This window comes from Actinomadura sp. NPDC048394 (assembly GCF_040651755.1).
Classification (GTDB): Bacteria; Actinomycetota; Actinomycetes; order Streptosporangiales; family Streptosporangiaceae; genus Spirillospora; species Spirillospora montaniterrae.
On the sequence record NZ_JBEZJL010000067.1, the window covers coordinates 1 to 54,685 of the forward strand.

Genomic DNA, 54,685 nt, shown 5'->3' on the forward strand with positions numbered 1-54,685 from the left:
CGCCCCCCGCCCCCCGCCCCCCCGCCCGCCCCCCCGCGCCCCGCCCCGGCCCCCCCCCGGCGGCGTCCTGGCGCGGCACGGCCCCGGGACGGCGGCCCGCCGCGTAGGCTCGTAGCCCCGTATCCGCATGTGAGCTGCGCCTTCGCGGCGAGAGTGAGACCGAGACATGGACCGAGCCGACCAGTACGTGCTGACCCTGTCGTGCCCCGACCGGCCGGGCATCGTCGCCGCCGTCTCCGGAGTGCTCGCCGACCGCGGATGCAACATCGTGGAGAGCCAGCAGTTCGGCGACCCCGACTCCGGCACCTTCTTCATGCGGGTCCAGTTCACCGCCCGCCCCGGCACCGACGCCGACGAGCTGCGCGGCGCGTTCGCGTCCCTCGCCCCCGACCTCGCCCTCGAATGGCGGCTGCACGACCTGTCCCGGCGCCCCCGCGTGCTGATCATGGTGTCGAAGGGCGGGCACTGCCTCAACGACCTGCTCTACCGGCAGCGCTCCGGGCTCCTCGACATCGACGTCGTCGCCGTCGCGTCCAACCACCCCGACCTGCGGCCCCTCACCCAGTCGTACGGCATCGACTACCACCACCTCCCGGCCGGCCCCGGCGGCAAGGCCGCGCAGGAGGCCGAGATCCTCGCGCTCGTCGAGCACTACCGCGCCGACCTCGTCGTCCTCGCCCGCTACATGCAGATCCTCTCCGACGACTTCTGCGCCAAGCTCCCCGGCGCGATCATCAACATCCACCACTCGTTCCTGCCGAGCTTCAAGGGCGCCCGCCCCTACCACCGCGCGCACGAACGCGGCGTCAAGCTGATCGGCGCCACCGCGCACTACGTCACCGCCGACCTCGACGAGGGCCCGATCATCGAGCAGGAGGTCGCGCGCGTCGACCACACCCACAGCCCCGAGGAGCTGGTGGCGGTCGGCCGCGACGTCGAATGCCTCGCGCTCGCCCGCGCCGTCCGCTGGCACGCCGAGCACCGCGTCCTGCTCAACGGGGACCGCACCGTCGTCTTCCGCTGACCGTTCGCGCAGGTGAAAGCGTGAGATGTCGGCATGGCGTGTTTCACTCCACGTGACAATGCCTCACCATGAGTAGTGAGAGATTGTCCGGACGTGCCGGTGGCTCACGGGGGTGGCTATGGCCGAGGCTCTGGTCAAGGACCTGATCGAGGAAGAACGCAGCAGGCGGCAGGCGCGGCGCCTCGCCGTCCGCGAGTTCCGCCCGCGGCGCCCGCTCGCCGGGCTGGCGGCCGCGCTGGTGGTCACCGCCGCGGGCGGGATCGCCGCCATCGAACTGCTCGCCGCCGCGCTGCACTCCGGCGTCCACCCGGTCCCCGGCGTGGGCGCGCTCGTGCACGCGCTGCGGCACCGCGCGTGGCGCGACGCCGCCGTCCGCGAGGCCGCCGCCGCGATCACCGGCTGCGGGCTGCTGTTCCTGCTCGCCGCGCTGCCCGGGCGGCTGCGCGGCGTCCCGCTGGACGGCGCCGACCCGCGGCTCGCCGGCGTCGTCCGCCGCTCCGCGCTGCGCCGCGCCGCCGCCGACGCCGCGCTGGCCGTCCCCGGCATCGAGCGCGCCCGCGCCCGCGGCCTCGGCGTGCTCCGCCGCCGGCTGATCGTCCGGGCCGTCACGCACTACCGCAACCCGGCGAACCTCGAGGAACTGGTGCACACCGCGGTCGCGGCGCGCCTCGACCGGATCGAGCCGATGCACCGTCCCTTGGTCGACGTCCGGCTCGGCTGGCGGAAGGACTGACAATGAGGATCCCGATCGCGGCGACCGGCGCCCTGCTGCTGCTGTGCGGCGCGTCCGCCCTCGCCCTCGGCGCGTCCGGCCTCGCCGGGCACCCGCCGCTCGACCCCGCGCTGGTGCGCTTCGCCGCCGGCAGCCCGTGGTTCCTGCCCGCCGCCGCCGGCGTCGCCGAGATACTGGCGCTCGCCGGCCAGCTGTGGCTGGTCGTGCAGGGCCGGACCGTCGTCCACCTGCGGTGGCCCGACCTCGACCCGCAGACCCGCGCGCACGCCCGCGCCGCCGCCGACGTCCTCGTCAAGACGGCCAAGGAGCTCCCGGACGTCCAGGACGTCCGAATCCGCCTCACCGGCACCGCCAACCGGCCCCGCCTGGTCATGCACGTGACCTGCGCCGGCGACGCGCTGCTCAGCGAGGTCTACGGCGAGCTCGGCGCGGGCCCCATCGAGCGGTACCGCCGCGCCCTGGGCATGCCGGACCTGAAGGCGATCGTCCGCTTCCGCCTGGCGTTCCCGCAACAGCAGAAACGCCCCCGCGTCCCCCACCCCGAAACCGCCTGACCCGCGTCCCCACAACCCAAGCCCGACCAAGGGGCCGGACCGCCCCTGCCCAAAACCAGCACCCCGAACGCCGAACCACGGCGACGACACCCAGCGACCGCAGCGCCGACCGCAACGGGCCGAAGGGTTTTGGCTTGGCCACGCGACGAGCGGGGCCAGCTTGCGCGGGGTGAGCCGTCACGACGGGCCGGGGGGTTTTGGCTCAGCCATGTGACGAGGTGGGCCGTCGCGATCGCGTGCGAAGCCAAGTTCGAGCCTGCGAGAACTTGATCGCGCAGCGAGCCCCTGGGCGAGCCGGAGCGATGCTGCGATCGCACGCATTGCCCGTTGAAGGGAGGGCCCCCAAGGCCCGACCGCCGAGGGCAATGCAAACAAACACGCGACACACCCGTCCGGGGCCGCGCCGGGCGGGGGCGGCGTCCGGCCCCGGACGGGTGCCCGCGCTCGGGCAGGCGCCCCTGCGCCGCGGAGCGGACGCATGCACACGATGGGCGCCCGCGCACACGGAAGCCGTGCAGGTCGCGGGGCATGCACCCGTCACTATGCGCGATCTTCTGGTAACGGTCACGGTTGTGTACATTTCGTTCACGGCATTGCCGAGACGAGAGGTGCGGGTGGGATGCGGCGTCCCGGTTGGGCGGCGCCCGGACGCTGGAGCCTGGCCCGGCAGCTGCTGGCGCTGCAGGCGGCGATCGTGGCGCTGCTGGTGGGGGTCGGCGCGACGCTCGCGTATCTGGACGCGCGGCGGGCGACGGACGAGCGGGCAGCGCACACGGTGACGGCGCTGGCGGAGAGCATCGCGGACGCGCCGGACGTGCGGGCGGCGGTGGCGGGGCCGGTGCCGAGCCGGGTACTGCAGCCATACGCCGAGCGGATCCGGCATGACACGGGCGTCGACTTCATCACGATCATGAGTCCGGCGGGGATCCGGTACACGCATCCGAATCCGGCGCGGATCGGGGGGCGGTTCGTCGGGAACACGGCGCGGGCGCTGGCGGGGCACGAGTTCACCGAGACCTATACCGGGACGCTGGGGCCGTCGGTGCGGACGGTGGTGCCGGTGTTCGGGGACGGGCACCGGGTGGTGGCGCTGGTGGCGGTCGGGATCACGATCCGGGCGATCTCGGCGGAACTGCGGCGGCGGCTGCTCGTGGTGGTGGGGGTCGCGGTGATGGTACTGGCGATCGGGATCGGCGGGAGTTACCTGGTGGCGGCGCGGTTGCGGCGGCAGACGCGGGGGGTGGCGCCGGGCGAGCTGCGGGGGATGTTCGAGTACTACGAGGCGATCCTGCACGCGGTCCGGGAGGGGTTGGTGCTGCTGGACCGCGGGGGCGGCGTGGTGTTGTGCAATGACGCGGCGCGCGAGCTGCTGGATCTGCCGGCGGACGGTCCGGGCGGGCGGCATGTCGGTGAGCTGGGGCTGCCGGAGGAGCTGGTGGCGTCGATGACGTCGCCGGAGCCGCGCGCGGACGAGATCCATGTCGGGGACACGCGGGTGCTGGTCGTCAACACGTCGCCGGTGCGGTCGGGGGACCGGGCGATGGGCAACGTGGTGACGTTGCGGGACCATACGGAGCTGCAGGGGCTGACGGGCGAGCTGGACACGGTGCGGGGGTTCGCGGAGTCGCTGCGGTCGCAGGCGCACGAGGCGGCGAACCGGCTGCACACGGTGGTGTCGCTGGTGGAGCTGGGACGTCCGGAGCAGGCGGTGGAGTTCGCGACGGCGGATCTGGCGGCGGCGCAGCGGCTGACGGACCGGGTCGTCGGGTCGGTGACGGAGCCGGTGCTGGCGGCGCTGCTGCTCGGCAAGTCCGCGGAGGCGGCGGAGCGGGGCGTCGAGCTGGAGATCGCCGAGGACACCGCGATCGACGGGGTGGTGGAGCCGCGGGACCTGGTCACGATCCTCGGGAACCTGATCGACAACGCGGTGGACGCGGCGGTGGAGAACGCGGGGGTGCGGCCGCCGCGGGTCCGGGTGAGCGTGCGCCGCGAGGACGGGCGGCTCGTGCTGCGGGTCGCGGACAGCGGCCGGGGGGTGGATCCGGCGGACGTCCCGGAGATGTTCCGGCGGGGCTGGACGACCAAGTCGTCGGGCGGCCCGGTGGGGCACGGGCTCGGGCTGGCGCTGGTCGGGCGGGCGGTCCGGCGGCACGCGGGGACGGTGGAGGTCGCCGGCGACGGCGGCGGGGACGACGGTGCGGTGTTCACCGTCCGGTTGCCGCTGGACGCCCGATGATCTCGGTGCTGGTGGTGGAGGACGACCCGGTCGCGGCGGAGGCGCACCGCTCGTACGTCGAGCAGGTCGCGGGGTTCGCGGTCGCGGGGGTGGTGCATTCGGGGGCGGACGCGCTGCGGTTCTGCGAGCGGACGCCCGTCGACGTCGTGCTGCTGGACTTCTACCTTCCCGACACCCACGGCCTGACGGTCTGCCGGGCGCTGCGCGCCGGGGGCAGCGAGGTCGACGTGATCGCGGTGACGTCGGCGCGGGACCTCGCGGTGATCCGTTCGGCGGTGTCGGTCGGCGTCGTCCAGTACCTGCTGAAGCCGTTCACGTTCGCGTCGCTGCGCGACAAGCTCGTCCGGTACGCGCGGTACCGGGAGCAGCTGGTGGGGTCGGGGGAGGTGTCGGGGCAGGCCGACGTGGACGGGATGCTCGCGACGCTGCGGACGCCCGATCACCGGTCGCTGCCGAAGGGGATGAGCGGGGAGACGCTCCAGGCGATCACGGAGGTGCTGACGGGGGCGCCGGAGGGGGTGTCGGCGGCGGCGGCCGCTGACCTCGCCGGGGTGTCGCGGGTGACCGCGCGCCGCTATCTGGAGTACCTCGCGGAGAACGGCCTGGCGACGCGCCGTCCCCACTACGGGCAGGTGGGCCGGCCGGAGGTCCGTTTCTACCCGGGGTAGACGGGCGCGCCGCGGGGTACCTAGGGGACGAACGATCCGTCAGCGACATCGGGGGAGTTGTCGTGGGTGACCTGAACGACAAGGTGGACCGCAGGACCGCCGAACCGGAGCGGAGGAACGAGCGGGGCGAGGCCCGTACGGCCCGCACCGGGGAGGCCGCCGACGACGCCGGACGCGCGGGGGACAAGCCGCGCAAGGTCAAGCCGGGGGACGCCGCCCGGAAGATGCGCGCGATGTTCAAGGGGTAGCGGCCCTTCGCGGCGGGGGCCGGCGGCACTGCGCCGCCGGCCCCCGTTTCGCATGTAAAACCCTGTTGACCTGGCCGTTCGTCCGTCCCGACGGGTTTGGGGTGAGGTGCGGTGAGCATCAATCGCACATTGCCGACGCATCGGGGGGACACCGTGAGCCAGGACGAGGGACGCAGGGACGGCTCGGTCGCCACGCAGGACCGGCCGGAGGAGGGGCTGCGCCGCGCCCGTGCCGGCGGCGTGAGCGAGCTCGTGACGTCGGGCGGCCGCACCGAGATCGCCGACGTGGTGGTCGCCAAGATCGCCAGCATGGCGGCCCGCGAGGTGGGCGGAGTGCACGAGATGGGCGCGGGGATGAGCCGGACGATCGGCTCGGTGAAGGAGCGGCTGCCGGGCGTGGCCGCCGACCCGACGCAGGGCGTCGGGGTGCAGGTGGGCGAGCGGCAGGCGGCGATCGACATCGACCTGGTCGTCGACTACGGCGCCTCGATCCCCGATCTCGCCAACGCGGTGCGCTCCAACGTGATCGGGCAGGTGGAGCACATGTGCGGGCTGGAGGTCGTGGAGGTCGACATCACGGTCGACGACATCCATCTGCCGGACGACGACCGCGAGGAGTCCGAGCAGCCGACGGGTCCGCGGGTGCTATGACGGCCCGGACCCGCAGAACACGGCCCGCTGCGCAAGCGGACCCACCGCCACCCGCCGCTGGCGGCGCACGAGCCCGCCCACCGGCAAGAGAAGCAGATCCCGCCCGCGCCCCTGCCGACACAAGCCCGCCCCGCAGCCCCAGGCCGCAAAGCCCCGCCGAGGCACCCGACACGAGGGCGTCCGGTGGCGCCGGGGCGCAAGGGAACGCCGGGGCGCACGGCGCGGGCTCGTCTGGCGGCGGGACGCGGGGGAACGCTGGTGCGCATGGCGCGGGCGCGTCCGGTGGCGCCGGGATGCAGGGGAACGCCGGGGCGCAGAGTAACGCCGGGGCGCAGGGACTGGGCTCGTCTGGCGGCGCTGGGGGGCAGCGGGGCGCCGAGGCGCACGGCCCGGGCGCGTCCGGCGGCGCTGGGACGCAGGGGAACGCCGGGGCGCACGGCGCGGGCGCGTCGGGCGGCGGCGGGACGCGGGGGAACACTGGTGCCCATGGCGCGGGCGCGTCCGGTGGTGCCGGGACGCAAGGGAACGCCGAGGCACACGGCCCCGGCGCGTCCGGTGGCGCCGGGACGCAGGGAAATGCCGAGGCACAGGGACCGGGCGCGTCCGGCGGCGCTGGGGCGCAGCGGGGCGCTGGTGCGCATGGCGCGGGCGCGTCGGGTGGCGCTGGGGCGCAGGGGGGCGCCGAGGCGCATGGCGGTGGCGCGCGGCGGGATGCTGAGGGGCATGGCGCCGGGACGCGCGGTGGTGGTGCGCAGGGGGGTTCCGCGGCGGCGGGCGCTGGTGCGGCGCGGGAGGACACCGAGGACGGCAAGGGACGGCTGGTGGAGCGGGTCGCGGAGGCGGCGTCCGGCTGCCGGTCGGTGGCCGGGCTGACCGCCGGGCCGCGGGCGCGGATCATGACGTACCGGGCGGGACGGCCGCTCGCCGGCGTCGCCGTCCGGGACGCGGAGATCGAGGTCGGGGTGGTGGCCCGGGTGGAGCGGCCGCTGCCGGAGACCGCGGAGGACGTGCGGCGGGCGGTGCGCCCGCTCGCCGGGGACCGTCCGGTGCACGTCCTGATCGGGGACATCGCCGAAGGGAGCGCGACATGATTCCGGTATGGCCGTTGGTGGGCCTGGCCTTCGGGGTGGCGCTCGGGTTCGCGGGCGCGTTCGGCGGGTTCGGCCCGTTCTTCATCGTGCTGTTCCTCGGCTGCCTCGGGTTCCTGACGGGACGCGCGATCGAGGGGAACCTCGACATCCGGCAGCTGTTCTCGTTCAACACCGACCGGCGGTCGCGATGACCTTGGACGAGCAGCCCACCCCGCCTGGAGAGGCGCGTCGCCGAGACGAGGGTGACGCGCGCGGGACGGGGGAGCCGGTCCGGGCGCCGGGGGAGCGGGGGCGGACGACGATCAGCGACCGGGTCGTCGCGCGCATCGTGGCGAAGGCGGCCGAGGAGACGGCGGGGACGGGCGGGCTCGACCGGTCCGTGCTCGGCGTCGGGCTGCCGGGGCGCCGCGCGGCCCGCACTGACGTGCGCGTGCACGGGAAGGTCGTCACGGCGAGGGTGGCGCTGTCGGTGGCGTACCCGATGCCGGTGCGGGACGTGGCGCGGCAGGTGCGCGCCGGCGTCCGCGCGCGGGTCGAGGCGCTGACCGGGCTCACCGTGCGGCAGGTGGACATCGACGTGGCCGAGCTGGAGCGGCCCGACGGCGGGAGGACCGTCTCATGACCACGCATGCCGGGCACCGGCGGGTGCCGGCGCACGGGGCGCGGACGTCGGGGGAGCGGCGGGCGGACCGGGCGGCGCGGCACGCGTTCCGGTCGCGGCGGGTCCGGATCGGCACGCTCGCGGCGCTGCTGCTGACCGCGGCGTCGGTGATCGCCGCGATCGACGTGCTGTCCGCGATGTTCGGGTCGTCCCTGCACGTCGTCGCGTACCGGGAGCTGTTGGACGTCCGGTGGGACGGCTGGGAGGTCCGCGCGATCAGCGGGGGGCTGGTGTTGGTCGGGCTGGTGTTCCTGCTGGCGGGACTGCTGCCGGGACGGTCGCGGGTCGTGCCGCTGCACGGCCGCGTGCCGGACGTGGTGATGGGTGTCAGCAGGCGCGGGCTGTGCCGGGCGATCGCGGCGGCGGCGGAGGACGCGACCGGGGTGTCGCGGGTCCGGCGGGTGCGGCTGCGGCCGAGGCGGGTCACGGTGGTCGCGGAGACGCCGGTGCGGAACCCGGGCGGGCTGGAGGACGGGGTCGCGGAAGCGGTGCGCGCCTGCCTGGAGCGGATCCGGCCGTTGCGGGTCCGGACCGTGAAGGTGCGGATGAGGCACAAGGAGGCCTAGATGGGGGACGGGACCGCGAGGGCCCGGATGAACCGGCGGCCCGCGCATCTCAATCGGACGGGGCTGGTGCTGGTCGGGGCGGTCATGATCGCCGTGGGCGGGGCCGGGCTGGCGCGGGGGGCCGGCGCGTTCGGCCATGACCGCGCGACGGGCCGGGTGTTCAGCGGCACCGTCCGGCGGTACGCCGCCGATCACGGCTGGTTCTGGCCGGCGGTGGCGGCGGCGGTGATCATCCTGGCGCTGCTCGGGCTGGCCTGGCTGCTGGCGCAGGGCCGGACGGGGCGGCTGCCGGGGCTGGCGATGGAGCCGGATCCCTCGGGCGGCCGGACGCGCCTGTCGGGGAAGGCGGTGACGGACGCGCTGGAGTCGGAGGTCGGGGAGTACCCGGGGGTGCGGACGGCGCGGGCCCGGCTGATCGGCTCGTCGCGGCGGCCGGAGCTGCGGCTGAACGTCGCGTATATGCGCCGCGCCGATCCGGCGGAGCTGCGGCGCCGCATCGAGGAGGAGGGGATGCCGCGGCTGGCGGCGGCGCTCGGCCGCGAGTCGGTGCCGGCGGTGGTGCGGCTGAGGCTGGTCAAGGGCGACCGCGCGGAGACGCTGCTCTGACACGCGAAGCCGCTGCTCTGACACGCGGAGACGCTGCTCTGACACGCGAAGCCGCCGCTCTGACGCGCGGAGCCGCCGCACCGGCGCGGAGACCCCGCTCCGGCGCGCGCGTGGAGACCTCGCGCCGTCGACGCTGCTTCGACCTTTGGTGACACCTTTGGGGCTTGTTGGGCGTGCATGGCGTTTTGTCCGACTAGCGTCCTTGGTAGTGAACATGACGTCGAGGGACTGAGGAGGCTCACTTGATCGACCTGCTGGTTCCGGGCGGCTCCAAGGGGCCTTTCGACGCATGGAGGGAACAGACGGACCACGGCATGGGCCCCTCCCGCTAGAGCGGCCCGAAGACCCGGGGGCGCGGCGGCGACGCCGCGCCCCCGGGTTCTTCTCTCCCTGGTGGGTTGTGTTTTCCAACCTACTAGGGAAATACTGGGCAGTAAGTTGGAGAACACAACGGAGGTGGTCATGCGGGACGCGGTGATCGTGGAAGCGGTGCGCACGCCGGTCGGCAAGGGCAAGCCGGGCGGGGCGCTGCACGCCGACCACCCGGCCGACCTGCTGGCGCGGACGCTGAGGACGCTGGTCGAACGGGCCGGCGTCGACCCGAGCCAGGTGGACGACGTCGTCGGCGGCGTCGTCACCCAGGTCGGCGACCAGGCCGTCAACATCACCCGGACCGCCGTCCTGGCCGCCGGGTTCCCCGAGACCGTGCCGGCCATGACCGTCGACCGGCAGTGCGGCTCGTCCCAGCAGGCGCTGCACATCGCCGCGCAGGGCGTGCAGAGCGGCGCGTACGACATCGCGATCGCGTGCGGCGTCGAGTCGATGTCGCGGGTGCCGATGGGCTCGAGCGTGCTGCCCGGCAGCGACCCGTTCGGCCCGATGCTCAAGGAGCGCTACCCGGACGGCCTCGTCGGGCAGGGCATCAGCGCGGAGCTGATCGCCGCGAAGTGGGACCTGTCCCGCGAGGAGCTCGACGCCTACGCCTACGAGTCGCACCGCCGCGCCGCCGAGGCGTGGAAGAACGGCGAGTTCGACCGCGAGGTCGCCTGGACCGGGCAGCGCGACGAGACCGTCCGGCCCGGCACGTCACCGGAGATCCTCGCCGGCCTCAAGCCCGCCTACTACGACGAGCGGATGGCGGCGCGGTTCCCCGAGATCGCCTGGAAGGTCACCGCCGGGAACGCGTCCCCGATCAACGACGGCGCCGCCGCCGTCCTGGTGATGGGCGCGGACGTCGCCGAACGGCTCGGCCTGCGGCCCCGCGCCCGCTTCCACGCGTTCGCGGTGACCGGCGACGACCCGCTGCTCATGCTGACGGCGATCATCCCGGCGACGGAGAAGGTGCTGGCCAGGGGCGGTCTGACCCTGGACGACATCGACCTGTTCGAGGTGAACGAGGCGTTCTCCCCGGTCGTGCTCGCCTGGCAGCGCGCGACCGGCGCCGACCTCGCGCGCGTCAACGTCCGCGGCGGCGCGATCGCCATCGGCCACCCGCTCGGCGCCAGCGGCGCCCGCATCATGACGACGCTGCTGCACGCCCTGGAGGACCGCGGCGGACGCTTCGGCCTGCAGACGATGTGCGAGGCCGGCGGCCTCGCCAACGCCACGATCGTCGAGCGGCTGTGACCGGCGGTTAGGCTTCCGGGTATGCCGAAGGACGCCCATCCCCGCGAGTGCTCCATCGCCGACACCCTCGACATCGTCGGCGAGCGCTGGAGCCTGCTCGCGATCCGGGAGTTGAGCCACGGCGTCCGCCGGTTCGACCGGATCGCCCGCAACACCGGGGCGGCCCGCGACATCCTCACGGCCCGGCTCCGCAAGCTCGAGGCGAACGGCATCGTCCGCCGCGAGCGCTACAGCGACCGCCCCGTCCGCTACGAGTACCACCTCACGGCGGCGGGGCGGGAGCTGTGCGACGTGCTGATCGTCCTGATGGCGTGGGGCGACCGGCACCTGCACCCGGACGACCCGCCGGTCCGCTGGCAGCACTCCTGCGGCGAGACCCTCAGCCCCATGGTGATCTGCCGGCACTGCGGCAACGAGGCCCGCACCGGCGCCCACTCCCCCACCGGCCGAGGCACCCTCACCGCCTGACCCGCCCCCAGCACGCCCCCGCCCCCGATCCGCCCCGCCGCCCGAGCCTGGCCCTCGCCGCCCGGTTGCGGCGCCGCCGGAGCGTGGTCCCCGCCGCCCGGGCGCGAGCCAGACAGCGCCCGATCGGAATGCCGCCTGGCAGGGGCTGCCATCGGCGCTGCCCGTTGCGGCGCCGCGTGCCGGGGGGTGGCATTGGTGCCGGGGAGGCTCCGGAATGCGATAGAAGAGGGGGCATCTGCAGGAAGGTGCGAGATGTCTGCGATGCCGCTGAAGGCCGGTGACCCCACGCACGTCGGCTCCTGGGAGCTGGAGGGGCGGCTCGGCGAGGGCGGTCAGGGCGTCGTCTACCTCGGGCGGGGGCCCGGCGGCGAGCGGGTCGCGGTCAAGGTGCTGCGCGGGCTGGACGACGAGGCGCTGCGGCGGCTGGGCCGGGAGGTCGAGACGGCGGGGCGGGTCGCGCGCTTCTGCACGGTGCGGATCCTCGACGTCCGGCTGGATCCCGCCCCCGCGTACGTGGTCAGCGAGTATGTGGACGGCCCGTCCCTGCAGGACGCGGTGAAGGCGGAGGGGCCGCGGCGGGGCGCCGCGCTGGAGCGGCTGGCGATCGACACGGCGACCGCGCTCGCCGCCGTCCACGCGGCGGGGGTCGTGCACCGCGACTTCAAGCCGCACAACGTGCTGCTCGGCCCGGACGGCCCGCGGGTCATCGACTTCGGGATCGCGCGGGACCTGGACGTCACGTCCTCGCTGACCGGGGGCCCGATCGGGACGCCGGCGTACATGGCGCCCGAGCAGATCGAGGGGCGTCCCGCCACCGCGGCGGCGGACGTGTTCGCCTGGGGCGCGACGATGGTGTTCGCCGCGACCGGGCATCCGGCGTTCGCGCGGGACAGCGTGCCGGCGCTGTTCCACCAGATCCTCAGCGAGGACGCGGACCTGTCCGGCCTGGACGGGTGGCTGCGCGACCTGGTCGCGTCCTGCCTCGCCAAGGATCCCGACGAGCGGCCGACGGCGGCGGAGGTGATCTCGCGGCTGACGGCGCGGACCGCCTGGCAGCCCGTCGACACGCTGCCCGCCGCCGCGTCGCCCGCACCACCACCACCGCCACCGCCCGCCGCGTCCACGCTCCCGCCCGTCGCCGCATCCGCGGACCCGGCCTTCGCGTCCGTGCCCCCTCCGCCCGCCGCCCCGCCTCCCGCGGCCCTGCCTCAGGCGCCCGGGATCGCCGGCACCGTGCCGCAGCAGGCGCCGTGGACGGCACCGCCGGGATGGCCGCAGCAGGCCCGTCCCGCGGGCGGAAAGCGCCGCCGCGTCTGGCCGTGGCTGGTGGTCGGCATCACGCTCCCGGTCGTCGCGGCGATGGTGGCGGGCGGCATCATCGTGGCGCGGCAGGTGATGCGCCACGAGGACGCCTCCGCCGTGTCGTCCCTCCCGGCGGACGTGTGCTCGATCTACGACTCGAGCGCGGGCAAGCGCGTCCTGGCCGACATGGGCGCCGCGAAGGGCAAGCGCATCCCGCGGGACAACGCCGACCAGTACGGGGAGTGGAAGCTCTGCGCCTTCGGCACGAACCTGTTCCCGCCGACGGACACGTTCCAGATCCAGCTCAACCTCTACAACCGCGACGACCCGCGGAAGGGCATCGACGACGCGCGCAACGCGCTGCACGGCGGGACGAACTTCGGCTGCTCCGGGACGCCCGGCACCGGGACGGGCGTCGGCGAGGAGAGCTGCGAGGGTCTCACCAACAGCTCGTGGGCCGAGGTCGTGGCGCGCAAGGGCAACGTCATCGCCACGGCCTCGTGCTCCGCGCAGAGCATCAACGACCGCTACCGCGGAGCCCTGCGTCGCGCCGCCCAGCTCGCCCTCGACAAGGCTCTGTAGCCGGCGGGACGCCCCTCCGCCCCGCGGAGGGCCCAACAACGGGCGGGCCGCCCGTCAGCACTCGATGACGTTGACGGCGAGGCCGCCGCGCGAGGTCTCCTTGTACTTGTCGAGCATGTCGCGGCCGGTGTCGCGCATGGTCTTGATGGCCTTGTCGAGGGAGACGAAGTGGCGGCCGTCGCCGCGCAGCGAGATGCGGGCGGCGCTGATCGCCTTGATGGCGCCGACCGCGTTGCGCTCGATGCAGGGGACCTGGACGAGCCCGCCGACGGGGTCGCAGGTGAGGCCGAGGTTGTGCTCGATGCCGATCTCGGCGGCGTTCTCGACCTGCTCGGGCGTCCCGCCGAGGACCTCGGTGAGCCCGGCGGCGGCCATCGAGCAGGCGGACCCGACCTCGCCCTGGCAGCCGACCTCGGCGCCGGAGATCGAGGCGTTCTGCTTGAACAGCACGCCGATCGCGCCGGCGGTCAGCAGGAACCGGACGGCGCTCCCGTCGTCGCCGCTCTGCACGAACCGGTCGTAGTAGTGCAGGACGGCCGGGATGATGCCGGCGGCGCCGTTGGTGGGGGCGGTGACGATGCGCCCGCCGGCGGCGTTCTCCTCGTTGACGGCGAGGGCGAAGAGCGTGACCCAGTCCATCGCGTGGAGCGGGTCGGACGCCTTCTCCGCCGACAGCTGGCGGTGCAGCTGCGGGGCGCGGCGCCGCACCTTCAGGCCGCCCGGCAGGAGCCCTTCGCGGGTGCAGCCGCGGGTCACGCAGGCCCGCATGACGTGCCACAGCGTGAGGAGCCCGTCGCGGATCTCCTGCTCGGTGCGGCCGAACGCCTTCTCGTTCTCCAGCATGAGCGCCGAGATGGACAGGCCCGTCTCGCGGCAGCGGTCGAGGAGCTCGGCGGCCGTGTCGAAGCGGTGCGGCAGGACGGTGTCGTCCGGCTTGATGCGGTCGGCGCCGGTGGCGTTCTCGTCCACGATGAAGCCGCCGCCGACCGAGTAGTACACCTTGGAGCGCAGCTCGTCGCCGGACGCGTCGAACGCGGTGAAGCGCATCCCGTTCGGGTGGCCCGGCAGCGACTCCTTCCGCTCGAAGACCAGGTGCTCGCCGACGACGAACGGGACGTCGTGCGAGCCGAACAGGCGCAGCGCCTTGCGCTCGCGGACGACGGCGAGCCGGTCGTCCACGCCGTCGACGTCGACGGTCTCGGGCTTGTCGCCTTCGAGGCCGAGGATGACGGCCTTGTCGGACCCGTGGCCCTTCCCGGTGAGGCCGAGGGAGCCGTACAGGACCGCCTGGACGGACGCCGTCCGCTCCAGCAGGCCGTCCCGGTGCAGGCCGCGGGCGAACCGGTGCGCCGCCGCCATGGGGCCGCCCGTGTGCGAGGACGACGGGCCGATGCCGATCTTGAAGAGGTCGAAAACGCTGATGGCCATGGGTGCTACCTCGTCGTAGCGCGCGCCCCCTCCCCGCGCGGGGAAGGGGGCGCGGAGAAGTTACAGGTCGGGGTACAGCGGGTGCTTGTCGGCGAGGGCCTTCACCCGCGCCGACAGCGCGCCGGCGTCGAAGGACGGCTGCAGCGCCAGCGCGATGACGTCGGCGACCTCGGCGAAGTCCGCGGCGGTGAAGCCGCGGGTCGCGAGGGCCGGGGTGCCGATCCGCAGGCCGGACGTCACCATCGGCGGGCGCGGGTCGTTCGGGACCGCGTTCCGGTTGACGGTGATGCCGATCTCGTGCAGCCGGTCCTCGGCGTCGCGGCCGGTGAGCTCGGAGTCCACCAGGTCGACCAGGACGAGGTGCACGTCCGTGCCGCCGGTGAGCACCTTCACGCCGGCCTTCGCCGAGTCCTCGGCGAGCAGCCGCTCGGCGAGGATCTTCGCGCCCTCGACGGTGACGGCCTGCCGGGCCTTGAACTCGTCCGACGCGGCGATCTTCAGCGCGACCGCCTTCGCGGCGATCACGTGCTCCAGCGGGCCGCCCTGCATGCCCGGGAACACCGCAGAGTTGATCTTCTTGCCGTACTCCTCGCGGGCGAGGATCAGGCCGCCGCGCGGGCCGCCGAGCGTCTTGTGCGTCGTGGTGGTGACGATGTCGGCGTACGGGACGGGCGACGGGTGCAGCCCCGCCGCGACGAGCCCCGCGAAGTGCGCCATGTCCACCATGAGCAGCGCGCCGACCGAGTCGGCGATCTCCCGGAACGCGGCGAAGTCCAGCTGCCGCGGGTACGCCGACCAGCCCGCCACGATCATCTTCGGCCGGTGCTCGGCGGCGAGGGAGGCGACCTCGTCCATGTCGACCAGGCCGTCCTCGGCGCGGACGTGGTAGGGCACCACGTTCAGCACCTTGCCGGAGTAGTTCAGCCGCATGCCGTGGGTGAGGTGCCCGCCGTGCGCGAGGTCGAGGCCGAGGATCGTGTCGCCGTGCTGCAGCAGCGCGAAGTAGACCGCGGTGTTGGCCTGCGCGCCGCTGTGCGGCTGCACGTTCGCGTGCTCCGCGCCGAACAGCGCCTTGGCCCGGTCGATCGCGAGCTGCTCGGTGACGTCGACGAACTCGCAGCCGCCGTAGTACCGCCGGCCCGGATACCCCTCGGCGTACTTGTTGGTCAGGACGGAGCCCTGCGCCTCCAGCACCGACACCGGCGCGAAGTTCTCCGACGCGATCATCTCGAGGGTGGACTGCTGGCGGCGCAGCTCGGCGTCCACCGCCGCGGCGACCTCCGGGTCGGCCGCGGCGAGGGAGTCGTACAGCCCCACGTCAGCTCTCCTCGGTCAGCTTGTCGTAGGCCTCGGCGTCCAGCAGGTCGCCCGGCTCGTCGGAGATCCGCACCTTGAAGATCCAGCCCTCCCCGTACGGGTCGTCGTTGATCACCTTGGGCTCGTCCACCACCGCGGAGTTGATCGCGGTGATCTCGCCGCTGACCGGCGAGTACAGGTCGCTGACCGACTTGGTCGACTCGATCTCCCCGCACACCTCGCCGGCCTCGACGGTGTCGCCCTCCGAGGGCTGCAGCTCGAGGTAGACGATCTCGCCGAGCGCGTCGGCGGCGTGCGCGGTGATGCCGACGGTGACGATGCCGTCCTCTGCTTCTGAACCGGCAGGGCCGAGGCCGGCCACCCACTCGTGCTCTTCGCTGTAGCGGAGCTGCTCCGGAACGCTCACGTTCTTTTCTCTCTCTATCCCTTGTGGGGGCGGGCCCCCACACCCCCGGACGACTGTGTTTCAGGAACGCTTGTAGAACGGCAGGGCCACCACGTCGACCGGCTCCTGCCTGCCGCGCACGTCCACGGCGAGGCCGGCCTCCTCGACGCCGCTGTCGAGGTAGGCCATGGCGATCGGCGTGCCCAGTGTGGGCGACGGGGCGCCGCTGGTCACCACGCCGCACGGCGTGCCGTCCGGCGCGACGACCTGGTACCCCTTCCGGGGCGCGCGACGCCCGCGCGCCACCAGTCCCACGAGCCTACGGCCCGCGGGGGTCTGCGCCTGCGCCGCCAGCGCCGCCTTCCCGACGAAGTCGACCGCCTTGTCCAGTTTGACGACACGGCCGAGGCCGGCCTCGAACGGGGTGGTCTCCCGGGTCAGCTCGTTGCCGTACAGCGGCATCCCCGCCTCCAGGCGGAGCGTGTCGCGCGCCGACAGCCCGGCGGGCACGACCCCGTCGACGGCCGCGAGGGCCTTCCACAGCGCGACGGCGTCGGCGGCGTCCACGAACAGCTCGAAGCCGTCCTCGCCGGTGTAGCCGGTGCGGGCGATCAGCGCGTCCACGCCGGCGACGCGGTCGGCGAGGATCGCGTAGTAGCGCAGGTCGGCGAGCGGCGCGCCGGTGAACCCTTCGAGGATCTCCTGCGAGCGCGGGCCCTGCAGGGCGATCAGCGCGTAGGCGTCGGAGCGGTCGTCGACGGCGGCCTCGAAGCCCGCCGCCCGCTCGGTGAGCGCCTCCCGGACCACCGCGACGTTCGCCGCGTTCGCGACCACCATCCACGTCTCGTCCGCGAGCCGGTAGACGATCAGGTCGTCGAGGACGCCGCCGTCCGGGTCGCAGATCATCGTGTACCGGGCCTTGCCCACCGCCATCGGCGACAGGTTCCCGACCAGCGCGTGGTCGAGCGCCGCGGCGGCACCGGGGCCGGACAGGAAGATCTCTCCCATGTGGGACAGGTCGAACAGCCCCGCGCCGGTGCGGACGGCCTGGTGCTCGGCGGTCTCGCTCGCGTAGCGCAGCGGCATCAGGTAGCCCGCGAAATCGACGAGGTTCGCGCCGAGGTCCTGGTGGACGTCGTGCAGCGGCGTCTTCTTCGCGGTCGGATCGGCGGACATCGGTTCGGCTCCTTCGTCACGGGCGCGCGTGGTCCATCGTCCCACTCGCGCACCGGGCGTATCGGTGCCTCCCCCTCTGTCATCGGCGCCTGAGAGCTTCACCCGCCGCCCCGGACGGGACGCGGCGCGGGCTTTCACCTTCGGCGGGGGACGGGGTCCCCGCTTTCCAGAGGTCGCCTGGCCCGTGCGGTCCGTGGGCCTGAGAGGTTCCGGGGAGGATTTGCTCCTTCGGCGTCCCACGCCGGCTGCGTGGAACTCTCCCGCACGGGATCAACGGCTGTCCGCAAAGGCTAGCAGCGGCGACGCCGTGCGACCAGCGGCCGCCGTTCCGGGCCGGCCGGCTACTTCGGCGTCGCGGCGGGGGTGCCGGACATCGCCTTCACGCACGCCTGGAGCGCCGCCTTGATCTTGGCCAGCTCGGCCTTCGACGGCGTCGAGCTCGGGTGCGGGCTGGGCATCGTGATCCCGTGCTTGCGCACGCAGTCGTTGAACTTCTGGGCGGCCTGGGCCGTCCCGTTCCCGCCGGGCGCGGTGGGCACGGCGCTGCCCTTCGCGGCGCCGGCGCCCCCGGACGGCGCCGGCGACGACGACGCGGGGGCCGGCGCCGCGGCGGTGGACGACGAGGCGGTGCTCTTCTTGCCGTCCGAGCCGCCGCATCCGCCGAGCGCGAGCGACAACGCCAGGACCGCCACGAGACTGCGCTTCACAGGATCACTTCTCCAGAGACCGGGGTGGAAAGCGCCATGATGCGCAGAATCCCGCGCGTGCGCCTACCGACGGGCGTGCCAAGAAAACGCGGCCCGGTTAGCACCGCGCCTCATAGCGGGCACCCTAGAGGGGCGTCACATAGGCCCCGGAGATGCCCCCGTCCACCAGGAACTCCGACGCCGTGATGAACGACGCGTCGTCCGACGCCAGGAACGCGACCGCCGCCGCGATCTCCGACGCCTCCGCGAAGCGCCCCACCGGGACGTGGACGAGCCGCCGCGCCGCCCGCTCGGGGTCCTTGGCGAACAGCTCCTGCAGGAGCGGGGTGTTGACCGGGCCGGGGCACAGCGCGTTCACGCGGACGCCCTGCCGCGCGAACTGCACGCCCAGCTCCCGCGACATCGCCAGCACGCCGCCCTTGGACGCGGTGTAGGAGATCTGCGAGGTCGCCGCGCCCATCACCGCGACGAACGACGCGGTGTTGATGATCGACCCCTTGCCCTGCTCCAGCATGTACGGGAGGACGTGCTTGCAGCACAGGTAGACGCTGGTCAGGTTGACGTCCTGCACGCGTTTCCAGGCGTCCAGGCCGGTCTCCAGGATCGAGTCGTCGTCGGGCGGGGAGATCCCGGCGTTGTTGAACGCGACGTCGATCCGGCCGTAGGCGCCCTTCACCGTCCGGTAGAGGGCCTCGACCTCGTCCTCGCTGGTCACGTCCACCTTGACGAACAGGCCGCCGAGCTCCTCGGCGGCGCTCTTGCCGGCGGTCTCGTCGACGTCGGCGATGACGGCCGTCGCGCCCTCGGCGGCGAAACGGCGCGCGGTGGCCAGGCCGATGCCGCTGGCGCCGCCGGTCACGACGGCCACCCGGCCTTCCAGACGCTGCATGCTGCTCTCTCCTGTCACTGGCGGGGGACTCGCCGGCTACTCGCCGGCGATGAAGACGTTCTTGGTCTCGGTGAACGCGCCGAGCGCGTCGGGGCCCAGCTCGCGGCCGAGGCCGGACTGCTTGAACCCGCCGAACGGCGTCCAGTACCGCACGGACGAGTGGGAGTTCACCGACAGGTTCCCGGCCTCGACGGCGCGGGAGGCGCGCAGGGCGCGGCCGACGTCGCGGGTCCAGATGGAGCCGGACAGCCCGTAGGGGGTGTCGTTGGCGATCCGGTACGCGTCGGCCTCGTCCTCGAACGGGACGACGGTGACGACCGGCCCGAACACCTCGTCGTGCCAGGCCGGGAGCGCCGCGTGGTCCGGGGTGGCGAGGACGGTCGGCGGGAACCAAAACCCGGGGCCCTCGGGCGCGGAGCCGCGGATCACGACGGGCGCGCCGTCGGGCACGTAGGAGGCGACCCGGTCCCGGTGCGCGGCGCTGATCAGCGGCCCGACCTCGGTCTTCTCCTCGCGGGGGTCGCCGACGGCGACGCCGTGCACGGCCGGTTCGAGCAGTTCGAGGAACCGGTCGTAGACGGGGCGTTCCACCAGGATCCGGGAGCGCGCGCAGCAGTCCTGGCCGGCGTTCTCGAACACCGCGTACGGGGCGGTCGCGGCGGCCTTCTCCAGGTCGGCGTCCGCGAAGACGATGTTCGCGGACTTGCCGCCGAGCTCCAGCGTCAGCCGCTTCACGCCGGGCGCGCACGCCTGCATGATCTCCTTGCCGACCCGGGTGGAGCCGGTGAAGACGATCTTGCGGACGTCCGGGTGGTCGACGAGCCGCCGGCCCGCCACCGGCCCGGCGCCCGGCAGGACCTGCAGCACGCCCTCCGGCAGCCCCGCCTCCAGCGCCAGCTCGCCGACGCGGCGTGCGGTGAGCGGGGTCAGCTCGGCGGGCTTGACGATCACCGTGTTGCCCGCGGCGAGCGCCGGCGCCATGCCCCAGCCCATGATCGGCATCGGGAAGTTCCACGGCACGATCACGCCGACGACCCCGAGCGGCTCGGCGAACGTCACGTTCACCCCGCCCGGCACCGGGATCTGCCGCCCGGTGAGCCGCTCCGGCGCGGCGGCGTAGTAGTGCAGGACGTCCCGCAGGTTGCCGGCCTCCCAGCGCGCCTGCCCGATCGGGTGCCCGGCGTTGCGGACCTCCAGCGCGGCCAGCTCGTCCCGATGCTCGCCGATCTTCTCGGCGAACGCCCGCAGCAGCCGCGCCCGGTCGCCCGGCGGCACGTCCCGCCACGCCGGGAACGCCCGTTTGGCTCGTTCCACCGCCGCGTCGGTCTCGTCCGCCGACGCCAGCGCGACGACCTCCACGACCTCCTCGGTCGCCGGATTCAGAACCTCGAACTCGCTCATTTCCCCCTCTTCGGTCACAGGCGTTCGAAGCCGCGGAACATCTCCCAGTCCGTGACGGCGCGGTCGTAGGCGTCGAGTTCCACGCGGGCGCAGTTGGCGTAGTGCTCGACGACCTCCTTGCCGAACGCGTCGGCGGCCAGGGAGCTGCGCTCCCAGTCGGCGGCCGCGTCGCGGAGCGTCCGCACGACGGTCTCCGCGTCGGTCGCGTAGGCGTTGCCCGCGTACGGCTCCTCCAGCGGCAGCTCGTGCTCGATGCCCCGCAGGCCCGCCGCGACCAGCGCCGACACCGCCAGGTACGGGTTGACGTCGCCGCCCGGCACCCGGTTCTCGATCCGCAGTGACGGCCCGTGCCCGACCAGCCGCAGCGCGCACGTCCGGTTGTCGACGCCCCACTTGATCGCGGTGGGCGCGAACGAGCCCGGCTGGTAGCGCTTGTAGGAGTTGATGTTCGGCGCGTACAGCAGCGTGAAGTCGCGCAGGCACGCCTGCTGGCCCGCGATGAAGTGCTCGCCGATCTTCGACAGCCCGTGCGGGCCGTCCCCGGCGAGGACCGGCGTCCCGTCGGCGTCCCGCAGCGAGATGTGCACGTGGCACGAGTTGCCCTCGCGCTCGTTCGGCTTCGCCATGAAGGTGATCGACATGCCCTCCTGGGCGGCGATCTCCTTCGCGCCGGTCTTGTACAGGACGTGGTTGTCGCACGTCCGCAGCGCCTCGTCGAACCGGAACGCGATCTCGTGCTGGCCGAGGTTGCACTCGCCCTTGGCCGACTCGACGTACATCCCCGCGCCGGTCATGCCGTTGCGGATCCGGCGCAGCAGCGGCTCGACGCGGGCGCCGCCGAGCAGCGAGTAGTCCACGTTGTACTGGTTGGCCGGGGTCAGGTCGCGGTACGCCTTCCGCCAGGCGTCCTCGTAGGAGTCCTGGTAGACGACGAACTCCAGCTCGGTCCCGACGTAGGCGCCCCAGCCCCGCTCGGCCAGCCTGGCGAGCTGGCGCCGCAGGATCTGCCGGGGCGAGGGCGCCACGTCGGAGCCGTCCTCCCACACGATGTCGGCGTGGACCAGCGCCGCGCCCTCCTGCCACGGGATCCGGCGGAGCGTCCCGAGGTCGGGGCGCATGACGAAGTCGCCGTAGCCCCGCTCCCAGGACGACATGGCGTAGCCGTCCACCGTGTTCATGTCGACGTCGACGGCCAGCAGGTAGTTGCAGCCCTCCGAGCCGTGCCCGGCCACCTCCTCCAGGAAGTAGCGGGACGACAGCCGCTTGCCCTGCAGGCGCCCCTGCATGTCGGCGATCGCCACGATCACGGTGTCGATCCGGCCCTCCGCCGCCTCCTCGCGCAGTTCGTCGAGGGTGAGCGATGTGGTCACGTTCCCGGTCTCCTAACGGGCGTTAGCCCAGCGACTGGAGTTCCTGCTCGATGGCCGCCAGCTCCTCGGCGCTGCCCTGCACCTTCGGGCCGGTGAACCACTTGCGGGCCGACAGGACCCACCACAGCCCCGCGCCGCCGAGGACGACGAGGATCGCGATGGGGGAGTAGTTGAAGCTGTCCTTGGTGATCGGGTTCGCGGGCGGCAGGACGAACAGGATCGAGATCACGATGACCCAGGCCACCGCGAGGATCCCGATCGGCCTGCTCCACCGGCCGAGGCTCCACGGGCCGGCCTTGAACTCCTTGCCCTGCCGCAGCCGCAGGAACGTCGGGATCACGTAGGCGATGTAGAGCCCGATCACCGCGACCGACGTCACCGCCAGGTACGCGGTCAGGTTCCAGATCGCGGGCAGCGCGAGGACGAACGCGCCGCCGGCGGCCAGCCAGATCGCGTTGGTGGGGGTCCGGCTGCGCTTGTTGATCCGGTGCCAGAAGGACGAGAACGGCAGCGCCCCGTCCCGCGAGAACGCGTAGATCATCCGGGAGTTCGCCGTCACCGACGACATGCCGCAGAAGAACTGCGCGCCGAACGACACCAGGATCAGCAGCTTGCCCATCGTGTCGCCGGTCGCCGCGATGAAGATCCCGGCCGGGCCGTCCTTGACGGCCTCGCCGTAGTCCTGGATCGCGAAGGTGACGCCGAGCAGCAGCACCCAGCCCGCCACGACCGAGATCAGCACCGAGTTCACGATGCCCTTCGGCCCCGACCGCGCCGCGTCGTGCGTCTCCTCGGTCATGTGCGCGGACGCGTCGTACCCGGTCAGCGTGTACTGCGACAGCAGCAGGCCGATCAGCGCCGCGTACGCGCCGTACTGCCAGCCCGTCTCGTTGACGAACTTGGTGAACACGAACCCGGCGGACTGGTGGTGCGACGGCTTGATCGCCAGCACCCCGACCACGAACGCGACGCCGAGCACGTGCCACCACACGCTGACGCTGCTCAGCACCGAGACGATCTTCACGCCGAACTGGTTCAGCAGCGCGTGCACGACCAGCAGGACCGCGAACAGCAGGAACGTGTGGCCGAGCGTCACCGAGTAGGAGAACTGCAGGTCCAGCAGCGGGTTCAGGAACGCCGCCGAGCCGTAGACGATCGCGGCGGTCACCGCGACCTGGCCGATGAAGTTGAACCAGCCGGTGAACCACGACCACGCCGGGCCGTTCGACGGGGCGAGCTTGGCGGCCCAGTAGTACAGGCCGCCGGCGGTCGGGTAGCTGGAGCACACCTCGGCCATCGCCAGCGCGACCAGCAGCGTCATCGCGCCGACGCCGAGCCAGCCCCAGGTGATGACGACGGGGCCGCCGCCCTTGAGGCCGATGGTGTAGGAGGTCAGGCAGCCCGACAGCACCGAGATGATGGTGAACGAGACCGCGAAGTTGGAGAAGCCGGACATGGACCGGCTGAGTTCCTGGGCGTAGCCCAGCTCGTGCAGCCGTTTCTCGTCGTCGGACATGGGGTCGGGGGATGCCTTGTGCTCGTCGATGCTCACGAGCACCTCCTCGCGTGCCACGGGGGGTTTCGACACAGCCGCAATGGGCTAATGACAGACCATTAATGTTTGCGGAGGGGTCCGCGTCAACCCCCCGAACGACGACGAAACGCACATGTAACGTGGAGCCGGAAGCCCCCCGCGGACCGAAGGACGGTCATGCCCGCACCCGAGCCTGACCCCCGCGCGCCCGACGCCGGGGGCGTTCCCGACCTCGCCGCGGCGGCGGTGTTCCGCCCCGTCCGGGCCGGCAACGCCTTCGAGGAGACCGTCGAGCGGCTCCTGCAGGCGATCAAGCTCGGCGTCGTCGACCGCGGCGAGCGGCTCCCGCCCGAACGCGAGCTGGCGCCGCTCCTCGGCGTCAGCCGCGTCACGCTCCGCGAGGCGATCCGGGCCGTCCAGCAGGAGGGCTACGTCGAGTCCCGCCGGGGCCGCTTCGGCGGGACGTTCGTCACCTACGAGCGCCCGAAGCCCCGGCAGTCCGACCTCAGGCGGGCCCTCGCCCAGATGGGCGACGGCCTCAACGACACCCTCACCTTCCGGATGGCCGTCGAGACCGGCGCGGCGCAGATCCTCGCCACCACCCGGCTGTCGCCGGAGCAGCGGGCGGGGCTGCGCGGCCGCCTCGCCGAGCTGAACGCCGCCGGCCCGGACGAGTACCGCCGCCTCGACACCCTGTTCCATCTCGCCATCGCCGAGATGACCGGATCCGCGCTGCTGTCGGCCGCCTGCGCCGACGCCCGGATGCGCGTCACCGACCTGCTCAACGCCATCCCCGTCCTCGGCCGCAACATCGAGCACGCCGCCGTCCAGCACGCCGCCATCGTCGAGGCGATCCTCGCCGGCGACCCCGAGGCCGCCCGCCGCGCCGTCGCCGAGCACCTGGAAGGCACCGCCGCCCTCCTCCGCGGCTTCCTGGGGTAGCCGGGCCCCCGTCGCCGTGACCGTCGCCGTCGCCCGTTGCGCTGAACGCGATGCGGCGCGTTGACGTAGTCTGAGGTGGTTGCTGGAGGCCACCCCTCGGTGCGCGGGGTGCACGACGGAGGGGCATGACGCATGGGCTGGCTGGCGGGAGTGCTGATCCTGTTCTTCGGCCTGCTGGCGTCCATCGCGCTGCACGAGCTCGGCCACTTCAGCTTCGCGAAGCTGTTCCGCGTGCGGACGACCCAGTTCATGGTCGGGTTCGGGCCCACGATGTGGTCCAAGCGCAAGGGCGAGACCGAGTACGGCGTGAAGTGGATCCCCCTCGGCGGCTACATCCGCATGATCGGGATGCTGCCGCCGCGCCGCGGCGACGCCCCCGGCACCGTCCGGCGGATCAGCACCGGCCCCTGGCAGGGCCTGATCGAGTCCGCGCGCGGCGCGGCGCTCGAGGAGGTGCGGCCGGACGACGGCGACCGGGTCTTCTACGCCAAGCCGTGGTGGCAGAAGCTGATCATCATGTTCGCCGGCCCCGCGATGAACCTCGTGCTCGCGGTGGTGTTCTTCTCGATCCTGCTGATGGGCATCGGGAAGGAGACCCCACAGCCCGTCATCCAGGACGTCTCCGAGTGCGTCGTCCCGGCCAGCCAGTCGAACGTGACGAGCTGCCCCGCGAACGCCACCCCGACCCCCGCCCACCAGGCCGGGATGCGGCCCGGCGACCGGATCCTGTCGTTCCAGGGCCACAAGATCGAGGACTACGAGCAGCTCCGGAAGCTGATCCGCGACTCCGGCGGGCAGAACGTCCCGGTGGTGATCCGGCGCGGCGGCCAGGAGATGACGCTGACCGTCCCGATCGCCCGCAACCAGATGTACGACCTCAACGACGACACCAAGATCGTCAACGTGGGGTTCCTCGGCATCACGCCCACCCAGGCCATGCAGCGGCAGGGGCCCGGCGCCGTCGCCGAGGCGATGGGGTCGATGACCGAGCACACCGTGGGCGCGCTCGTCCGGATGCCGCAGAAGATGGTCGGCGTCTGGAACGCCGCGTTCGGCGGTGAGAAGCGCGACCCGAACGGCCCGGTCGGCGTCGTCGGCGTCAGCCGCATCGGCGGCGACGTCGCCGCCTCCAAGACCCTCACGACCACCCAGAAGGTCTGGTACTTCGTGATGCTGCTCGGCTCGCTGAACCTGGCGGTCGGGCTGTTCAACCTCGTCCCGCTGCTGCCGCTGGACGGCGGCCACATGGCGGGCGCGCTGCTGGAGGCGCTGAAGAAGGCGTTCGCCCGGGTCTTCCGCAAGCCCGACCCCGGCTACGTCGACGTCGCCAAGGCGCTGCCCGTCACCTATGTGATGGCGGCCGTCCTGATCGTCATGGGCGGCCTGCTCATCTACGCCGACGTGTTCAACCCGATCCGGTTCAAGGGCTGATCACACGGTGACCGGCATCTCGCCGGTCTTCAGGAACGCGTCCAGCGCCGCCTCGTAGGGGCCGATGTCCAGGCCCTGCGCGGCCAGCCACACGTCCGACCCGTACGTGCCCGCGTACCGCTCGCCACCGTCGCAGATCAGCGTCACCACGCTGCCGCGCTCGCCGCGCGCCCGCATCTGCGCGATCAGCTCCGCCGCGCCCCACATGTTCGTGCCCGTCGAGCCGCCGACGTCCCGGCCGCTGACCCGGCTCGTCCAGCGCATCGCCGCGACGGACGCCGCGTCCGGCACCTGGATCATCCGGTCGATCACCGTCGGCAGGAACGACGGCTCGACCCGCGGCCGGCCGATCCCCTCGATCCGCGAGCCCGCCGCGGTCCGCTCCGGGTCGCCGTCGGCGAACGACCCGAAGAACGCCGAGCCCTCCGGGTCCACCACCGCGAGCCGCGTCTGGAACCGCCGGTACCGGGCGTACCGGCCGATCGTCGCGGACGTCCCGCCCGTCCCGGCGCCGACCACCACCCAGGACGGCTCCGGGAACCGCTCCAGCCGCATCTGCTCGAAGATCGACTCGGCGATGTTGTTGTTGCCGCGCCAGTCCGTCGCCCGCTCGGCGTAGGTGAACTGGTCCATGAAGTGCCCGCCGCACTCGGCCGCGAGCCGCCGCGACTCGTCGTAGATCGACGACGGGTCGCCGACGAGATGGCAGCGGCCTCCGTAGAACTCGATGAGGCCGATCTTCTCCGGGCTCGTCGACGCCGGCATCACCGCCACGAACGGCAGCCCGAGCAGCCGCGCGAAGTACGCCTCCGACACCGCCGTCGACCCGCTGGAGGCCTCGATGATCACCGTTCCCTCGCGGATCCAGCCGTTCGCCAGCCCGTACAGGAACAGCGACCGCGCCAGCCGGTGCTTCAGCGACCCCGTCGGGTGCACCGACTCGTCCTTGAGGTACAGGTCGATGCCCCACTCCGGGGGCAGCGGGAACACGTGCAGGTGCGTGTCGGCGCTGCGGTTGGCGTCGGCCTCGACCTTGCGGATCGCCTCGGCGATCCAGGCCCGGCACCCCGGGTCGCAGCGGTCGGCGGTACGGCTCACGGTGATGTTCCCCTCGATCCTCGTCGATCGGCCGGGTCCCACGATATCGGCGCATGTCACCGGGCATTATGGTGCCCAGCAGGGGGACACATGATCGACCTTTTCCGGCACCGCATCGTGGAGACCGGGCGGCTGCCGCTGTTCGGCTTCTTCACCGCGTTCATCGTCACGTTCGTGCTGACGCGGGTGATCGTCCGGCTGATCCGCGCGAACGTGAGCGGCTGGTTCGGCAACGTGCGGGCCGGCGACACCCACGTCCACCACGTCGTGTTCGGCGTGGTGCTGATGCTGGTCGGCGGCATCGCGAGCCTCGCCACCCCGGACGCCTACGTCGCGCTGGACTGCGTCGCGGCCGTCGTGTTCGGGGCGGGCTCCGCGCTCGTGCTGGACGAGTTCGCGCTGCTGCTGCACCTCAGCGACGTCTACTGGACGGAGAAGGGCCGCGCGTCCGTCGACGCCGTGTTCGTCGCGATCGCCGTCACCGGGCTGCTGCTGCTCGGCATCCGCCCGTTCGGGTTCGCCGACGCCGTCCCGGACCCGGCGGGCAGCGCCCTCGCGCAGGCGTACTTCGCCTCGACCGTCGCCAACCTCGTCCTCGCGGTGATCACGCTGCTGAAGGGCAAGATCTGGACGGGCCTGATCGGGCTGTTCCTGCCCGTCCTGCTGGTGGTGGGCGCGATCCGGGTGGCGCGTCCGGGGTCGCCGTGGTCGCGCTGGCTGTACGGCCCGGACTCGCGCAAGTACCAGCGGGCGGTGCGCCGGGAGGTGCGGTTCCGGCGGCCGCTGATCCGGGCGAAGATCTGGGTGCAGGAGTTCATCGCGGGCCGGCACGACCTCATCCCGCCGGAGCTGCTGCAGCGCAGCGCCGACGCCGCCGAGCGCGCCCGCCGCCGCAGGCTGGCCCGCGCCGCCCGCAAGGCAGCCGCCCGGGACCGCCGCCGCACCGCCGCCCGGGGCCGCCGTCGGGCCGCCGTCCGGGACCAGCGCCGCGCCGCGGCCCGGGACGAGCGCCGCGCCGCGGGCCGCGGCCGCCGCAGCGTCGCCGACCGCCTGCAGCGCAGCGCCTTCGCGCGCGGCCGCACGAGCGCCGCCGCCCGCCGCCTGGCCCGCCGCCTGGGCGCCGACGACCCCCCGCCGCCGCCCCCGCCCCGCCGCAAACTCCCCACCACCCGCCGCTGACCCGCGTACGCAACAGGCCCAGCCACCGCCCCGGCGAAGCGGTCTCCGGCCCCGGCACCTGAGCCACCGACCGTGACCGGCGACAGGGTTTGTGCCCGGCCACGCGCCGACCCGAGCCGTCGCGATCGCGAGCGAAGCCAAGTTCGAGCCTGCGAGAACTTGATCGCGCAGCGAGGCCCCCAGGGCCGAGCCGGAGCGATGCAGCGATCGCACGCAGTGCCCGTGGAAGGAAGGCGCTCCAGCGCCTGACGCCGAGGGCGCTGCTAATAAACAGGTGCCACGGCGCGGACGGTTTCGATGGTGTCGGCTTCGGCGGCGGTCTTGTCGGGGCGGTAGCGGAGGACGCGGGCGAAGCGGAGGGCGATGCCGCCGGGGTAGCGGGGGCTCTGCTGGACGCCGTCGAAGGCGATCTCGACGACGAGTTCAGGCCGGACGTGGACGGTCCAGTCGTCCTCGCGGACGGCGAGCTCGCGGAGCTTCTCGGTCTGCCAGGCGAGGAGCTCGTCGGTGAGGCCCTTGAACGTCTTGCCGAGCATGACGAAGCCGCCGGTCTCGGGGTCGCGGGCGCCGAGGTGCAGGTTGGACAGCAGGCCCTGGCGGCGGCCGTGGCCCCATTCGACGGCGAGGACGACGAGGTCGAGGGTGTGGCGGGGCTTCACCTTGATCCAGCCGGCGCCGCGGCGGCCGGCGGTGTAGGGGGTGTCGAGGGACTTGACGAGGACGCCTTCGTGGCCGCGGGCGACGGCGTCGTCGAAGAAGTCCTTGGCGGCGGACGAGTCGGCGGTGACGATCCGCGGGATCCGCAGGGGCTCGGGGACGGCCCGGACGAGCGCCGCGCTGCGGTCGGCGCCGGGCGCGTCGAGGAGGTCGTCGCCGTCGAGGTGGACGACGTCGAAGAGGAACACGGTGAGGGGGACGGGTTCGGTGTCCTTGGCGGTGCGGGTCGCGGTGCGGGCGGCGGTGACCTGGAACGGGTAGGGGGAGCCGTCGGGGCGCAGCGCGATGACCTCGCCGTCGAACACGGCGTCGCGGACGGGCAGTTCGCGGACGGCGGCGACGACCTCGGGGAGCCGGGCGGTGATGTCGTCGAGGGTCCGGGTGAACACGCGGACGTCGCCGTCGCGGACGTGGATCTGGGCGCGGATGCCGTCGAGCTTCCACTCGACGGCGGCTTCGGCCTTCAGCTTGGCGAACGCCTCCTCCACCGACGGGGCGGACGCGGCGAGCATCGGCTTGACGGGGCGTCCGACCTCCAGGGTGAACGCCTGCAGCCCGTCGGCGCCGTCGGCGAGGGCGGCGGTGGCGACGGGGCCGAGGGAGCCGCGCAGCATGACGGCGCGGCGGACCTGGGCGGACGGCACTCCGGCCGCGGCGGCGATCGCCTCGGCCATGACGCCGTCGAGGGCGCCCTGGCGCAGCTCGCCGGCCAGCAGCCGGATGAGGAAGCCCTGCTCGTCGCGGGTGGCGCGGCCGAGGAGGGCGGCGACGAGGTCGCGGCGGCGGGCGACGGACCCGGCGCCGGACACCGCGCCGATCTCGGTGAACGCGGCGTCGACCTCGGGGACGGTGAGGGACGGCTCGGCGGCGGGCGGCGGGACGTCGCGCAGCGCGGCGTAGCCGACGCCGATCTGCCGCTGCGGCAGCTCTCCGGACAGGTAGGCGACGACGGTCGCGGCCTCGCCGGGCTCGGCGGCGCGCAGGCACTCCGCGAGCGCCGTGATCTTGGCCTTGCGGCCGGAGGTGCCGGCCACCTCCCGGGACGTCCGCGCGATCTCCGCTATCAGCACCTCCCCATTGTGACCACGGCGTCTGACAATTGACCCGGGCGGGACCCCTGGTCAGCCGGGGCGGTGCTGACTACGTTGACCAGTGGCGGGGTCGATGACGCGCGGGGGAGTGAGGAGCGGGGCGTGGGGCTGCAGCGCGAGCCGTTCCACCGGGTCTACTCGGCGCCGGAGCCGCCGTCGCCGAAGCGCCGCCCGCGGTTGCTGGTGCTGCTGGTCGCGGTGGTGGCGTTCTGCGGGGCCGCGGCGGTGGTGTTCGTGCTGATGCCGGGGCACGGGAAGGACGCGGCGTCGCCGCGGACGTCGCCGTCCGGCGGCACGGCGCCGGGCCGGACGACGGAGCCGCCGAGCCCGTCCGGGACGCCGAGCCCGTCCGAGACGCCGATGCAGGAGCAGACGGTGGCGTCGCTGCCGAAGCCGTGCGCGATGGTGTCGGGCCGCACCGTCGGCAGGACGATCCCGAAGGCCCGGCGGGACGAGAGCGCGAACTCGACGTTCACGACGTGCACGTACACGGCGCAGGGGCCGAGGTTCCGGTGGCTGCGGGTGGAGGTGAACCTGCACGCGCCCGCGAAGACGCCGACGCCGGTGCAGGACGCGGAGGGCGACTACCGGGCGTCGTGGACGCAGGCGCACGACGCGCCGCTGGTCCGGACGATCAGCCTGCGGCGGCAGCGGGGGATCGGCGACGAGGCGTTCCGGTGGTTCAAGGCCGACGACGGGCAGCCGACGGTGGTCGGCGAGGTGACGGCGCGGTTCCGGAACGTGCTCGTGACGGTCAGCTACAGCGAGCAGGCGGCGAAGGGCGCCGCGGACGCCCGGGAGGGGGCGTGCCTCGGCACGGCCGAGGGCGTCGCGCGCGAAGTCCTGGCCACCTTGGCGCATTTCTGACCTGAATCGGCCGATCATGGCTTATTTTCTGTCAGAAGCTTCTAAGGTGTTTCCGGTAAAGGGGAGGAAGTGCGGCGGTCGTGCCCCCACCCGTGTCCGGCGGCCGGCGTGCTTTGCGGTGCATGGGGAGGAGGAGGTCGACGACGTGACCGTTTCCGCGGTTGGAGTGTCCTGGGTGAGGTGATCTCCAGGTCAGCAGCCCGTCCCGTCGAAGGGGCCGTGGAGTGGACCCCGCTCCGCGGCCCTTCGCGTTCCCGATTCCGGGACCACTGGAAAACCGTGCGGTATTCGGCTGCTGCCATTGTGTCACCGAATTCGTTTCGGTGCCGGGCGAAATGGCCGCGGAGTAGAACCGGTTACGATTTCGCGAGTCCCGCACGAACCCACACGTCACGGGCCCGGCCGTCCAGGAATCCGACCTCGTCGAAGAACGCGGTGCACTTGCGGAACGCCCACGCCATCGTCTCCCGGCGGTGCTCGCTGCGCGCCGCGACCCGGCGGGCCAGCTTCGGGTCCAGCCCGACGGCGGTGTAGCACGACGGGTGGATCACCTGCGTGGCCATCAGCCGGGTGCCCTGCGCCAGCGCGTACGCCGCCGCCCGCCGCCGCACCGGCGACGCGTGCGCGACGAGCCGCTTCAGCTCCTCCCGCGCGTACTTGATGTGCCGCGCCTCCTCGATCACGTGGATGCGGGTGACCTGCCGGATCATCGGCTGCACGGCCTCGTCCGGGAACGTCAGCCGCTGGAACGCGTCGGTGAACTCCTCCACCACCAGCGTCCCCGCGAACATCGGCATCGGGTCGTACACGGCCCCGAACAGCTTCGCGAAGTGGTACTCCAGCGCCCGCGGCCGGTGCGTGCGCAGCCCGCAGGTGCGCACCATCCGGCCGAACATCTTCGAGTGCCGGCACTCGTCGGCGATCTCCGTCAGCGCGTAGGCGACGTGCTCGCTGTCGTAGCGGCTCCGGTAGGCGTGCTGGACGAGCGCCTGCATCAGCAGCATCTCCGACCAGATGCCGAACGAGGCGATGCTGCACATCTCCCGCTTGGTCAGCTCCACCCGCTGCCGGTGCGTCAGCCCGTCCCACAGCGGCGTCTCGTAGATCGACACCAGCTGCGGCGCCATGTACCAGACGTCGGGGTCCTGCGGCGCGTCCCAGTCGACGTCGGTGTCGGGGTCGAAGGAGTGCTTGCGGGACGTCCGCAGCAGCCGCTCGGCGACCACCTCCCGGTCGGTGAGCTCCAGCGTGTGGTCGCCGTCCTTGCAGCGGATCCGCGCGGTCCAGGTGGCGGGGCGGTCGGTCAGCAGTTCGGGGGGCATCGATCCTTCTCCTCTCCCGGGGGAGGCCGAGGAGGGCCGCGAGGCCGTGCGCCGCACGGCGGGGCCGGCCCTATTGCACGGGGATTCTGGCGAGCAGGCGGGTGGACGCCGGCGAGATGCGGGACAGGGCGTGCAGCAGGTGTCCCTCGAAGTTGACCGGGACCACGGCCTTGTTCTTGACGATGGCGTCGACGACCCGCTCGGCGACCTTCTCCGCCGGGTACCGGCGCAGCCGGATCGCCTTCTCGCCGCGGGCGCGGACGCGCTCGCGGTGCGCGGCGTCGCCGCCGACGAACGTGCCGTTCTTGACGATGTTGGTGCTGGCGAAGCCGGGGCACACGGCGGTGACGCCGATCCGCGAGGACGCCAGCTCGGCGCGCAGGCACTCGCTGAGCATCAGCACCCCGGCCTTGGTGGTGCAGTAGGCGGGCAGCGAGCGGGTCGGCGCGAACGCGGCGGCGGACGCGATGTTGACGATGTGGCCGCCGAAGTTGGGCTTGTCGGGCTTGTTCGGCAGCGCGTTGACGCGCTCGACCATCTGCTTGCCGAACAGCCGGGACCCGTGGATGACGCCCCACAGGTTGACGCCGAGGATGCGGTTCCAGTCCTCCACACCGTGGTCGAGGAACGGGCCGCTGACGGCGATCCCGGCGTTGTTGACGACGATGTCGGGGACGCGGTGGGCCTGCCGCACCTCGGCGGCGAACGCCTCCATCGCGGCGGCGTCCGCCACGTCCACCTCGTAGGCGCCGCCGCCGGGGCCGAGGGTCTTGGCGAGGGTCACGGTCCGCTCGGCGGACGGCAGGTCGATGTCGGCCGCGAGGACGGTCGCGCCGCGTTCGGCGAGGGCCAGCGCGATGGCGCGGCCGAACCCGCTGCCGGCTCCGGTGACGACGGCGAGCGCCCCGTCGAAGTGCGCGAGTGGCATGCAGACCTCCGAGATGTCCCGAGCGGAATGATCTCCAACCGTACTCAGCCCGCCGCGGCCTCGGCGATGACGGCGTCGACCTCGGCCTTGCGCTCGGCCTCCTCGGCGGCGAACCGCTCGGCGTCGAGCTTCTCGGCGATGTCCTCGTCCTGGTTCATCAGCGCTTCGAGGTCGGCCTTGGACATGTCGAGGACGCCCATGTCGTCGTACGTCCGCTGGATCCGCTCGCTCCAGAGGCCGATGTCCTTCACGCACGGGACGATCCGGCTGAACAGCAGGCTCTGGAACATCTTCATGTAGGGGGAGTTCTCCACCATCTCGTCGACCTCCTTCGGGTCGATGCCGAAGTTGGTCCAGATCTCCCGGCCGCGGATGCGGTCGCGCATGAGGTAGCAGCCCTCGATGACGAAGTCCTCGCGCTCCTTCAGCTCGGGCGCGGACAGCTGCTTGTAGTAGTCGCGCAGGGCGAGCCGGCCGAACGCGACGTGCCGGGCCTCGTCCTGCATGACGTAGGCGAGGAGCTGCTTGGGCAGCGGCTTGGTGGTGATGTCGCGGATGACGCCGAACGCGGCGAGCGCGAGGCCCTCGATGAGCACCTGCATGCCGAGGTAGGGCATGTCCCAGCGGGAGTCGGTGAGGGTCTCGTTCAGCAGGTCCTGCAGCTTGGTGTTGATCGGGTAGACCATCCCGACCTTCTCGTGCAGGAACCGCGTGAACAGCTCGACGTGCCGGGCCTCGTCCATGGTCTGCGTGGCGGAGTAGAACTTGGCGTCCAGGTCGGGCACCGACTCGACGATCCGGGCGGCGGTGACCATCGCGCCCTGCTCGCCGTGCACGAACTGGGAGAACTGCCAGGACGTGGAGTGCTGGCGCAGCTCGCCGCGCTGCTTCTCGGTGAGCTTGTCCCAGTACTTGGTGCCGTAGATGGCGAGGGACTGGTCGGGGACGCCGAGGACGTCGTACGGGTCGACCTCCAGGTCCCAGTCGATCCGCTTGACCGAGTCCCACTGCTTGTCCTTGCCCTTCTGGTACAGGGCGAGGAGCCGGTCCCGGCCGTCGTCGTACTCCCAGGTGAACCGGGTGTCCCCGGCCAGGGGCACGTTCCAGGTGGACTTGCCGACGGGCTCGGTGTAAAGGTCATGGGTCGACACGGGCGTTCCTCCCCGAGGGCGCGACACGTACGATGTACGTAAGACGTACGTTGTACGTACCGTGTCACGGTGCACTTACGGGTGTCAACGGCGGGAAGGGGCGGGACCGATGAACGGCGACGTGACGTCCGACACGCCGGCGCCGCGACCCGTCCTCACCAGGGCGCGGATCGTGCAGGCGGCGGTCGGGCTGATCGAGCGGGAGGGCGCGGGCGCGCTGTCGATGCGCCGCGTCGCGGCCGAGCTGGGCGTCGCGGTGATGTCGCTCTACAACCACGTGCCGAACAAGGACGCGCTGCTCGAAGGCGTCGCCGAGCACGTCATCGCCGGCCTGGAGCTGGAGGACGACCCGTCCGAGCCGTGGCAGACGCGGGCGCGCGCGCTCGTGCGGGCGTTCCGGAAGGTCGCGCACGACTACCCGCGCTGCATGACGATCGTCCTCACCCACAAGATCGACACCCAGCTCGGGCTGCGCCCCGCCGAGCGGGCCCTCGCGCTCGCCGACGCCGCCGGCTTCGACGGCCCCACCTCGGTGCGGATCATGCGCGCGCTGATGGCGTACGCGCTCGGCGCGCAGCTCCGCGAGACCGGCGTGGTGAAGACGCTGGACAACCTCGTCGAGACCCCGGCCGAGTCGTGGGCGAGGCTGGACGCCGCCGAGTTCCCGCACGTGGTCGCGCTCTCCGAGGAGCTCGCCAGCCACGACCCGGAGACCGACTTCGAGTTCGGCCTGGACCTCCTCATCACCGCCCTGGACGCGCTCCCCCGGAGGAGGAGTCAGTCCAGGTAGGGGCTGAGGCCCTTCCAGCAGAAGTCGGTCATGTAGCGGGCGGCGTCCTCGACGGTCACCTCGGGGTGCCAGGTCCGCCACTGGGCGAGGCGCTCGCACGCGCCGATGATGATCTCGGTGAACGCGGCGATCGCCTGCCCGCCGGCGTGCGGGACGAAGGCGGTGAGCACCCCGGAGATCAGCTCGCTCTGCTGCCGGCGGGTCGCCTCCACCGCCTCGACGGTCTCCTGCGACCCGGCCGCCGGCTCGCGCAGCAGCATCGCGAACGACTTGCTGTGCGCGTCGATGAACCCGAAGTAGGCGACCATCCCGCGCCACAGGATGTCCTCCGGCGTGGTGGCGCCCGCCATGGCCTTCTGCGTGACGTCCAGCAGTTCGGCCTTGGACCGGCTGACGCACGCGACGAGCAGCCCGTCCTTGGAGCCGAAGTACTCGTAGAGCATCGGCTTGGAGACGCCGCAGCGGTCGGCGATCTCGTCCATCGAGGTGCCCTGGTAGCCGCGCTCGCCGAACACCTCCTCGGCCACGTCCAGCATCTGCCGCTCGCGCTCCGCGCGCGACATCCGGCGGCGGCGCTGCGGGGGATGCGGTGTGGCGGCACTCACAGCGGAATCCTATCTGTTGGACCTACCGTCAGTAAGCTACTCATAGTAACTTACCCCGAGTAGGTTACCGCGAGAGGACGGGATATGAGCGAGCGCGCCCCGGCGATCGTCATCATCGGCTCCGGCTTCGCCGGGCTCGGCATGGCCATCCGGCTGAAGCAGTCCGGCTTCCACGACTTCGTCATCCTGGAGAAGAGCGAGGCCCTCGGCGGGACCTGGCACGACAACACCTATCCCGGCTGCGCCTGCGACGTCCCGTCGCACATGTACTCCTTCTCCTTCGAGCTCAACCCGGGCTGGTCGCGGATGTTCGCGCCGCAGCCCGAGATCCGCTCCTACATGGAGCGCACCGCCGACAAGTACCGCGTCCGCGAGCACATCCGCTTCGGCAGCCACGTCGACAGCATGGAGTACCAGGACGACTCCCGCCGGTGGAACGTCACCCTCACCGACGGGACGGTCCTCACCCCCCGCGCCGTCGTCTCCGGCATCGGCGCCCTGCACATCCCCTCGTTCCCCGACCTGCCGGGCATCGAGAAGTTCGAGGGCACCACCTTCCACTCCGCCGAGTGGGACCACTCCTACGACCTCACCGGCAAGCGCGTCGCCGTCATCGGGACGGGCGCGTCCGCGATCCAGTTCGTCCCGCAGGTCGCGAAGAAGGCCGGGGAGCTGGTGCTGTTCCAGCGGACGCCGCCGTGGATCCAGCCGAAGCCCGACTTCACCTTCCCCAAGCCCGTCCGCACCGCGTTCGACAAGGTGCCGGGCGCCGCGCGCGCGTTCCGCAACGGCATCTACTGGGCGCTGGAGGCCCGCGCGATCGGCTTCACCATCGACCCGCGGCTGTCGCTCCCGCAGGAGAAGCTCGCCAGCCGCCACCTGGCGAAGCAGATCCCCGACCCGGAGTTGCGCGCCAAGGTCACGCCGGACTACACCATCGGCTGCAAGCGCGTCCTGCTGTCCAACGACTACTACCCGGCCCTGACCCGCCCGAATGTGACCGTCGAGACGTCCGGCATCGCCGAGGTGCGGGAGCGCTCCGTCGTCACGAAGGACGGCGAGGAGTACGAGGTCGACTGCATCATCTACGGCACCGGCTTCAAGGTCGTCGACGCGCTCAACGAGCTGCGCGTCACCGGCCGGAACGGCGTCAAGCTGCAGGAGATCTGGGCGGACGGCATCGAGGCGCACCGCGGCACCACCATCCCCGGCATGCCGAACTTCTTCATGCTGCTCGGCCCGAACACCGGCCTCGGCCACAACTCCGTCGTCTTCATGATCGAGGTGCAGATCCAGCAGGTGCTGAGCTGCCTGCGGCTGCTGCAGGAGTCCGGCGCCGACGCGATCGAGCCGAAGCCCGAGGCGTCCCGCCGCTTCAACGACCGGATGCAGAGGCGGCTGCGCCGCGCCGTGTGGAACGAGGGCGGCTGCAACAGCTGGTACCTCGACGACCAGGGCGTCAACCGGACGCTGTGGCCTGGCCACACCTTCGAGTTCTGGGCCGGCAACCGCAAGGCCAAGCCCGAGGAGTACCTCCTCACCCGCTGACCCGGGCGCTCGGACGTGCTAGGGAGAGGGCATGCCGAAGCCACTGATGCCGCGGCGCCTGCGCCGCATCAACAAGGCCGTCACGAACCGGGTGCAGGGCGTCTACGCGCCCTACCTGCCGCCGCTCGCCGTCATCGTCCACAAGGGGCGGGCGTCCGGACGCGAGTACCGGACGCCCGTCACGGCGTTCCGCAGCGGTGACCGGCTCATCGTCGGCCTGCCGTACGGGGCCGACACCGACTGGGTGCGCAACCTGCTCGCCGAGGGGCGCGGCGGCGTCGAGCGGCTCGGCCGGGTCCGGCGGATCGGCCGCCCGCGCGTGCTGACGGCCGCCGACGCCGCCGACCTGCCGGCCGCCGCGCGGCCCCTCACCCGCTTCATGGACGTGCTGGTCGCCGACCTGGACGGCTGACCGGCCGCGTCCCCGGCGAACGGGGCCACGTCTCCGGCGAACCCGGCGGCGTCCCCGGGCGAACCCGGCGGCGTCCTCGGGCGAACCCGGCTACTTCTCCGGCGCGAACATCGGGCGGAAGCCCGCGACGAGCTGCCGGACCACCGGACGCTGCTCGGCGGGCGTGCGGCCGCGCAGGTCGTGGATCGGGTCGAGGCCGTCGTAGTACGGCGCGAGCGCCAGGAACGGCAGCATGGTGAGGATCATCGTGGCGAGGACCTGCAGGTCGGCGTCCTCGCGGATGCCGCCCTGCGCCTTCCACAGCTCCAGCGTCGGATGGATGACCTGGAGGTAGTGCTGGTTCGCGGTGTCGCGCACCACCGACCGGACGCTGTTGTCCAGCTCGAAGTTCGTCGCGGCGGTGACGGCGCGCTCCAGCGGGTGGTCGGCCATGTACTCGGTCCAGTCGCACAGCACGTCGAACAGCCACTCGTCGAAGGACTGGTCGAAGTCGACGCGGGCGATCCGCCGCTCCATCTCCTCGCGGATCCGGCGGGACGCCTCGTCGCACACGAACGCGAAGAACTCCAGCTTGTCGCTGAAGTACTGGAAGAGCGAGCCCTTGGCGATGCCGGCCTCGCGGGCGATGGTGTTCAGGCTGCCGGTCGAGTACCCGTGCTCTCCGAACTCGCGCATCGCCACCTCGAGCACCCGTTCCCGCTTGGCGACGTTGAGGCGGAACCACGTGGACGTTGGCATGGACCCCTTCGACTTTCCGTCAGGAACCGGTAACCCGGAGGTCAGGATAACGGTCCATCGCTTCTCGTGTGAACCAAATGTCACTCTCGCGCGTCGGCCTCCGCGCCCGCGGCCGGTTCCAGGTACTGGAGCGTGAACTCGGCGGACGCGAAGTCGCCGCCCTGCGGCGTGCCCGGCCCGACGAACGTGTCCGGAATGCCGTAGTCGGCCGCGTCGTCCTGCGGCCGGTAGCCGAGCCTGCCGTCCAGCTCCCAGAACCGCCGCGCGTTCGCCGACACCGCGTACGCCGCGAGGAACCCCGGCGCCGGGACCGTCAGCGCCGCGAGCACGAAACCGGCGCAGTCCCGGTGGCTCAGCCAGGTCGCCAGGTGGCGCGGCTCGTTCGGCACCGCGTCGAGGCTGCCGATCCGCAGGCACACCACGTCCAGCCCGAACTTGTCGACGTACAGCCGGGCGAGCGCCTCCACCGCGACCTTGCTGACCCCGTACAGGCCGTCCGGGCGCGGCGGCATCTCCGCCGACACCGTCACGGTGGACGGGTACAGGCCGGTCAGCCGGTTGCTGCTCGCCAGCACCACGCGCCGGACCCCGGTCACCCGCGCCGCCTCCAGCATCCGCTGCGCGCCCAGGATGTTGCCCTCGACCAGTTCCGGGAACGGCGCCTCGTCCCGCACCCCGGCGAGGTGCACGACCGCGTCCGCGCCCGCGACGACCTCCGCCGCGTCCGACAGGTCGGTGCGGTGCACCACCTCGTTCGGCGCCTCCGCCTCCAGCGGCGCCCGGTCGGCCAGCACCAGCGTGCTCGCCGCCTCGCGCAGCGGCCCCCGCACGGCGGACCCGACCCGGCCCGCCGCCCCCGTCAGCACGATCCTTCCGAGTGTCATCCCAGCAGTCTCCCAGCGTTCGCGCGGGCTCGGCACAGGGGACTCGCCCAGCGGTCCGCTCCTCGGCGAACCCGCAGATTTCCGTGCGACGGATTTCTGAGGCATGTGATCATTCTTTGCCGCTCCGACAATGCCGGTGCGCGCCGCACGAAACCGCTGATGAACCCGTCTACTGCGACCGTGTCGTGGTGCCCGCGCCCGACCGCCGCACCGGCGGCGCGATGCGTCCGGAGAGCACTCTAGCTCGCCGGACGCCTCGGCCGGATCGAGCGCCAGGCGCCGTCCGCGCGTTCTGATGCGCAATCCTTGATAACGCGGGCCATTGGCCGTCCGGAGTAATTCGTCGTCCGCTGACAACCTTTTCCGTGCGCCTTGAAGCGTCATTCGGCAGCTGATTCGATCGCCTCATCGATCGGGACGGAAACCGGAGGGTGGAGGTGGGGGCGGGTGCGCTCACGGTCGGCCGGCGGTGCGGTGTTCGCGGGGCTCGGGGTGGCGGCGGTGCTCGCCGTGTCCGGGGCGTCCCCGGTGATCGCCGAGCCCACGCCGTCGACGTCCCCGTCCGGCGGGTCGCCCTCGCCGTCCGACAGCCCCACGCCGACGCCGACCGGTTCGCCGACGGACGACCCGACCACGCCGCCGCCGGACACCGGCTCGCCCACGCCCACCGACTCGGCCACCCCCACGCCGTCGCACAGCTCGACGCCGACGCCGTCGCACACGCCGACGCACACGCCGGACGAGCCGGGCAGGCCGGCGAAGCCGGTGCTGGCGGTCGCGGCGACGGTGTCGTCGGCGACGGTCCGTCCCGGCGACGCGGTCACCGCCACGGTCCGGGTGTCGGCGTCCGGCGCGACCGCGTCCGGGACCGTGCTGCGGGCGTCGGCTACGGGCGGCGCCACGGCCGCCCCGGCCGAGCAGGGCCTCGGCAGCGTGGGGTCGGGCGGGACGTCGGCGACGGTGACCGTGCGGGTCCCGGCCGGGGCCGAGCCCGGGACGATCAAGCTCACCGTCGGGGTGTCGGCGTCGCACGCGACCACCCGGACGCGCACCTACACGCTCGTCGTCACCGAACCGTCCGGCGCGCTGCCGCCCGGCATCACCCCGGGCTCCCTGCCGCCCGGCGTCCCGCCGATCACGCCCGCGAGCGTGCCCGGGCTGACCGGCCCGGACGTCGTGCTGCCGCCGGTCGTCGGCCCGCAGACCGCGCCCGCGCCGATCGCGCCGGTACCGGTGGCGAACCTGCGCGCGCTGCCCCGGGACTCCTCGGACCTCGACGACCTCACCGCGCTGCAGGCGGGGGTGCTGGCCGCGATGGCCTCCTCGGTGACGCTGCTCCTCCTCAGACTGCGGCTGGCCCGCCGGGAGGGCGTCTCGCCCCGGCGGCCCGGCCGCCTCCACCTGCGTCCGGCCCGCCTCCACCTGCGTCCGGCCCGCCTCCACCTGCGTCCGGCGCGCGTCCGCCCCGCCGGGCCGCCGGTGCGGGCCGTCCCGCCGCAGCCGGTGCGGCCCCGGCCGAGGCCGGCGGACCCGCGGCCCGTGGCGGTCTGGACGGTCGCGTCCTGGTCGACCCCGGAGGCCAGGGCGGCGCTGCGAGCGGAGGCCGCGCCGAAGGTGGACTGGCGGGAGCCGGAGCCGAGGCCCACCGCCGCCCGCCGGCGCCGGAGCAGGCACGCCCGCCGCGGCCCGCGCCTCGCGCTCCTGCCCGCCCGTGCCCGCTGAGCCTGTGCCCGCTGAGTCTGTGCCCGCTGAGCCCGAGCGGCCGGAGCGGCCGGAGCGGTCAGCGGGCGAGGCGGATGAGGATGCGGCACACCTCGTCGATGACCTCGGCGGCCTCCGCCTCGCCCTCGGCCGTCGCGATCTCCCGGCCCGCCTCGCCGATCACGGTGGTCAGCACCAGGCTCAGCACCTGGCCCGCGCGGCCCGCCGGGGCGCCGGACGTGCCGCGCAGCAGCTTGGTGTTCTGCGCGATCCAGTGCTGCGCCCGGCTGCGGCGCATCAGCGACGACCCGGACGGCCCCTCGCCGCCGTGGAACAGCCGCGCCGCCTCCCGCCGCTCCCAGCACACCCGCAGATAGGCGCGGGCGCCCGCGATGAACAGCGCGATCGGGTCGTCCTCGCCGGACTTGCGGGCGGCGGACACCGCCCGCGCGGCGCTCTCCTCCTGCTCCTCGGTGAGCTCCTCCCACAACGCCACGTACAGGCCGGCCTTGCCGCCGTAGTGGTGGTACAGGCTGCCGACGCTGATGCCGGACCGTTCGACGATCTCGGCGATGCCCGCGTCGGCGTAGCCGCGGTCGGCGAACACCCGCTGCGCCGCGGTCAGCAGCGCCTGCCGCGTGGCGTCCGCGCGCGCCCACTGCCGCCGGTCGGTGCCGGCCTCGCCCGCGCCGCCCGCCGGGCGCGTCCTGCTCGTGGTCATCCCCACATCGTGCCCGGATCGCGGCCGGGTCACCAGCACGCGGCGCCGGCCGCGTCCCGGTGCCGGTCTCAGTACCAGTGGTGCGCGGACCACCACGACCACGCCCCGCACGGGTCGTGGTAGCGGGCCTTGATGTAGCCGAGACCCCACGCGATCTGCGTGGGGGAGCTGGTGCGCCAGTCGGAGCCCGCGCTGGCGAGCTTGGAGCCGGGCAGCGCCTGCGGGATCCCGTACGCGCCGCTGCCGGGGTTGACGGCCCGCTCGTTCCAGCCGCTCTCGTGGTTCCAGAGCGTCAGCAGCGACGACCAGCAGTTGCCCCAGCCCTTGGCGGCGTTCATCTTCTTGCCGTACGCCTTGTTCTGCGCGGCGCTCGGGTTCGACTTGGCGAGCTTCTCCTTCTCCTTCTCGGCCTTCAGCTTCGCGCGGGCCGCGGCGTCCTTCTTGGCCTGCTCCTTGAGCTTCTTCATGTACGCCTGGTGCTCCTTGTAGGCGCGCTCCTTGGCGGCCGCTATGGAGTCGGCGGTGACGGCGTCCATGTCGAAGCCCTGGAGGCGGGCGAGCATGTCGTTGGTCGAGATGGGCCCGTTCGCTGCGGCCTTCGGCGGATCGGCCTCGCCCAGCAGCTTGTTCCAGTCGACGAACACCACGGCGCCGGCGAGCACCGCGATGCCCGCGACGGTGATGGTGACGTTGTGGGTGAGCAGCTTCCAGGCCCGCCGCCGCCCCTCCGGGCGGTAGCGCTCGGGAAGGTCCCGCGACGCGTCCCCGTAGGGGCCGGGCGGTCCGTACGGGTCGGACGAGGCGAGCGTGCCGAGCGCCTCGGGGGACTGCCTGGGCGCCGGGACCCGGGCGGCCCGGCGGCCGCCGGCGCCCCGCTCCCCGGCCCGCCGCTGACCGCCGCGCCGCTGCTCGGAGCGGGTGCGGCCGGAGGCGGAACCGGTGCGTCTGCGCGTGCCGTGACTCTGTGGCATAGGAGAAGACTGCCTTATCGCCCGGGTCTTGTGTTGTCGATGACGATGTACGCAGGCGATGTCACAGCCGGTTCACCGCTCGCCCGGCCGGCCCCGCCGGGGTCAGAGCTCGAGGTCGCCCGCCGCGAGCCGGGCCGGCTGGAGCGCCTCGAACAGGTCGCGGTGCATCCCGTCGAACGGCGCGAGCGCGCCCGCCGGGTCCTCCAGCGCGAGGTTCGCGGCGTTGACCTGCTCGCGTCCCGCCGCGGTGATCTGCACGAGGGTGGCGCGCCGGTCGCTCGGGTGCCGGGCCCGCTCGACGAGCCCGGCGGCCTCCAGTTGGTCCACGGTCAGCTTCACGGTCGTCGGGTGCATCATCAGGATCCGGCCGAGGGTGCTCAGCCGGGCGTTGCCGGTGCCGATGAGCGCCAGCGTGGTCAGCAGGAAGTAGCCGGTGCGGCTCAGCCCGAACCTCTTCAGCTCGGTGTCCAGCGCCTTCTTGAGCATCTGGTGGAGCCGCTCGACCGAGCTGATCGCCATGAACGGCCACGGCCCGCCGGCCATGCCCTGCCCCGACCAGCGGTCCCTGATGCCGGTGACCAGCGGGTCCACGCCGTCCTCCCGGGCTCGTTCCGCGCCTTGCCGCGCCTCGGTACGCACGCCGGAGATCGTAGCTTCGGACAAATCATGATGTAAGTACTCGCTTCTTAGAACTTCTTCCAATAGAGTGCTCCAGATCACAAGCGGGACGCCTGTGTCCGTGTGACCCTGGTGGCCTCGTGAGTGATACCGGTCTCGACCGAGACCACAGGTGGCGCGGAACACCCCTAGGACACAGCGGCGCCCCCGTGGTAGGGCAGGGAACCGGAGTATCGGATGGGCGCCGACGTCCGAGAACGAAGGAGGCTGGGATGACCCTTCACGCACCCCCCGCGGGGGAGGGCACCGGCTGATGGCCCTGAGCCTGACCAAGGCCCCGGACCTGGCACGCCGACGGGTCGAGCGCGCGCTCGACGAGACCGGGCTGCTGTGCGTGACCCTCCTGGAGGGGCTGCGCCGCACCTGGGACCTGCGCCAGTGGTGGGGCGAGTTCGTCGAGCAGTGCTGGTTCCTCGCCCGGGTGACCAGCGTGCCCGTGATGCTGATCGCGGTGCCGCTCGGCGCCACCATCTCGCTGCAGGTCGGCGACATCGCCCGGCAGCTCGGCGCCCAGTCGGGCACCGGCGCGCTGCTGACCGCCGCGATGATCCAGCAGGTGGCCCCGCTGGCCGCCGCGCTGCTGGTCTCCGGCGTCGGCGGCTCGGCCATCACCGCGGACATGGGCGCCCGCAACATCCGCGACGAACTCGCGGCCATGGAGGTCATGGGCATCAACCCGATCCACCGCCTGGTCACCCCGCGGCTGTGGGCGGCGAGCATGGTCTCCGGCCTGCTCTGCTCCGTCGTGATCCTGGCGGGCGTGCTCGGCGGCTACTACTTCAACGTCATCCAGCAGGGCGTCAGCCCGGGCGCGTTCTTCGACGGCGCGACGACCCTGCTGCAGTTCTCGGACCTGGTCATCACCCTGTTCAAGGCGTGGATCTTCGGGTTCATCGCGGCCGCGGTCGCCTGCTACATGGGCATGAACTGCGACCTCGGACCGGTCGGCGTCGGCCGGGCGGTGAACAAGGCGGTGGTGGTCACCTCGATCGTGGTGTTCGCCACCAACTACATCCTCACCATGATCTACCAGGTCCTGTTCCCCCCGAGGTTCTGATGGTCGCCATTTCCCCCGTACGCAAGCTGGGCCGGGCCTTCAAGGGCCGCGCGGCCGGGCTGTCGGCCTCGGCCAACCTGCCGATCTTCCTCGGCCGGGTGCTGTACCACCTGTTCGTCGACATCATCGTCCGGCGCAAGTACGGCAAGACGCTGGCCAAGCAGGTCAGCGACATCACCGTCGGCGTCGGCGCGCTGGTGATCGGCGGCGGCATGATCTTCGTCATCGCGACGATGTCGCTGGCCACCGGCGCGATGGTCGGCCTGCAGGGCTACCCCGGGCTGGAACGCATCGGCGCGGAGGCGTTCACCGGCCTGGTCGCCAGCTACTCCAACGTCCGCGAGGTCACCCCGATCATCGCGGGCGTGGCGCTGGTCGCGCAGGTCGGCACCGGGTTCACCGCGGAGATCGGCGCGATGCGGATCTCCGAGGAGATCGACGCGCTGGAGGTCATGGGCATCAACTCGCTGGCCTACCTGGTGTGCACCCGGGTCGCCGCCGGCGTCATCGCCCTGGTCCCGCTCTACCTGGTGTCGCTGTTCATGGCGTTCTTCGCCACGAGGTTCATCACGATCCAGTACTTCGGCCTGTCGCCCGGCATCTACGACTACTACTTCCACCTGTACCTGCCGCCGATCGACGTGTTCTACAGCGTCATCAAGGTCGCGGTGTTCGCGTTCATCGTGATGTTCATCCACTGCTACCGCGGCTACTACGCCGCGGGCGGCCCGGTCGGCGTCGGCGTCGCCGCGGGCCGCGCCATCCGGGAGTCCACCATCCTGATGATCCTGATGAACCTGCTCCTGTCGTACATCTTCTGGGGCCACGGCAGCACGGTGAGGCTGACCGGATGAGCGACGAGAGCCTCTCCTCCCGATCCCGGACGATCTTCGGGCTGGTCGGCGCCGGCGTGATCGCGGTCGCCGCGGTCGCCGTCGGGATCTCCACCACCCCCTCGTACGCGGGCTCCACCTACTACGACGCGACCTTCGGCACCGCGGGCCAGGGCCTGGACCCCGGCAAGTCGGACGTGAAGATCCGCGGCATCGCGGTCGGCAGCGTCGACAAGCTCAAGCTCGACCGCGACGGCCGGGTGACCGTGAAGATCCGCGTCGACAAGGGGATCCGGGTCCCGGACACGGCCACCGCGACGATCGAGCCGGTGTCGGTGTTCGGGCCGAAGGACCTGGTGCTGGACCCCGGCGCGCACGAGCTGTCCGGCCCGTTCCTCAAGGACGGCGGGACGGTCGTGAAGACCTCCGACCCGCAGGACCTGTCGCAGACGGCGTGGCCCGCCTACAACCTCACCAAGGCGATCAACCCGGACGAGGTGGCGACGATCCTGCACACCCTCGGCGCCGGGCTGTCCGGTGAGGGTCCGGCGGCGCGCCGGCTGATCCAGAACGGGTCGACGGTCGTGGACGCGACGTACGCGGACCGCGCGTACATCCAGGCGCTGCTGAACGACATCAACGGGCTGTCGGGGACGCTCGCCGCGCACGGCGACAACATCACCCGGTTCACCGGCGACTTCAACACGCTGTCGCAGGTGATCAACGAGAAGCCGGACAAGATCAACCAGCTGCTGGCGCAGGCCGGCCGGCTCGGCGACACCGTCGGCACGACGATGCGCGGGCACGGCGCGAACCTCGGCAAGCTCATCGACAGCGTCGGCGGGGTCGCCGCGACGGTGCACTCCGAGAACGACAAGCTGCCGGTGCTGATGGACAGCCTCAACGGCTTCTTCGCGCTGCTCTCGAAGATCATCCGGATCCCGGGCCCGGAGGGCACCACGATCGCGCAGGCCAAGGAGGCGCTCTCCCTCGACCTGTGCCAGGTCTTCATCGACGTGTGCACCACCGACCCGTTCAAGAGCAAGACCACGAGCACGGCGGGAGGGCGGCCATGAGCCCGGCACGCGGCAAGGCCGCCCGCGGGCCGGAGTACACCACGATCGCGAAGTTCCTGGTGTTCCTCGTGGTGACCGTCCTGCTGACCTTCTACATCGGGCAGCAGATCCTCGGCACCAGCTTCAACTCCCGCTACAAGCTGACCGCGACGTTCGACGACGTCACCGGCCTGCTCACCGGCGACGAGGTGAAGGTGGCCGGGACGCCGGTCGGCCAGGTGAAGAGCATCAAGGTGGTGCGCGGCAAGGCCGTCGTCGGGATGGCCGTGGACAAGGACGTCCGGCTGCCCGCCGACTCCACCGCCGCCGTCCGCTGGCGCAACGTGATGGGCCAGCGGGTCATCTACCTGGAGCCGGGCAGCAGCCCCGCGAAGCTCGGCAACGGCGACCGGGTGCCGCACACCCGGTCGGTGGTGGACCTCGGCGAGATCCTCAACAGCCTCGGCCCGCTGACCCAGAGCCTGGACCCGAACCAGATCAACAAGATCCTGTTCTCCTTCTCGCAGGCGCTGGACGGCAACGAGCAGAACGTCTCGCTGCTCACCGACAACCTCGACGCGCTGCTGCAGACCTTCGAGGCCCGCCGCGACACGATCAAGGGGATGATCGACAACTACGAGACGGTCAGCCAGGCGATCGCCAAGCGGGACACCCAGATCGCCGCCAGCGTCGACAACCTGGCGTCGCTGACCGGCGTGTTCGCCGACAACCGCAAGCTGCTGGAGAACGCGGTCGTGCAGATCTCGGGCGTCACCACCAACCTGAACGCGGTGCTCGGCGGCAACGACGCGCAGCTCGCCCGCATCATCGACAACCTCGGCAAGTTCAGCGAGACCTTCCAGCTGAACGTCGACCAGCTGGAGAAGATGGTGCAGCAGCTTCCGCTGACCCTCCGCGAGCTGTTCGCCGCCGCCAACGGCGGGCACTTCCTGCGCACCAACGCGCTGTGCCTGAACATCGTGCAGGGGCCGTGCCCCTTCCCGATGCAGCTGCCGAAGGCGCCCGGCACCAAGCAGCCGTCCAAGCAGGACCTGGCCAAGCTGAAGGCGATGCTGACGGGGAGTGGCGGCTGATGGCGCTCAAGTCCCTGCGGGACGTCAACCAGAAGCTCGTCGCGATCGTGACGCTCGCGGTGCTCGCCGCCGGGCTGATCTTCGCGTTCGCGATCGGCCAGCTCCACCTGTTCGACCGGGGCTACACGATGAGCGGCTACTTCTCCGACCAGGCCGGCATCAAGAAGGGCGACGACGTGCGGGTCGCCGGCGTGAAGTCGGGCCGCGTCACCGGCGTCGAGCCGGACTTCGCGCACGGCCGCGTCCTCATCACCTGGCACGTCAACGCCGGCATCGACCTCGGCCGCGACACCCGCGCGGAGATCGAGACGACGACGCTGCTCGGCGGCCGCTACCTGAAGCTGTCCGGGCCGGTCGCGAGGCCCTACCTGGCGAGCCTGCCGGAGTCGCGGCGGCGGATCCCGCTGGACCACACCGGCGTCCCGTTCACCGTCCCCGAGGCGCTGCAGAACACCCAGAACATCGTCGGGAAGCTCGACGAGAAGAGCATGACGAAGCTGCTGTCGGAGGTGTCGGCGATCAAGTCGCCGGGCGCCGCGAAGCTGCACCGGATCCTGGAGAACATCCAGGACCTGTCGCGCACGCTCAACGACTCCTACCCGCAGATCCAGAACCTGATCGAGGCCAGCAAGACCATCACCGGCACGCTCGCGAGCAAGGACGACAAGCTCCGGCAGATCATCGACGCGAGCCAGGTGCTGCTGCAGTCGCTGGTGAACCGGCGCAACGAGCTCGCCGCGACGATCGGGCAGGGCAACCGGACGGTCCGCACCCTCGACAACGTCATCTCCCGGAACCAGAAGAAGCTGGACACGCTGCTGGACAACCTGCACCTGCTGACGACCCGGCTGGCGCCCAACATGGACGCCCTGAACACCGACTTCTCGCTGCTCGGCCCGACGTTCCAGCAGGTCGCGAACCTGAAGGGCAACGGGCCCTGGATCGAGGGCGTGCTCACCGGGCTCGGGCCGATCCAGCCGCCGGGACCGATCTCCACGCGGCGTTCCCCCGCCGGCCAGGGAGGCAACTGATGGGCCGCCTCACCCGGGTCTCCCGGACCACCAGGTTCGGCGCCGCCGCGATCGCGCTCGTGCTGGCCGCCGCGCTCGGCGGCTGCTCGCTCGGCTCGTCCGGCGGGGAGCGCACGATGACCGTCTACGTGCCGAAGGCGCGCTCGTTCTACCCGCAGTCGAAGGTCCTCGTGATGGGCGTCGACGTCGGCCGGGTCGACACCGTCAAGCAGCTGGACGACAAGATCAAGGTGACGTTCCACATCGACCGGGACGTCCCGCTGCCGCAGGGCGTGCAGGCCTCGATCGTCCCGCTGAACCTGGTGGGCGAGCGGAACCTGGTGCTGCACCCGGCGTGGAAGCCGGGCGAGCCGAAGGAGACCTCCAACGTCATCCCGCTCGAGCGGACGACCGTCCCGGTCGAGGTGGACGACGCGCTGAACTCCTTCACGAACCTGGCGAACGCGCTGGACCCGACGAAGATGCACACCGCGCTCGGCAAGGCCGCCGACGCGGTGAACGGCAACGGCAAGGAGTTCAACGCCACGCTGGAGCAGAGCGCCCGGCTGGTGGAGAACGTCGCGGGCCAGGACAAGGACCTGATCGAGGTCGCGCAGAACCTCAGCCGGATGGCCGGGGTGGTGCGGGGCCGCGAGCAGGTGCTCGGCACCATGATCCAGGACTTCGGGCAGGCGACGCAGGTGCTCGCGTCCGAGCGCGGCGACCTGCAGCAGCTGATCGGCGCGGTGCTGGACCTGTCGAAGAACGGCGACAAGCTGCTCCAGAAGTACAAGGGGCGGCTGCCGTACGACCTCGCCGTCCTCACCCGGGTGGCGCTGGTGCTGAAGGGCAACACCAAGCAGATCGCGCAGCTGCTGAACGTGCTGCCGGGCGTCAGCAGCGCCCTCATCGGCGGCTACGGCAAGAAGGACAAGTCGCTGCACATCCGGTTCGCCACCGACGCGTTCGTGCGGACGTGGCTGAAGGGCCTGATGGACTCCGACGAGGTCGCGTGCCCGCTTCCCGCGCCCAACTCCAACTGTCCCTGGCAGAACGGAGGCAACTGATGGGCAGGAAGGTCGTCTTGCTCGTCCTCGCCACGGTCCTCGCGCTCTCGGGCTGCAACTACAAGACGGTCGGGGCGCCGAAGGGGCACCTCACCCTGACCGCCGAGTTCAGCGACGTGCAGGGGCTGGTCGCCGGGCACAGCGTGAAGATGTCCGACATCACGATCGGCAGCGTCACCAAGGTGCAGCTGGACGGCTACCGCGCGAAGGCGACGCTGTCCATCAAGGACGGCGTCAAGATCCCGCAGGGCACCCGCGCCGAGATCAAGGTGACGTCGCTGCTCGGCGAGAACTACGTGGACCTGCAGATGCCGCCGGGCGCCAGCATGGACCGCGGCCCGTTCCTGGCGAACCACGCGGCGATCACGCAGACCAGCGTGCAGCCGGCGTTCGAGCAGGTCGTCGGGCAGGCGGGGCCGCTGGTGCAGGCCCTCGCCGGCAACGACGTCGCGACGGTCGTCAACGCCGGCGCCACCGCCCTCGACGGCAACGGCACCCGGCTCAACACCTCGATCGCGAAGGCGACGACCCTGCTGAAGATGGTCGCCGACCAGCGCGAGCAGCTCGGCGAGTCGGTCGACCATCTCGCGAGGCTCGGCCGGTCGCTGGCCGCCGGGGACGACGCGCTGAACCAGGCGCCCGTCGAGATCGAGCGCACCACCCGGCTGCTGGACCAGGACAAGCGGAAGATCCTCGGCACGGTCGCCAAGCTGACCGAGGCCGCCCGCCAGCTGAACGACAAGGTGCTGGAGGGGCGGGTCGCCCGGTTCCGCAAGCTGCTGGACGACCTCGACCCCGTCCTCGCGCAGCTCGGCAACAACCGCACCCGGCTGACGAACCTGGTCAACGGGCTGGTGACGTTCACCACCAAGCTGCCGAAGGCCAGCTACGACGGGCAGCTGCTGCTGTACCCGCTGCTGAACATCGTGTGGCCGGACGGGTCGCCGGTGCTCGGCGGCGACAAGCCCGCCAAGAAGACGGGCAAGGCGGCCGGCGGCGCCGGCGGCGGCACGGGCGGCACGGGCGGCACCGAGCTGCCGAAGCAGTTCCGGACGGCGTTCCCGGACCTCGACAAGATCCTGCAGGGGCGGCAATGACCAGGCGAGTGACGATCAACCTGGCCGTGTTCGGCGCACTGGCCGTGATCATGGTCGTGTGGGCGTTCCGGAACGTCGTGCACTTCGACTTCATCGAGCGGCCGTACCACATCACGGCCGAGTTCGAGTCGTCACCGGGCCTGCACCCGAACTTCGAGGTCGACTACCTCGGGCTGCGGGTCGGCAAGATCGACTCGGTGAAGCTGGTCAGGAACAAGGTCGTCGTGCGGCTCGACATGGAGCGCGGGGTGAAGATCCCGCAGGGCGTCACCGCGGCGGCGGCCCGCAAGTCCGCGGTCGGCGAGCCGGTGGTCGAGCTGACCCCGGCGCCGGGCCGGGCGGGCGCCCCGCCGATGAAGCCCGGCACCGTCATCCCGGTGTCGCAGACGAAGGTCCCGCCGAAGTACAGCGACCTGTTCGGCGCGGTCATCAAGTCCCTCGACGCGATCAACCCCGACGACGCGAAGGTGCTCACCCACGAGCTGGCGGAGGGCCTCGCCGGCCGCGAGGACTCGATCCGGCAGATCGTCAACGGCGGCGACCAGCTCACCCAGACGTTCGCGCAGAACACAGAGCTGCTGGACGGGCTGACCAAGGACCTCGGCAAGATCACCAGCGTGCTGAACCGGAACCGCGGGGCGCTCGGCGCGGGCATCGACAACGTCGCCGCCCTCACCTCCGCGCTCGCGCAGGTGCGCGGCCAGCTCGCCGAGCTGCGCGACCGCGGCCCCGGCCTGCTGTCCACGGTGAACAACCTGCTCGACGAGACCGGCCCGAACTTCGACTGCACGGTCGACACGCTCGGCAACTGGGGCATCTCCGCCTACAACCCGAACTACCTGTCGGACCTGAAGACGACCCTCGCCGTCGCGCCGCAGCTGAAGACCGTCCTCGACAACGTGATCGGGCTGGACCAGGGCAAGCCCGTCCTGAACGTCATCTTCGAGATCACGCTGAAGCACCAGGCGGCGCTGGAGTACAAGTACCCGCTGCCGCAGCCGCAGCTGGCCACCGTGCCGACCTGCGCCGGGGGCCGGACGCCCGACCTGGACGTCAAGCAGAACACCTACCGGGCGAAGAACCCGGGCGACGTGATCCCCACCCACGATCCCGCGCTCGACAAGCCCCTCAAGGCCCAGAACGCCGCGAACAACGGCAAGGACTCTTCTGGTGGGCCGCCGGTTTGGCTAGTGTACATTCCCCCGGTTCTGGCACTGATGGTGCTGATCAGGGTCATGATGGGCTCGGTGCCCGTGGTGTCCCGCCTGTCCCGGCTTCGCCGCCGGCACAAGGACTGACCCCAATCCCCGTAGGAGTACCGAAGTGACAGCCAAGACCACCAAGGAAGCCGCGGACGCCGCCCGGGAGAGCCACCCGGACGGCGAGGCCGACGAGGTCGAGGCGGTCGCGTCCGAGCAGGACGAGGCGGTCGAGGACGCGCAGGCCGCGAAGGCGGTCGCGTCCGAGCAGGAGGACGGCGCGGAGGAGGCGGCCGAACGGCCCGCCGCGCGCCCGAAGCGCAAGCGGCGGGTCCGGGTCATCGAGGTCATCGACGACGATGACGACCTCGAGGACGTCCTGGAGGCGATCGAGGCCGAGGACGACGAGGACGAGCCCCCGGCCCGTCCCGCGGCGAAGACGGCGAAGACCGCGAAGCCGGCCGCCAAGGCGTCCCTCGCCAAGCCCGCGGCGGCGGCGAAGCCCCGCCCTGAGCGGCTCGAGCCCCCGGAGGAGGAGGCCGAGGAGCGGGCGGACGCGGTGGCGGCGCGGCCGGCGCGCAAGGTCGGCCCGTTCTCCTACACCCCGACCCGTCCTCCGAAGGAGCACGCCGAGTCGTCCTCGCTGGTCCGCGTCATCGTGACGGTCGTCGTGGTGGCGCTGCTCGCGAGTCTCGCGATCTGGCAGTGGACGAGGGCGAGCGGCCTCGCGTCCGACAAGGACGCCCGCGGCGAGGTCTCCAAGGTGGCCCTGCAGTACGGGGACGTGGCGTTCAACTACAACGCGTCCAACTACCAGTCGCAGGCGGCCAAGGCCGAGAAGCTGATGGCCGGCGACCTGCTCGACCAGTTCAAGCAGTCGACGCTGCCGGGCCTGACGGCCGCGTTCAAGAGCGACTCCCAGGTCGGGATGTCGTCCAAGAGCACCGATGTCTTCGTCGGCAGCGTGAACGGCAAGTTCGCCACCGTGGTCGTCATGGTCGACATCGGCCTGCAGACCAAGGACGGGAAGGTCAGCCAGCCCTCCACGCTGCTGCGCCTCGCGCTCGCGAAGGTCGACGGCAAGTGGAAGGTCACCAAGCAGTACCCGTCCGGCGTCAACGACAGCAACCAGAACACGGGGAGCAACGGCCTGGTGCCGGGGAGCAGCGCCGCGTCGCCGTCCCCGAGCACGACCAAGACCGGCAAGCCGTAGAACCGGCGCGTCCCGCGCCCCGCACGGTGGAAGCCGTGCGGGGCGCGGCGCGTTGTGCGGGGTGAAAAGTCGGAGGCGGCGGGCAGGATGTCGACGGTGACGGAGCGTACGGTCTCAGACGAGGGCACCCGGGTGCCGGACGAGGTGATCCACGAGTTCGGGGCGCTGCTCGGCGCCGCCGCTCTGCTGGAGCGCATCGCGGGGCGCGAGCTGGAGCGCCGCTGCGGCATCCGGCACGCGGTGTTCGAGGTGCTGCTCCGGCTGTCGGACGCGGGCGCGGACTGCCCCGACATGGGCGGGCTGGCCGGCGAGCTGATCCTCACCAGCGGCGGCATGACCCGGCTGGTCGACCGGATGCAGGAGGCGGGGCTCGTGCGCCGCCGCCCGCACGCCGGGGACCGGCGCCGCCACCTCGTCGAGCTCACCGACGCGGGCCGCGCGAAGCTCGACGAGGCGATGCGGGTGCACGCCGAGACGCTCCGCGAGCACTTCGCGGGCCCCCTCACCGACGACCAGCGCCACGCCCTCGTCTCGGCCCTCCGCACCCTCCGCACCACCGCCCGCAAGGAACTCGGCACCCTGAGGTAGCCGAACACCCTCGCCCCCGGCAGGTTGAACCCCGGCCGGCGGTCACGGGCAAGCACGCGGAGCGAGCGCCAGCGAGCGCAGCGGGCATGCCCGTCGTGACGGGGGTTCCAGGGGGTCGCCCCCCTGGGAATCAGCGTGAGTAGTGCTCGACTACGAGTTGTTCGTTGCAGATGACGGGGATCTCGGGGCGTTCGGGGAGGCGGGTGAGCTGGGCGGCGAGGGCGTCGTGGCGGACGTCGAGGTAGGGCGGGACGGTGTCGGTGTGGCCGCCGGCGGCGGCGATCTGGAAGGCGGCCATCCGGCGGCTGCGTTCGGCGACGGTGATGACGTCGCCGGGGCGGAGGCGGAAGGACGGGCGGTCGACGCGGCGGCCGTTCACCAGGATGTGGCGGTGCACGACGAACTGGCGGGCCTGGTAGATGGTGCGGGCGAAGCCGGCGCGCAGGACGAGGGCGTCGAGCCGGCGTTCGAGGTCGACGAGGAGGGCCTCGCCGGTCTTGCCGCCGGCCTTGGCGGCCTTGGCGAAGGCGTTGCTGAGCTGGGCCTCGCGGATGTTGTACTGCGCGCGCAGGCGCTGCTTCTCGCGGAGCCGGACCTTGTAGTCGCTCTCCTGCTTTCGGGCGCGGCCGTGCACGCCGGGCGGGTAGGGGCGGGCCTCGAAGTACTTGACGGACTTCGGGGTCAGGGGGATGCCGAGGGCCCGGGAGAGGCGGACCTTGGGGCGGGGGTTGTTCATCGCGCTCCTCAGTGGTTAGGTAAGCCTTAGTTAGGTAACCCTAACCTAGTACGTCGAGGAGGCCATGGTGGGGCGAGCGGACACGACGGGGACGCGGGTGGGCGGGCCCACGGCGGCGGAACGGGCGCGGACGCTCGCCTACGGCATGGGCGACGGCGTCCTCGCGGCGCCGGGCGTCCCGCACACGCCCGTCCCGGCGTACACCACGGACCTCGACGGGCGGCCGCTGCTGCTCCTGCCGGCGGAGTCGGCGCTGGTCAAGGCGCTGGACGGGGAGGACGACCTGCCCGCCACGCTGCGGATCAGCGACGTCGCGCCGGTCCCGCTCGCCGACCGGGTGCGCGGCCGGGCGTGGCTGCACGGGTGGCTGACGGAGCTGCCGCCGGCCGGGCTGCGGGACGCCGCGCTCAAGCTGTCCCGCCCGCACCCGCGTCCCGAACTGCTCGACCTCGCCGCCGAGACGCCGCCGCGCGACCGCAAGTGGACGGTGCTCACGATGGACGTCGCGCAGGTCGAGATCGAGGACGCCTGGGGCGGCGCGACCCTCGAGCCCGAGGAGTACGCCGCCGGCGCGCCGGACCCGTTCGTCGCCATCGGCGCGGGCATCCTGACGCATCTGGACTCGTGCCACCGCGACGAGCTGAAGGGCCTGCTGCCGGTGTCGGCGTCCCCGTCGGGCGATCCGGACGGGCTGCCGGAGGTCCGGCCGCTCGGGCTGGACCGGTACGGAATGTGGCTG

The 54,685-nt window shown here is 72.3% G+C and carries 56 protein-coding genes and 1 riboswitch (1 of these 57 cut by a window edge); of the genes, 34 read left to right on the forward strand and 22 right to left on the reverse strand.

Features of this window, described 5'->3' with window-relative positions; translation table 11 throughout:
• Positions 1–166 precede the first annotated feature (166 nt).
• The 15 genes from purU to AB0C78_RS37120 all read left to right on the forward strand — a co-directional run bounded on the left by purU (position 167) and on the right by AB0C78_RS37120 (position 13,016).
• On the forward strand, positions 167–1,024 hold the full coding sequence (gene purU / locus AB0C78_RS37050) for a formyltetrahydrofolate deformylase (protein ID WP_360757428.1): 858 nt from the start codon (positions 167–169) through the stop codon (positions 1,022–1,024).
• 118 nt (positions 1,025–1,142) lie between these two features.
• A complete protein-coding gene (locus tag AB0C78_RS37055; protein ID WP_360757430.1) occupies positions 1,143–1,757 on the forward strand; it encodes a DUF6286 domain-containing protein in 615 nt (204 codons plus the stop codon).
• A gap of 2 nt (positions 1,758–1,759) precedes the next feature.
• Positions 1,760–2,311, forward strand: coding sequence for a hypothetical protein (locus AB0C78_RS37060; RefSeq protein ID WP_360757433.1), 552 nt, complete (start codon positions 1,760–1,762; stop codon positions 2,309–2,311).
• A 619-nt stretch (positions 2,312–2,930) separates the two neighbouring features.
• Positions 2,931–4,547, forward strand: coding sequence for a sensor histidine kinase (locus tag AB0C78_RS37065; RefSeq protein ID WP_360757435.1), 1,617 nt, complete (start codon positions 2,931–2,933; stop codon positions 4,545–4,547).
• On the forward strand, positions 4,544–5,215 hold the full coding sequence (locus tag AB0C78_RS37070) for a response regulator (protein ID WP_151544331.1): 672 nt from the start codon (positions 4,544–4,546) through the stop codon (positions 5,213–5,215). The genes AB0C78_RS37065 and AB0C78_RS37070 overlap by 4 nt, the downstream gene beginning before the upstream one ends.
• A gap of 62 nt (positions 5,216–5,277) precedes the next feature.
• Positions 5,278–5,463 carry a hypothetical protein gene (locus tag AB0C78_RS37075; RefSeq protein WP_151544332.1) on the forward strand — a complete coding sequence of 62 codons (186 nt, stop codon included), beginning with the start codon at positions 5,278–5,280 and terminating at the stop codon, positions 5,461–5,463.
• Positions 5,464–5,679: 216 nt separating this feature from the next.
• Positions 5,680–6,114, forward strand: coding sequence for an Asp23/Gls24 family envelope stress response protein (locus AB0C78_RS37080; protein ID WP_225992197.1), 435 nt, complete (start codon positions 5,680–5,682; stop codon positions 6,112–6,114).
• A gap of 821 nt (positions 6,115–6,935) precedes the next feature.
• Positions 6,936–7,205: a hypothetical protein gene (locus AB0C78_RS37085; RefSeq protein WP_360757438.1), complete on the forward strand. Its 270-nt coding sequence runs from the start codon at positions 6,936–6,938 to the stop codon at positions 7,203–7,205.
• Entirely contained in the window at positions 7,202–7,396 is a 195-nt protein-coding gene (locus tag AB0C78_RS37090; protein ID WP_360757441.1) for a hypothetical protein, read from the forward strand. The genes AB0C78_RS37085 and AB0C78_RS37090 overlap by 4 nt, the downstream gene beginning before the upstream one ends.
• Complete coding sequence (locus tag AB0C78_RS37095; protein ID WP_360757444.1) at positions 7,393–7,827, forward strand: Asp23/Gls24 family envelope stress response protein; 435 nt, start codon at positions 7,393–7,395, stop codon at positions 7,825–7,827. Before AB0C78_RS37090 ends, AB0C78_RS37095 begins: the two co-directional genes overlap by 4 nt.
• Entirely contained in the window at positions 7,824–8,432 is a 609-nt protein-coding gene (locus AB0C78_RS37100; RefSeq protein ID WP_360757447.1) for a DUF6286 domain-containing protein, read from the forward strand. Before AB0C78_RS37095 ends, AB0C78_RS37100 begins: the two co-directional genes overlap by 4 nt.
• Positions 8,433–9,038 carry an alkaline shock response membrane anchor protein AmaP gene (locus AB0C78_RS37105; RefSeq protein ID WP_360757449.1) on the forward strand — a complete coding sequence of 202 codons (606 nt, stop codon included), beginning with the start codon at positions 8,433–8,435 and terminating at the stop codon, positions 9,036–9,038.
• 462 nt (positions 9,039–9,500) lie between these two features.
• Positions 9,501–10,664, forward strand: a complete 1,164-nt coding sequence (locus tag AB0C78_RS37110) for a thiolase family protein (protein ID WP_360757452.1) — start codon at positions 9,501–9,503, stop codon at positions 10,662–10,664.
• Between the two features lie 21 nt (positions 10,665–10,685).
• A complete protein-coding gene (locus AB0C78_RS37115; RefSeq protein WP_151544338.1) occupies positions 10,686–11,132 on the forward strand; it encodes a helix-turn-helix domain-containing protein in 447 nt (148 codons plus the stop codon).
• Between the two features lie 252 nt (positions 11,133–11,384).
• A complete protein-coding gene (locus AB0C78_RS37120; RefSeq protein WP_360757454.1) occupies positions 11,385–13,016 on the forward strand; it encodes a serine/threonine-protein kinase in 1,632 nt (543 codons plus the stop codon).
• 54 nt (positions 13,017–13,070) lie between these two features.
• Here AB0C78_RS37120 and AB0C78_RS37125 read toward each other — a convergent pair whose 3' ends face one another.
• The 9 genes from AB0C78_RS37125 to AB0C78_RS37165 form a co-directional block, all read right to left on the reverse strand.
• Positions 13,071–14,444 (reverse strand): L-serine ammonia-lyase, encoded by a 1,374-nt coding sequence (locus AB0C78_RS37125; protein ID WP_360757456.1) that lies wholly within the window; start codon positions 14,442–14,444, stop codon positions 13,071–13,073.
• Between the two features lie 60 nt (positions 14,445–14,504).
• Positions 14,505–15,761 carry a serine hydroxymethyltransferase gene (glyA, locus tag AB0C78_RS37130; RefSeq protein WP_360757458.1) on the reverse strand — a complete coding sequence of 419 codons (1,257 nt, stop codon included), beginning with the start codon at positions 15,759–15,761 and terminating at the stop codon, positions 14,505–14,507.
• A 1-nt stretch (position 15,762) separates the two neighbouring features.
• A complete protein-coding gene (gene gcvH / locus AB0C78_RS37135; protein ID WP_360757460.1) occupies positions 15,763–16,167 on the reverse strand; it encodes a glycine cleavage system protein GcvH in 405 nt (134 codons plus the stop codon).
• Between the two features lie 60 nt (positions 16,168–16,227).
• The gene (gene gcvT / locus AB0C78_RS37140; protein WP_360757462.1) at positions 16,228–17,322 is read right to left on the reverse strand and encodes a glycine cleavage system aminomethyltransferase GcvT; all 1,095 of its coding nucleotides are present in this window, start codon (positions 17,320–17,322) and stop codon (positions 16,228–16,230) included.
• A gap of 177 nt (positions 17,323–17,499) precedes the next feature.
• Positions 17,500–17,595: riboswitch (glycine riboswitch) on the reverse strand.
• Positions 17,596–17,663: 68 nt separating this feature from the next.
• Positions 17,664–18,029, reverse strand: coding sequence for a hypothetical protein (locus tag AB0C78_RS37145; RefSeq protein ID WP_360757465.1), 366 nt, complete (start codon positions 18,027–18,029; stop codon positions 17,664–17,666).
• 124 nt (positions 18,030–18,153) lie between these two features.
• The gene (locus tag AB0C78_RS37150) at positions 18,154–18,918 is read right to left on the reverse strand and encodes a 3-oxoacyl-ACP reductase (protein WP_360757467.1); all 765 of its coding nucleotides are present in this window, start codon (positions 18,916–18,918) and stop codon (positions 18,154–18,156) included.
• A 36-nt stretch (positions 18,919–18,954) separates the two neighbouring features.
• Positions 18,955–20,319: an aldehyde dehydrogenase family protein gene (locus tag AB0C78_RS37155; protein WP_360757470.1), complete on the reverse strand. Its 1,365-nt coding sequence runs from the start codon at positions 20,317–20,319 to the stop codon at positions 18,955–18,957.
• Positions 20,320–20,333: 14 nt separating this feature from the next.
• Positions 20,334–21,689 (reverse strand): glutamine synthetase family protein, encoded by a 1,356-nt coding sequence (locus AB0C78_RS37160; protein WP_360757473.1) that lies wholly within the window; start codon positions 21,687–21,689, stop codon positions 20,334–20,336.
• Positions 21,690–21,711: 22 nt separating this feature from the next.
• The gene (locus AB0C78_RS37165; protein ID WP_360757475.1) at positions 21,712–23,241 is read right to left on the reverse strand and encodes an amino acid permease; all 1,530 of its coding nucleotides are present in this window, start codon (positions 23,239–23,241) and stop codon (positions 21,712–21,714) included.
• A 159-nt stretch (positions 23,242–23,400) separates the two neighbouring features.
• On the opposite strand from AB0C78_RS37165, the gene AB0C78_RS37170 reads away from it, so the two are divergent.
• Positions 23,401–24,165: an FCD domain-containing protein gene (locus tag AB0C78_RS37170; RefSeq protein ID WP_151544348.1), complete on the forward strand. Its 765-nt coding sequence runs from the start codon at positions 23,401–23,403 to the stop codon at positions 24,163–24,165.
• A 132-nt stretch (positions 24,166–24,297) separates the two neighbouring features.
• The gene (locus tag AB0C78_RS37175; RefSeq protein ID WP_360757478.1) at positions 24,298–25,596 is read left to right on the forward strand and encodes a site-2 protease family protein; all 1,299 of its coding nucleotides are present in this window, start codon (positions 24,298–24,300) and stop codon (positions 25,594–25,596) included.
• Here AB0C78_RS37175 and AB0C78_RS37180 read toward each other — a convergent pair whose 3' ends face one another.
• Positions 25,597–26,694, reverse strand: coding sequence for a PLP-dependent cysteine synthase family protein (locus tag AB0C78_RS37180; RefSeq protein ID WP_360757481.1), 1,098 nt, complete (start codon positions 26,692–26,694; stop codon positions 25,597–25,599). It lies immediately after the preceding gene.
• 90 nt (positions 26,695–26,784) lie between these two features.
• Between AB0C78_RS37180 and AB0C78_RS37185 the strand changes: the two genes are divergently transcribed.
• Complete coding sequence (locus tag AB0C78_RS37185; protein ID WP_360757484.1) at positions 26,785–27,873, forward strand: hypothetical protein; 1,089 nt, start codon at positions 26,785–26,787, stop codon at positions 27,871–27,873.
• Positions 27,874–28,136: 263 nt separating this feature from the next.
• Here the strand turns inward: AB0C78_RS37185 and AB0C78_RS37190 are convergent, their stop codons facing one another.
• Positions 28,137–29,660 carry an ATP-dependent DNA ligase gene (locus AB0C78_RS37190; protein ID WP_360757487.1) on the reverse strand — a complete coding sequence of 508 codons (1,524 nt, stop codon included), beginning with the start codon at positions 29,658–29,660 and terminating at the stop codon, positions 28,137–28,139.
• 123 nt (positions 29,661–29,783) lie between these two features.
• Here AB0C78_RS37190 and AB0C78_RS37195 point away from each other — a divergent pair, with 123 nt between their 5' ends.
• On the forward strand, positions 29,784–30,548 hold the full coding sequence (locus AB0C78_RS37195; protein ID WP_360757489.1) for a hypothetical protein: 765 nt from the start codon (positions 29,784–29,786) through the stop codon (positions 30,546–30,548).
• A 356-nt stretch (positions 30,549–30,904) separates the two neighbouring features.
• Here AB0C78_RS37195 and AB0C78_RS37200 read toward each other — a convergent pair whose 3' ends face one another.
• The 3 genes from AB0C78_RS37200 to AB0C78_RS37210 all read right to left on the reverse strand — a co-directional run bounded on the left by AB0C78_RS37200 (position 30,905) and on the right by AB0C78_RS37210 (position 33,949).
• Positions 30,905–31,870 (reverse strand): diiron oxygenase, encoded by a 966-nt coding sequence (locus AB0C78_RS37200; protein WP_360757492.1) that lies wholly within the window; start codon positions 31,868–31,870, stop codon positions 30,905–30,907.
• A gap of 70 nt (positions 31,871–31,940) precedes the next feature.
• The gene (locus AB0C78_RS37205; RefSeq protein ID WP_360757495.1) at positions 31,941–32,798 is read right to left on the reverse strand and encodes an SDR family NAD(P)-dependent oxidoreductase; all 858 of its coding nucleotides are present in this window, start codon (positions 32,796–32,798) and stop codon (positions 31,941–31,943) included.
• A gap of 44 nt (positions 32,799–32,842) precedes the next feature.
• Positions 32,843–33,949: a ferritin-like domain-containing protein gene (locus AB0C78_RS37210; RefSeq protein ID WP_151546140.1), complete on the reverse strand. Its 1,107-nt coding sequence runs from the start codon at positions 33,947–33,949 to the stop codon at positions 32,843–32,845.
• A gap of 109 nt (positions 33,950–34,058) precedes the next feature.
• On the opposite strand from AB0C78_RS37210, the gene AB0C78_RS37215 reads away from it, so the two are divergent.
• A complete protein-coding gene (locus AB0C78_RS37215) occupies positions 34,059–34,739 on the forward strand; it encodes a TetR/AcrR family transcriptional regulator C-terminal domain-containing protein (protein ID WP_360757498.1) in 681 nt (226 codons plus the stop codon).
• On the opposite strand, the gene AB0C78_RS37220 is transcribed toward AB0C78_RS37215, so the two are convergent.
• On the reverse strand, positions 34,727–35,344 hold the full coding sequence (locus AB0C78_RS37220) for a TetR/AcrR family transcriptional regulator (protein WP_360757500.1): 618 nt from the start codon (positions 35,342–35,344) through the stop codon (positions 34,727–34,729). The genes AB0C78_RS37215 and AB0C78_RS37220 overlap by 13 nt on opposite strands.
• Positions 35,345–35,428: 84 nt before the next feature.
• Between AB0C78_RS37220 and AB0C78_RS37225 the strand changes: the two genes are divergently transcribed.
• Together AB0C78_RS37225 and AB0C78_RS37230 are read left to right on the forward strand one after the other, a co-directional pair.
• Positions 35,429–36,892, forward strand: a complete 1,464-nt coding sequence (locus AB0C78_RS37225; protein WP_360757503.1) for an NAD(P)/FAD-dependent oxidoreductase — start codon at positions 35,429–35,431, stop codon at positions 36,890–36,892.
• A gap of 31 nt (positions 36,893–36,923) precedes the next feature.
• Positions 36,924–37,304: a nitroreductase family deazaflavin-dependent oxidoreductase gene (locus AB0C78_RS37230; RefSeq protein WP_360757506.1), complete on the forward strand. Its 381-nt coding sequence runs from the start codon at positions 36,924–36,926 to the stop codon at positions 37,302–37,304.
• Between the two features lie 90 nt (positions 37,305–37,394).
• On the opposite strand, the gene AB0C78_RS37235 is transcribed toward AB0C78_RS37230, so the two are convergent.
• From AB0C78_RS37235 to AB0C78_RS37245, 3 genes are all read right to left on the reverse strand, one after another.
• A complete protein-coding gene (locus tag AB0C78_RS37235) occupies positions 37,395–38,042 on the reverse strand; it encodes a TetR/AcrR family transcriptional regulator (protein WP_151546136.1) in 648 nt (215 codons plus the stop codon).
• 80 nt (positions 38,043–38,122) lie between these two features.
• Positions 38,123–38,926 carry an NAD(P)-dependent oxidoreductase gene (locus AB0C78_RS37240; protein ID WP_360757509.1) on the reverse strand — a complete coding sequence of 268 codons (804 nt, stop codon included), beginning with the start codon at positions 38,924–38,926 and terminating at the stop codon, positions 38,123–38,125.
• A gap of 380 nt (positions 38,927–39,306) precedes the next feature.
• Positions 39,307–39,936, reverse strand: a complete 630-nt coding sequence (locus AB0C78_RS37245) for a hypothetical protein (protein WP_360757512.1) — start codon at positions 39,934–39,936, stop codon at positions 39,307–39,309.
• On the opposite strand from AB0C78_RS37245, the gene AB0C78_RS37250 reads away from it, so the two are divergent.
• On the forward strand, positions 39,887–40,648 hold the full coding sequence (locus AB0C78_RS37250) for a hypothetical protein (RefSeq protein WP_360757514.1): 762 nt from the start codon (positions 39,887–39,889) through the stop codon (positions 40,646–40,648). The genes AB0C78_RS37245 and AB0C78_RS37250 overlap by 50 nt on opposite strands.
• 58 nt (positions 40,649–40,706) lie before the next feature.
• Here AB0C78_RS37250 and AB0C78_RS37255 read toward each other — a convergent pair whose 3' ends face one another.
• The 3 genes from AB0C78_RS37255 to AB0C78_RS37265 all read right to left on the reverse strand — a co-directional run bounded on the left by AB0C78_RS37255 (position 40,707) and on the right by AB0C78_RS37265 (position 42,958).
• Positions 40,707–41,348, reverse strand: a complete 642-nt coding sequence (locus tag AB0C78_RS37255; protein WP_360757516.1) for a TetR/AcrR family transcriptional regulator — start codon at positions 41,346–41,348, stop codon at positions 40,707–40,709.
• Positions 41,349–41,416: 68 nt separating this feature from the next.
• The gene (locus AB0C78_RS37260) at positions 41,417–42,319 is read right to left on the reverse strand and encodes a lytic transglycosylase domain-containing protein (protein ID WP_360757519.1); all 903 of its coding nucleotides are present in this window, start codon (positions 42,317–42,319) and stop codon (positions 41,417–41,419) included.
• A gap of 102 nt (positions 42,320–42,421) precedes the next feature.
• Entirely contained in the window at positions 42,422–42,958 is a 537-nt protein-coding gene (locus tag AB0C78_RS37265) for a MarR family transcriptional regulator (protein WP_360757522.1), read from the reverse strand.
• Between the two features lie 292 nt (positions 42,959–43,250).
• On the opposite strand from AB0C78_RS37265, the gene AB0C78_RS37270 reads away from it, so the two are divergent.
• The 10 genes from AB0C78_RS37270 (at position 43,251) to AB0C78_RS37315 (ending at position 53,210) form a co-directional block, all read left to right on the forward strand.
• The gene (locus AB0C78_RS37270; protein ID WP_151543100.1) at positions 43,251–44,054 is read left to right on the forward strand and encodes an ABC transporter permease; all 804 of its coding nucleotides are present in this window, start codon (positions 43,251–43,253) and stop codon (positions 44,052–44,054) included.
• Positions 44,054–44,908 carry an ABC transporter permease gene (locus AB0C78_RS37275; RefSeq protein ID WP_151543101.1) on the forward strand — a complete coding sequence of 285 codons (855 nt, stop codon included), beginning with the start codon at positions 44,054–44,056 and terminating at the stop codon, positions 44,906–44,908. The genes AB0C78_RS37270 and AB0C78_RS37275 overlap by 1 nt, the downstream gene beginning before the upstream one ends.
• Entirely contained in the window at positions 44,905–45,963 is a 1,059-nt protein-coding gene (locus tag AB0C78_RS37280) for an MCE family protein (protein WP_360757525.1), read from the forward strand. Before AB0C78_RS37275 ends, AB0C78_RS37280 begins: the two co-directional genes overlap by 4 nt.
• The gene (locus AB0C78_RS37285; RefSeq protein WP_360757527.1) at positions 45,960–47,036 is read left to right on the forward strand and encodes an MlaD family protein; all 1,077 of its coding nucleotides are present in this window, start codon (positions 45,960–45,962) and stop codon (positions 47,034–47,036) included. The genes AB0C78_RS37280 and AB0C78_RS37285 overlap by 4 nt, the downstream gene beginning before the upstream one ends.
• Complete coding sequence (locus AB0C78_RS37290) at positions 47,036–48,067, forward strand: MlaD family protein (protein WP_360757530.1); 1,032 nt, start codon at positions 47,036–47,038, stop codon at positions 48,065–48,067. The genes AB0C78_RS37285 and AB0C78_RS37290 overlap by 1 nt, the downstream gene beginning before the upstream one ends.
• A complete protein-coding gene (locus AB0C78_RS37295; protein ID WP_360757533.1) occupies positions 48,067–49,113 on the forward strand; it encodes an MCE family protein in 1,047 nt (348 codons plus the stop codon). Before AB0C78_RS37290 ends, AB0C78_RS37295 begins: the two co-directional genes overlap by 1 nt.
• Positions 49,113–50,210, forward strand: coding sequence for an MCE family protein (locus AB0C78_RS37300; RefSeq protein ID WP_360757535.1), 1,098 nt, complete (start codon positions 49,113–49,115; stop codon positions 50,208–50,210). Before AB0C78_RS37295 ends, AB0C78_RS37300 begins: the two co-directional genes overlap by 1 nt.
• Positions 50,207–51,508 carry an MCE family protein gene (locus AB0C78_RS37305; RefSeq protein ID WP_360757537.1) on the forward strand — a complete coding sequence of 434 codons (1,302 nt, stop codon included), beginning with the start codon at positions 50,207–50,209 and terminating at the stop codon, positions 51,506–51,508. Before AB0C78_RS37300 ends, AB0C78_RS37305 begins: the two co-directional genes overlap by 4 nt.
• A gap of 25 nt (positions 51,509–51,533) precedes the next feature.
• The gene (locus tag AB0C78_RS37310) at positions 51,534–52,622 is read left to right on the forward strand and encodes a hypothetical protein (RefSeq protein WP_360757539.1); all 1,089 of its coding nucleotides are present in this window, start codon (positions 51,534–51,536) and stop codon (positions 52,620–52,622) included.
• Positions 52,623–52,718: 96 nt separating this feature from the next.
• A complete protein-coding gene (locus AB0C78_RS37315; RefSeq protein WP_360757542.1) occupies positions 52,719–53,210 on the forward strand; it encodes a MarR family transcriptional regulator in 492 nt (163 codons plus the stop codon).
• A 130-nt stretch (positions 53,211–53,340) separates the two neighbouring features.
• Here the strand turns inward: AB0C78_RS37315 and rpsD are convergent, their stop codons facing one another.
• Positions 53,341–53,946: a 30S ribosomal protein S4 gene (gene rpsD / locus AB0C78_RS37320; RefSeq protein ID WP_360757544.1), complete on the reverse strand. Its 606-nt coding sequence runs from the start codon at positions 53,944–53,946 to the stop codon at positions 53,341–53,343.
• 64 nt (positions 53,947–54,010) lie between these two features.
• On the opposite strand from rpsD, the gene AB0C78_RS37325 reads away from it, so the two are divergent.
• On the forward strand, positions 54,011–54,685 hold the 5' portion of the coding sequence (locus tag AB0C78_RS37325; RefSeq protein WP_360757545.1) for a DUF2470 domain-containing protein. It continues 129 nt past the right edge of the window; the window shows 675 of its 804 coding nt (coding positions 1–675); its start codon is at positions 54,011–54,013; the stop codon falls past the right edge of the window.

What these genes read in the sequence shown, in the direction of transcription:
- purU (WP_360757428.1), top strand. Translation starts at nt 167, where the DNA reads ATGGACCGAGCCGACCAGTACGTGCTGACCCTGTCGTGCCCCGACCGG.
- AB0C78_RS37055 (WP_360757430.1), top strand. Translation starts at nt 1,143, where the DNA reads ATGGCCGAGGCTCTGGTCAAGGACCTGATCGAGGAAGAACGCAGCAGG.
- AB0C78_RS37060 (WP_360757433.1), top strand. Translation starts at nt 1,760, where the DNA reads ATGAGGATCCCGATCGCGGCGACCGGCGCCCTGCTGCTGCTGTGCGGC.
- AB0C78_RS37065 (WP_360757435.1), top strand. Translation starts at nt 2,931, where the DNA reads ATGCGGCGTCCCGGTTGGGCGGCGCCCGGACGCTGGAGCCTGGCCCGG.
- AB0C78_RS37070 (WP_151544331.1), top strand. Translation starts at nt 4,544, where the DNA reads ATGATCTCGGTGCTGGTGGTGGAGGACGACCCGGTCGCGGCGGAGGCG.
- AB0C78_RS37090 (WP_360757441.1), top strand. Translation starts at nt 7,202, where the DNA reads ATGATTCCGGTATGGCCGTTGGTGGGCCTGGCCTTCGGGGTGGCGCTC.
- AB0C78_RS37095 (WP_360757444.1), top strand. Translation starts at nt 7,393, where the DNA reads ATGACCTTGGACGAGCAGCCCACCCCGCCTGGAGAGGCGCGTCGCCGA.
- AB0C78_RS37100 (WP_360757447.1), top strand. Translation starts at nt 7,824, where the DNA reads ATGACCACGCATGCCGGGCACCGGCGGGTGCCGGCGCACGGGGCGCGG.
- AB0C78_RS37105 (WP_360757449.1), top strand. Translation starts at nt 8,433, where the DNA reads ATGGGGGACGGGACCGCGAGGGCCCGGATGAACCGGCGGCCCGCGCAT.
- AB0C78_RS37110 (WP_360757452.1), top strand. Translation starts at nt 9,501, where the DNA reads ATGCGGGACGCGGTGATCGTGGAAGCGGTGCGCACGCCGGTCGGCAAG.
- AB0C78_RS37115 (WP_151544338.1), top strand. Translation starts at nt 10,686, where the DNA reads ATGCCGAAGGACGCCCATCCCCGCGAGTGCTCCATCGCCGACACCCTC.
- AB0C78_RS37120 (WP_360757454.1), top strand. Translation starts at nt 11,385, where the DNA reads ATGTCTGCGATGCCGCTGAAGGCCGGTGACCCCACGCACGTCGGCTCC.
- AB0C78_RS37125 (WP_360757456.1), bottom strand. Translation starts at nt 14,444, where the DNA reads ATGGCCATCAGCGTTTTCGACCTCTTCAAGATCGGCATCGGCCCGTCG.
- gcvT (WP_360757462.1), bottom strand. Translation starts at nt 17,322, where the DNA reads ATGTCCGCCGATCCGACCGCGAAGAAGACGCCGCTGCACGACGTCCAC.
- AB0C78_RS37150 (WP_360757467.1), bottom strand. Translation starts at nt 18,918, where the DNA reads ATGCAGCGTCTGGAAGGCCGGGTGGCCGTCGTGACCGGCGGCGCCAGC.
- AB0C78_RS37155 (WP_360757470.1), bottom strand. Translation starts at nt 20,319, where the DNA reads ATGAGCGAGTTCGAGGTTCTGAATCCGGCGACCGAGGAGGTCGTGGAG.
- AB0C78_RS37170 (WP_151544348.1), top strand. Translation starts at nt 23,401, where the DNA reads ATGCCCGCACCCGAGCCTGACCCCCGCGCGCCCGACGCCGGGGGCGTT.
- AB0C78_RS37175 (WP_360757478.1), top strand. Translation starts at nt 24,298, where the DNA reads ATGGGCTGGCTGGCGGGAGTGCTGATCCTGTTCTTCGGCCTGCTGGCG.
- AB0C78_RS37185 (WP_360757484.1), top strand. Translation starts at nt 26,785, where the DNA reads ATGATCGACCTTTTCCGGCACCGCATCGTGGAGACCGGGCGGCTGCCG.
- AB0C78_RS37200 (WP_360757492.1), bottom strand. Translation starts at nt 31,870, where the DNA reads ATGCCCCCCGAACTGCTGACCGACCGCCCCGCCACCTGGACCGCGCGG.
- AB0C78_RS37205 (WP_360757495.1), bottom strand. Translation starts at nt 32,798, where the DNA reads ATGCCACTCGCGCACTTCGACGGGGCGCTCGCCGTCGTCACCGGAGCC.
- AB0C78_RS37215 (WP_360757498.1), top strand. Translation starts at nt 34,059, where the DNA reads ATGAACGGCGACGTGACGTCCGACACGCCGGCGCCGCGACCCGTCCTC.
- AB0C78_RS37225 (WP_360757503.1), top strand. Translation starts at nt 35,429, where the DNA reads ATGAGCGAGCGCGCCCCGGCGATCGTCATCATCGGCTCCGGCTTCGCC.
- AB0C78_RS37230 (WP_360757506.1), top strand. Translation starts at nt 36,924, where the DNA reads ATGCCGAAGCCACTGATGCCGCGGCGCCTGCGCCGCATCAACAAGGCC.
- AB0C78_RS37235 (WP_151546136.1), bottom strand. Translation starts at nt 38,042, where the DNA reads ATGCCAACGTCCACGTGGTTCCGCCTCAACGTCGCCAAGCGGGAACGG.
- AB0C78_RS37240 (WP_360757509.1), bottom strand. Translation starts at nt 38,926, where the DNA reads ATGACACTCGGAAGGATCGTGCTGACGGGGGCGGCGGGCCGGGTCGGG.
- AB0C78_RS37255 (WP_360757516.1), bottom strand. Translation starts at nt 41,348, where the DNA reads ATGACCACGAGCAGGACGCGCCCGGCGGGCGGCGCGGGCGAGGCCGGC.
- AB0C78_RS37260 (WP_360757519.1), bottom strand. Translation starts at nt 42,319, where the DNA reads ATGCCACAGAGTCACGGCACGCGCAGACGCACCGGTTCCGCCTCCGGC.
- AB0C78_RS37270 (WP_151543100.1), top strand. Translation starts at nt 43,251, where the DNA reads ATGGCCCTGAGCCTGACCAAGGCCCCGGACCTGGCACGCCGACGGGTC.
- AB0C78_RS37275 (WP_151543101.1), top strand. Translation starts at nt 44,054, where the DNA reads ATGGTCGCCATTTCCCCCGTACGCAAGCTGGGCCGGGCCTTCAAGGGC.
- AB0C78_RS37280 (WP_360757525.1), top strand. Translation starts at nt 44,905, where the DNA reads ATGAGCGACGAGAGCCTCTCCTCCCGATCCCGGACGATCTTCGGGCTG.
- AB0C78_RS37285 (WP_360757527.1), top strand. Translation starts at nt 45,960, where the DNA reads ATGAGCCCGGCACGCGGCAAGGCCGCCCGCGGGCCGGAGTACACCACG.
- AB0C78_RS37290 (WP_360757530.1), top strand. Translation starts at nt 47,036, where the DNA reads ATGGCGCTCAAGTCCCTGCGGGACGTCAACCAGAAGCTCGTCGCGATC.
- AB0C78_RS37295 (WP_360757533.1), top strand. Translation starts at nt 48,067, where the DNA reads ATGGGCCGCCTCACCCGGGTCTCCCGGACCACCAGGTTCGGCGCCGCC.
- AB0C78_RS37300 (WP_360757535.1), top strand. Translation starts at nt 49,113, where the DNA reads ATGGGCAGGAAGGTCGTCTTGCTCGTCCTCGCCACGGTCCTCGCGCTC.
- AB0C78_RS37305 (WP_360757537.1), top strand. Translation starts at nt 50,207, where the DNA reads ATGACCAGGCGAGTGACGATCAACCTGGCCGTGTTCGGCGCACTGGCC.
- rpsD (WP_360757544.1), bottom strand. Translation starts at nt 53,946, where the DNA reads ATGAACAACCCCCGCCCCAAGGTCCGCCTCTCCCGGGCCCTCGGCATC.